Here is a 56248-nt window from a genome sequence, read left to right on the forward strand (position 1 = left end):
GTGCGTGTCGGCATTCGGGGTAGCTCACTGGAAGTCATCGGGGCCGTCCGACGACGGCACCCGCTAGCTCGCGCGATCGGCGCCCACCTTGTCGTGGAGGCCTTTCGCGGGAATGAGCGTCTGGCTGGCAAACGGGCCTGGTGGTCTGTGATGTCCATGCACCGGCTACCCGGGGGCCGCTTCCAGTCGCTGCTGGCCGGTGACGCGCTTCGCGCCGACCGCGTGCGCATCGCAATTCATCCTTTTCACCGGCGTGAAGCCGAACAGGACAACCTAAATGATTGACCGTCTCTTGGACGCTTCCGTCCGATTTCGCTGGGTAGTGCTCGCCGTAACCGCCCTCGTTGCTCTCTACGGAGCGTTTCAACTCGCCCGACTTCCGATCGATGCGGTGCCAGACATCACCAACAAGCAGGTCCAAGTGAACATTTCGGCCGGGCAGTTCAGTCCGGTCGATATGGAACGCCTAGTGACATTTCCGGTCGAGAACTCCCTCGCCGGGATTCCTGGCCTTGATTACACTCGCTCCATATCTCGGAACGGCTTCGCGCAAGTCACCGCTGTGTTCGACGAGAGCGCAGACCTCTACTTTGCCCGACAACAGGTGGCCGAGCGGTTGGCACAAGCGGCGGAAAGCCTGCCTGACGGTGTGCAGCCTCAGATGGGCCCCGTTTCGACTGGCCTCGGCGAGGTGTTGATGTGGTCGGTCGATTACGAATCAAGTGCCTCGCGTCAGTCACCCAAGATTTCAGGGCGTCCTGGCTTCCAGCCTGACGGCAGCTACCTCACCGTGGATGGTGAACTGCTAACAGATGAAACAGCGCGACTGGCATATCTGCGCACGGTGCAGGACTGGGTCATTCGCCCACAACTGCGTGCAGTCGATGGCGTAGCTGGGATCGATAGCATCGGCGGTTTCGAGAAGCAGTTCGTCGTCCAGCCCGACCCAAGTAAATTGGCGGGCTACGGTGTGTCTTTTAGCGAACTGGCTGATGCGCTCGAACGGGCCAACTTGTCGGTGGGGGCGAATTTCATCCAGCGTGGCGGCGAGGCCTTTCTCGTGCGCGCGGATGCTCGCATCCGGCATATCGACGAGATCGGCAGGACGGTAATCGCCAACCGAGGTGGGTTGCCCATCACGGTCGCGGACGTCGCCGCAGTCCGACTCGGCGGGGAATTACGCACTGGTGCCGCCTCCTACAACGGCAAGGAAGTGGTGATTGGAACCGCCCTCATGTTGGCGGGCGAGAACAGCCGCATCGTCGCTCAAGCGGTGTCGGAAAGACTGGGCGAGATCACAAAATCTCTGCCGCCGGGCGTTCGCCTCACTCCACTTTACAATCGCTCGGCGCTCGTGGACGCCACGATTGCCACGGTCGAGAAGAACCTGGTCGAAGGCGCGCTTCTAGTCATTGTCGCGCTATTCTGGCTGCTCGGCAATATCCGCGCGGCGGTCATCGCCGCGCTGGTCATACCGCTCTCGTTTCTCATGATGGCGATCGGGATGAACCGCTACGGCGTCTCCGGTAACCTCATGAGCCTTGGCGCGCTCGACTTCGGTCTGATCGTCGATGGTTCAATCATCATCATCGAAAACTGCCTACGTCGGCTCGCCGAAAGGCAGCATCACGAAGGTAGACTACTCGACCTAAGCGAGAGGCTCCATGAGGTGTTCGAGGCCGCCAAGGAAATGGTCCGTCCGACGTTGTTCGGACAAGCCATCATCCTGCTCGTTTTCGCTCCGCTGCTGACCTTCAATGGGGTCGAGGGCAAGATGTTCACGCCGATGGCTATCACGGTCATCTTGGCGTTGGTCGCAGCGTTCATCCTCTCGCTGACTTTCGTGCCCGCAATGGTGGCCGTGTTGATCCGAAACCGCGTGTCCGAAGAGGACGTGTCGGCAATCCGCTGGATCAAGGATCGATATCGTCCCCGGCTCAACCATGTGCTGGCCGCGCCGAAGAAGTTCGCCTTGGCCGGTGTAGGAGCATTCGCGCTCGCGGGCGTGCTGTTCATGACGCTTGGACAGGAGTTCATCCCACAGCTCGACGAGGGCGACCTTGCGATGCAGGCCATCCGCATTCCCTCCACCTCGCTCGACCAGTCGCTCACCATGCAGCGGCGGGTCGAAGGAGCCATCGCGTCGTTGCCTGAAGTCTCGTTTATCTACTCGAAGACGGGCACCGCCGAGGTGGCCACCGATCCGATGCCGCAGAACGCATCAGACGCGTTTGTCATCCTCAAACCGAAGGAAAAGTGGCCTGACGGCGTGAACTCGAAGGAAGACGTCGTCGAACGCATCGAGGCAAAGATGAAGACGCTCACCGGCAATGGCTTTGAAGTAAGCCAGCCGATCGAGATGCGGTTCAACGAATTGATTGCCGGTGTTCGGGGAGACGTAGCGATCAAGCTTTTCGGCGATGATCTTGAACAGCTCGAACAGCTTGCCGGACAGGTAGCGCGAGCGATCGGGGACGTGGAAGGAACCGCAGATTTGCGCGTCGAGCAAACCGGTGGATTTCCCACGCTCGACGTGCAGTTCGATCGCGATGCAATTTCGCGCTACGGGCTGTCTGCCGAGGACGTTGCCGACACCGTCGCTGCTGCCTTGGGTGGGCGGGAAGCGGGTCTCGTGTTTGAAGGTGACCGCCGGTTCGATATCGTGGTCAGGCTGGACAACGCTACGCGCGACAGTCTTGACGCTATCGGCGCGTTACCCGTCATGCTCGAAGGCGGTTCCGGACCCCGTGCATCAGTTCCGCTGCGCGAAGTTGCCCGATTCACTTACAGCGAAGGCGTGAACCAGGTTAGCCGCGAAAACGGTCAGCGGCGCATCGTGGTTCAGGCCAACGTCCGTGGACGAGACCTCGGCTCCTATGTCGAGGCGGCACGCACTGCCGTGAACGAGAAGGTGAAAGTGCCACCTGGCGTCTTCATCACTTGGGGCGGGCAATACGAGAATCTTCAAGCGGCTTCGCAGCGCCTAATGATCGTTATTCCTCTCGTTTTCGCGTTGATCTTCGGAATTCTCTTCCTCGCACTGCGGAGCCTCAGTTCCGCGCTAACGGTATATTCCGCAGTTCCGCTCGGACTCGCCGGGGGCGTTTACGGGCTCTTCCTGGCAGGTTTGCCTTTCTCGATTTCCGCGGCAGTCGGCTTCATCGTGTTGTCCGGTGTTACCGTGCTCAACGGGTTGGTCGTGATGAGCGGCATTACCCAACGACTAGACCGGGGCGTTCCGATCGACGCAGCAATCTCAGAAGGGATGATGGAGCGGGTCCGCGCGGTGATCATCACCGGCGTTGTTCCAGCGATAGGCTTCGTGCCGATGGCGATCGCCACCGGACGTGGAGCAGAGGTCCAAAAGCCATTGGCGATCGTTGTGATTGCCGGGCTGGTCGTGGCCACGCTGCTGACACTGTTCGTCTTGCCCGCCATCGGCAAGCTCCTGCTCCATCGCAAGCGGGAGGATCACGTCCAAGGCAATTACGCCCACGAGGATCGGTTCGGGCGCGAACCGGAGGCCGCGGCCGCAAATCAAGGAGCACTTCCCAATGCGACCTAATTTCAAACGTCTCGGAGGCGCTCTCGCTTTGACGATGGTTGCGACCATCTCCGCATGTGGCCCCAAGACCACCACCCCGAGCTCAGATGGCCATTTAGCATCGCCCCACTCTTCCGACATGGCGATGAACACCACTGGCGACCCTGACACGGATTTCCTGAAGGCAATGATCCCTCATCACGAGGGCGCGATTGACATGGCGCGTCAGGAACTTGCGGCGGGTACCGACCCTCAAGTCCGGCAACTCGCCAAGGACATCATCGCGGCGCAAGAATCCGAAATACGACTGATGAAGGCTTGGATCACCGAGCGTGAAGGCCGCGCAAAGAAGGGAACCAACTGATGGGGCAGGAACACGCGGGTCACTCGCACGATCACACCGCTGGCGCGAATGCCAAAATGCTAGGCTGGGCTCTGGCGCTTACGTTCACCTACCTGGTCGCCGAAGTCGTCGGCGGCCTCGTCTTCAACAGCCTCGCGTTACTTTCGGACGCGGCGCACATGCTCACGGACGTTGCCGCTCTAGTGATCGCGCTAATGGCGATAAAGCTTGGTCAGAAGGCGCCAGACGAGAAGCGCACTTACGGGTATCGGCGTTTCGAGATTCTGGCGGCCGCGTTCAACTCGGTGCTACTCTTCGTCATTGCAATCTACGTGTTCGTGGAGGCCATCAAGCGCTTTGCGAACCCCGAACCGATACAGTCTTGGGGTATGTTGGCCGTCGCAAGTGTCGGCCTGGTCGTAAACCTAATCTCCATGCGCTTGCTCTCAGCGGGCAAGGACAAGAGCTTCAACGTCAAGGGCGCTTATCTCGAGGTATGGGCCGACATGATCGGCTCTGTCGGCGTGATCATCGGCGCGCTAATCATCCGCTACACCGGCTGGACATGGGTGGACGCGGTGGTGGCGGTGGGTATCGGCTTGTGGGTGCTTCCGCGCACTTGGGTGCTACTGCGCGATACCACCAATGTGCTATTGCAGGGCGTCCCGGCGGGGCTCGCCCTTAGCGAGCTTCGATCCTCGGTGGTCGCTGTGCCCGGCGTCGAAGGAGTGCATGATCTGCACGTCTGGTCGATCAGCAACGACGACGTGAGTTGCACGATGCATATTAGCCTGAGGGCACAGGAAAGCGCTAGCGAAGTTCGCCGTAACGTCGAACGATTGCTCCGAGAAAAGTTCGCAATCGTCCATGCGACGATCCAGACCGAGCAAGCAGGCGAACCTTGCGAGCTGACTGGGTCTGGCGCTCATGTCTAAAGCGCTTCGAAGAGCCGCCGTTGAGTATAAGTCTCAGCCGCACTTCTCGCCAAAGATGAGACGCGTGTTTGTCCGCCGTCTCGTTTAAACGTGATGCTTTTAGCGTGTCCGCTTTTCACGCTCCATTCTACGTTGCTCAATGACTGAAGTTGGGCGCATTGCGGACATCGAGAATGAACTCGACTTCGTCCGATAACCGAGCATTGCTGCTCCGACGAATTGTGGCCGACGGGACCGGCCGCTGCCCTGACCGGCGCGACCGGCAGGGCCTTGGGTGGTGGGGCGGCGATGGTGCTGCTCCGACTAGGAGAACCACCCGTGAAGAGCACAGCCACCACGAAGCGCCAGCGCCGCATGGCGCGACAACCGAGCAGCAATGCCAATGGAACGCTTGACGCGGGAGGCTCGGATAGCGCTTCGCCCGCCATTCGAGAGCCCTCGGAAACGAAGAAGCCCAACAAGACTGACTTCGCCCTCGCGCTACTGAAGCGCGAGGGAGGCGCGACACTCGACGAACTGGTTGAGGCAACCGGGTGGCTGCTCCACTCCGCCCGCGCGGCACTGACGGCCCTCAGGAAGAAAGGCCACGCGATAGAGCGGACAAAGCTCGACGGCCTCAGCCGCTACGCGATAGTCGGATCGGTGTCGCAGTGAGCCGACTCGAAGCCGAACTCGCGGCTCTGGCGGACCTCTCGCCAGCGCAGCTAAAAGAGAAGTGGATCGGTATGGAGGGGGCATCCCCTCCCTCGGTTCCCACGGCCCTGTTGCGCCGCCTGCTCGCACAGCGCCTGCAGGAGCGCCGCCACGCTGCGCTGCCAGCGCTTGTCGCGCGCGAGCTTGTGCGGGTTACCTCGCAAGGCGGAGCAGCCCCGCCTCCTCCCCCGAAGGTCCAGCTCACACCGGGCACCCGGCTCGTGCGCGAGTGGAACGGGCAGACCGTAACTGTAGAAGTGCTGGAGACAGGCTTTGCCTACGCCGACCGTACCTGGCGCTCCTTGAGCGAGATCGCTCGCCACGTCACCGGTGCCCACTGGTCGGGCCCGCGCTTCTTCGGACTGACCGGCAATGGCTGAGAAGGTCCTGCGCTGCGCGGTCTACACCCGCAAATCGACCGAGGACGGACTCGAGCAGGAATTCAACAGCCTTGATGCGCAGTACGAGGCGTGCGCTGCCTACGCTCTGAGTCAGCGCCACGAGGGCTGGGTGCTGGTGGACGATCGCTACGACGACGGCGGGTTTTCGGGCGGCCACATGGAGCGGCCTGGCCTCAAGCGCTTGCTTGCAGACATCGATGCGGGAAAGGTCGATATCATTCTTCTCTACAAGATCGACCGGCTGACCCGCAGCCTCACCGACTTCTCGAAGATCGTCGAGGTGCTCGACCGGGCTGAAGCGAGCTTCGTCAGCATCACCCAGAGCTTCAACACCACGACCAGCATGGGACGCCTCACGCTCAACATGCTGCTCTCGTTCGCCCAGTTCGAGCGCGAGGTCACCGGCGAGCGCATCCGCGACAAGATCGCGGCCTCGAAGAAGAAGGGCCTGTGGATGGGTGGACCGGTCCCGCTCGGATACGAGGTCAGGGATCGCAAGCTAGTCGTGAAGGAAGTTGAGGCCGGGCAGGTCCGGCATATCATGCGCCGGTACCTCGCGTTGAACTCGGTCCCAGCCTTGGCCGAGGAGCTGAACCGCGAGGGCTATCGGACCAAGGTCCAGCACCGGAGCAGCGGGCCGCACCGCGGGGACTGCATCTATCGCCGAGGGACGCTTTATCACCTGCTCACGAACCGTATCTACCGCGGGTTCATCGTGCATAAGGGCACAGCCCATCCCGGCGAACACGAGCCGATCGTCGACGAGCAGCTCTGGGATGAGGTCCAGGCACTGCTCGCTGTCAATGCGTCCGGCTCCGCGCGCCGGCTGCGGCACCGGCATCCCAGCCTTCTCGCTGGTAAGCTGATCGATGGCGAGGGACGGGCCATGACACCCAGCCATGCCATTAAATCCCGACGGCGTTACCGATACTACGTTACCCGCCCCGACCAGCTCGACGGCACTCGCGCTTGGCGTGTGTCGGCCCATGACCTCGAGCAGCTTGTGGGCTCGGGCATCGCATCGAAGCTGACCGACGGCCAGTTCATCATCGAACTCGCCGGGGCGTCCAGTCCAGTCGCCGAACAGCTCCAGGCAGCATCCAACGAAGCAGATCTCCTCGCAGCAACCTTGCGGAGCGGTCACGGTCACGCGAAAGCCGAATTACTGGCTGTGCTCGTCCGGGAGGTTAGGCTGCACGAGGACAAGGTCGAGATCGAGCTCAATTCGGACACGATCTGCGAGCGCCTTGGGTTGCAGACCAGACCGAACGATCCCCAGCCCGCTCTCATTACAATACAGGCTGTTCGGGTGCGCAGGGGTCATCAGCTACGCCTCATAGTCCCCGGCCCCGCTGATACAGCCACGAAGACGCGACGTCGTGATGATAAGCTCGTTGCGCTCATTGCCGAAGCGCATCAGGCAAGGGAACTAGTGCTAGCCAACAGTGAGAAGCCGATCGCGGCGATAGCGCGCGAACAGGGACGCTGCCGGACACGGCTCGGCAAGCTGATCGCGCTCTCCTGCCTCGCACCCGAAATCGTCATCGCGATCGTCGAGGGTAGTCAGCCCGGCCATCTTACTTCCGCGCGACTGATGAACACGCCTTTGCCGCTGGCTTGGGCTGATCAGCGCCACGAGCTTGGGTTCTCCTGACCTTTTCCATCTGCAGTCAGAATTTTTCGGCCTGAGACGGCAGGCCAGATGCGGCCTGACATTGCCGCTCTTGATTCAGTCTCTGACTGCGCTTGCGCTGACGGATGAGCAGAAAGGCCGCGGAACTGCGCCATTCCTGGCGACAGTACCGCGGCCTTCCAAATCCTTGCGGATCACTCAGGACTGCTTGGTGCGGTCGAGAAGACTCGAACTTCCACGGGCTTTCGCCCACAACGACCTCAACGTTGCGCGTCTACCAATTCCGCCACGACCGCACATCGGGATGAGAGAAGGGCCGGCGGACCGGCCCTCGGTAGGCGGGCGCCTCTAGCAACGGGTCCGGCGCTCCGCAAGCGCGATTCAGGGCATGAACGGCGCGGCGACCTCGGCAGGCACGCGGACCAGCCGGCCGCTCGCCTTGTCGAGCATCGCCCAGGTGCTCTTGACCGCGACGAGGCGCTTGCCGGCGGCGTCGCGGAACTCGACGCAGCGATCAAATTGTGCGCCCTTGGGCGGGTTGGGAATCCAGGTCTCGGCGGCCACCGTCTCGCCCAGCCCGACATTGCCGCGGTAGTCGATCTCGTGCCGGGTCACGACCCACACGAAGCGCTCGACGTGTTCGGGCGCGGCGCCTGCCGACCAGTGCGCGGTGGCGATGTCCTGCACCCACTGCAGCCACACCGCGTTGTTGACGTGGCCGAGCTCGTCGATGTGCTCGGGGAGCGCGGTGAAGGTCTTGGCGAACCTGTTCACAGAGGGACGCCCAACGAGACTAGATCCCGCTCGGCCTGCGCGGCGTCGGTGAACACGAACGCATGCATCCCGGCGGCTTGGGCGCCCGCGACGTTGCCGGGCATGTCGTCGAAGAACACCGTCTCCTCCGGCACCAGCCCGTTGGTGTCGAGCAGGTGCGCGTAGATGCGCGGGTCGGGCTTGAGCACGCCGACCTCGGCCGAGTTGGTGACGTGCTCGAAGTGCGCCCACCAGTCGTGCGTGCCTTCGAGATGCGCGACGATCTCGCGGACGTTGTCGGTCAGCGCGAAGATACGATAGCCGGCCGCCTTCAGCCGCTCCATCAGCGGCGGCGTGTCCTCGAGCAGGTGCAGGCTGTCGTAGAGCGAGGCGAACATCGCCTCGGCCTCGTCGGCGGTCAGCAGGCCCGCCGCGACGTAGGCCGCCTTGGCGCCCGCCTCGGTATGTTCGCCGCGGTTCAATGCGCGCCAGATGTCGGTCTCGCCGAACAGCGCGTGGCGACGCGCCTTGGCCTCCTCGCCCGACAGGCCGAATGCCGCCTCGACGATGCCGAGCGAGTCCCACCGCACCAGCACGTTGCCGATGTCGAAGACGATATTCCGGATGGTCACAGCCCGAACTGCCACAGGATGAAGGCGAACTCCTCCGCCGTCTCGCGCAAGCTCTCGAACCGCCCCGACTTGCCGCCGTGGCCCGCGCCCATGTTGGTCTTGAGCAGCAGCACATTGTCGTCGGTCTTCAGCTCGCGCAGGCGGGCGACCCACTTGGCGGGCTCCCAGTAGGTCACGCGCGGGTCGTTGAGCCCGGCGGTGACCAGCAGCGGCGGGTAGGCCTGGCGCTTCACCTGATCGTAGGGGGAATAGCTCTGTATGAGTTCGAACGCCGCGCGGTCCTCGATCGGGTTGCCCCATTCGGGCCATTCGCCGGGCGTCAGCGGCAGCGAGGCGTCGAGCATCGTCGCCAGCACGTCGACGAACGGCACGTGCGCCACCACCGCGCCCCACAGCGTGGGATCGGAGTTGATCACCGCCCCCATCAGCTCGCCGCCCGCCGAGCCGCCCGAGATCGAGATGCGCCCCTCCTCGGTATAGCCCTTGGCGATTAGCCCCTTCGCGACATCGACGAAATCGTTGAACGCATTGGTGCGGGCTTCGAGCTTGCCCGCCTTGTACCACGCGCGCCCCAGGTCATCGCCGCCGCGGATATGCGCGATGGCGTAGGCGAAGCCGCGGTCGACCAGCGAAAGCCGGGTGGTCGAGAACCCCGGCGGGATAGCGATGCCGTAAGCGCCGTAGCCGTAGAGGTGCAGCGGCCCGGGCGACTTGCGGTCCTTGCGGTACATGATCGACACCGGGATATCGGTCCCGTCGCGCGCGGCGATATGCAGCCGCTCGGTGGTGTAGAGCGAGGAGTCGTAGCCCGAGGGAACTTCCTGCACCTTGAGCAGCTCGAGCCGGCGCTCGGCCACGTGGTAGTCGAACACGCTCGACGGGCTGACCATCGATTCGTAGCCGACGCGCAGCTTGTCCATCGCCCACTCGGGATTGTCGCCGAGGCCGGCCGAGTAGCTGTCCTCGGGAAACGCGATCGGCTCGACCCGTGTGGGATCGTCGAAATAGCGCACCTCGATGGTATCGAGCCCCGCCTGCCGCCCCTCGACGACGTAGAAATCGCGGAACAGGTCGAACCCGGTGAGGTAGAACGCGTCCGATCCCTCGATCAGCGTGGTCCACTCGCCGGGCGCGCTGAGCGGCGCAGTGGCGAGGCGGAAGTTCTCGTGGGTGTCGTTGGCCAGGACGTAGAGCGTGCCGTCGCGCTCATCGACTTCGTACTCGACGCCTTTCTGGCGCGGCTTGACCAGGATCGGCTCGGCGAGCGGATCTGCGGCGGGAATCAGCCGCACCTCGCTGGTTTCGTGGTCGCTGGTGGAAAGCACCAGCCACTTTTCGTTTGCCGATAAGCCGGCTCCCACCCGGAAGCCTTCGTCGTCCTCGTGGTAGAATTCCACGTCGTCCGACAGCGGCCGGCCCAGCCAGTGCAGCCGCGCGTTGTCGGTTCGCCACTGCTCGTTGGCGAGGCTGTAGACGAGGCCGGTGTCCCCGGCGACCCAGATGAGCGACGATAGCGTGCCTGGGATTTCGTCGGCCAGCAACGCGCCTGAGGCGAGGTCCTTCACCCGCGCGGTGAAGCGTTCGGATCCGTTGTCGTCGATCGAGTAGGCGAGCTTCGTCCCGTCGTTCGACACCGCGATCGCGCCCAGCCGGAAGTAGTCCTTGCCTTCCGCCAGCGCGACCTCGTCGAGCAGCAGCTCGTCCGGGCCGCCGGCCACCGGCTTGCGCCACCATTTCTTGTACTCGGCGCCTTCCTCGAACTCGATCCAGTAGAGCCAGTCGCCGTCCTTCTGCGGGACCGACCTGTCGGCCTCCTTGATCCGCGCGCGCATTTCGGTGAACAGCGCGTCAATGCGGTCCTTCTGGCCCGCCATCGCGGCTTCGAACCAGGCGTTCTCGGCTGCGAGGTGGGCAAGGATCTCAGGGTCGTCGACCGTGGGATAGCTCTGGTCGCGCAGCCAGGCGTAATCGTCGCTCACGGTGATCCCGTGATGGGTTGCGCTCGACGGGCGCTTGGCGGCGACGGGAGGGGCGGCGGTGCTGGAACTCGTCATGCCGGGGCTCTATGTGGGGCGGGAAAGGACCGCAACCCATGCTCATGCAGACCCACGAAGCCCGCCTCTCCGCCTTGCGCGAGGAGCTCAAGAAGCGCGGGCTCGATGGCTTCGTCGTTCCCATCTCGGACGAGCACATGAGCGAATACATCGGCGGTTATGCCCAGCGTCTCGCATGGCTGACGGGCTTCGGTGGTTCGGCCGGGACGGCGGTGGTCCTCGCCGACAAGGCGGCGATCTTCACCGACGGCCGCTACACCGTGCAGGTGCGCGAGCAGGTGGACGGCAAGCTGTTCGACTATGAAAGCGTACCCGCGACCAGCCCCGCCAAATGGCTCGGCGAGAATGCTCCCGAAGGCGCGAAGATTGGCTACGATGCGTGGCTGCATTCAAAGGGCTGGGCCGAACAGGTGGCCAAGGCGCTCGAGAAGAAGCACGCCAGCCTCGTCCCGGTCGACGGTAACCCGATCGACGCGGTGTGGGCCGACCGGCCCGAGCCGTCGAACGCCCCCGCGCTGGTGCACAGCGATGCTCACACTGGCCGCAACAGCGCCGACAAGCGCGCCGAAGTCGCCGACTGGCTCAAGCGCGAAGGCTACGACGCGGCGGTCGTCAGCGCGCTCGATTCGGTTGCCTGGCTGCTCAATATTCGAGGGGCGGATGTTGAGCGCACGCCGGTCGCGCTGTCCTATGTGGTCGCGCACGCCGACGGCACCGCCGAGCTGTTCATCGGCGCGGACAAGGTCACGCCCGAACTGACCCAGCACCTCGGCAACGCAATCACCATCCGCCCGCGCGCGGCGTTTGAGGGCGCGCTCGCCGAACTGAAGGGCCAGACCGTCGCAGTCGACCCCAACTACGGCGTCGCCGCGATCTTTCACGCGCTCGAAGGCGCGGGCGCCAAGCCGGTCGCGGTGCGCGATCCCACGATCCTGCCGCGCGCGGTCAAGAACCCGATCGAGCAGCAGGGCCAGCGCGACGCCCAGGCGCGCGACGGGGCGGCGATCGCCCGCTATCTCCACTGGCTCAGCGTCGAAGGCCCCAAGGGCGGCCTCGACGAACTGAGCGCCGCGGCCAAGCTGCGCGAGTTCCGCGACGCCAGCGATATTCTGCGCGATCTCTCGTTCGACACCATCAGCGCCGCCGGCCCGCACGCCGCGCTGCCGCACTACCGGGTGGACGAAGACAGCAACATCCCGATCCAGCCCTCGAGCATCTACCTGTGCGATTCGGGCGGTCAGTACCTCGACGGCACCACCGACATCACCCGCACCGTGTGGATCGGCCCCGGCGAGCCCTCAGCCGAGCAGAAGGACCGCAACACCCGCGTCCTCAAGGGCCACATCGCGATCGCCTGCGCAGTCTTTCCACAAGGCACCGTCGGCGGCCAGCTCGATGCCTTCGCGCGGCAGTTCCTGTGGCAAGCCGGCGTCGATTACGCGCACGGCACCGGTCACGGGGTGGGCAGCTTCCTGTCGGTCCACGAAGGCCCGCAGCGCATCGCCAAGATTACCGGCGCGCAGGCGGGCAGCGACCAGGAGCTGCTCCCCGGGATGATCCTCTCGAACGAGCCCGGCTACTACAAGGAAGGCGCCTACGGCATCCGCATCGAGAACCTGGTGCTGGTCGAGAGCCGCGAGATCGAAGGTCAGGAAGGCGACTACCTCGGCTTCGAGACGCTGACTTTCGCCCCGCTCGACAAGGCGCTGGTCGAGGTCTCGCTGCTGACGCCCGAGGAGCGCGAATGGTGGAACGCCTACCACGCCGACGTGCACCGTATCCTCGCCCCGCAGCTCGACGGCGAGGCACTGGCGTGGCTCGAAGAGGCTTGCGGGCCGCTTTGATGTTCATGTAATGTTCCTGCCGGGTCGAGTCGCGGCAGGAGCACTTTGAATGATCGGATATGTAACCCTCGGGACCAACGACCTCGCCAAGGCCGCGCCGTTCTACGATGCGCTGGCGGCCGAGCTCGGCATCGGCCGAATGATGGAGTACGAGACCTTCATCGCCTGGGGCGAACCCGGCGGCGGCGCGGGGATCGGCCTGACCAAGCCGTTCGACGGCAACGCGGCCTGTGTCGGCAACGGCGTGATGGTTGCGCTGGCGGCGAAGGACCAGGCGCAGGTCCAGCGGCTCTACGACATCGCGCTTGCCAATGGCGGCACCGACGAAGGCGCCCCGGGCGATCGTGGCGGCGGTTTCTATGCCGCCTACTTCCGCGATCTCGACGGTAACAAGCTCAATGCCTTCGTGATGCCGGCCGGCGAGTAAGGCGGCGGCTTGCAGCGGGGTGAACGCCCGCCGCGCCGCGTTACATCTCGCGACAATTCTCCTGCGATCCGGTATAAGCGTGCGACATCGCGCGCTTATACCAGCGAACATGAGTTGCGAGGCGCCGGCGGGTTTCTCCTCCCCCTTGCCCCCGGCCTCCGCAGCTCTTCTCGTTTCCTTGGAGAGTTCGTGACATGCGTAAATTGACCCTTTCGATCGGCGCTGCCGTGCTCGCGACCGCGGGCGTGGCCGTTGCCGCTCCCCAAATCGCCGGCCATGTGCAGGCCGACATGACGCGCGCGCAGGCGCAGACCATGGCCGCCGAGCATTTCGCCAAGATGGACGCCAACGGCGACGGCAAGCTCGACACCGCCGACCGCGCCGCGCGCCAGGCCAAGATGTTCGACCGCATCGACGCCGATCACAACGGCTCGATCAGCCGCGACGAATTCGCCGCCAAGCGCGGTGAACGCCGGGAAGGAGTCCAGGCCGGCCGTCACGGGATGGGCGGCGCGGACATGCCGCGAGCCCGCATGGGCGGCCATCACGGTATGCGTGGCGGCCAGGGCATGCGCGGCGGCATGGGTATGGCCAAGCTCGCCGACACCAACAACGACGGCGCGGTGAGCCAGGCGGAATTCACCGCCGGCGCGCTCAAGATGTTCGACGCGGCCGATGCCGACAAGAACGGCACCGTGACCCAGGCTGAGCGCAAGGCCGCCCGCGACGCCATGAAGGCGAAGTGGCAGGCGCGTCGCGCCGCGGCTCCTGCCCAGAGCAACTAAGCTCACCCCAGACGGGGCGCGCTTGCGGGCGCGCTCCGGACCGGGCACGAGACGAAGCCGTGACCGAGACTGAAGCCACTCGCATCCTGTTGGTCGATGACGAAGCCACGCTTCGCGAACCCCTGGCCGCGTATCTCACGCGCCAGGGGTTCGTCGTGCGCGAGGCGGCGAGCGCGGCCGCTGCGCGGACCGCCTTGCTCGAGGCGACGCCCGACCTCGTCCTGCTCGACGTAATGATGCCGGGCGAGGACGGCCTATCGCTGTGCCGCCACCTAGTCGAAAGCAAGAGCGTCCCGACCATCCTCCTCACCGCCAAGGGCGAGCCGACCGACCGCATCGTCGGGCTGGAGATCGGCGCCGACGACTACGTGGTGAAGCCGTTCGAGCCGCGCGAACTGGTCGCGCGCATCCGCTCGGTCCTGCGCCGCGCCGCGCGTCCCGCGCCCGCGCCCGAGGACGACGCGCTGTACGAATTCGAAGGCTGGCGGCTCGATCCGCTGAAGCGCCGCCTGACCGATCCCGAAGGCACCACGGTGCCGATCTCGACCGCCGAGTTCCGCCTCCTCACCGCCTTCCTCGACCGGCCGCGCCAGGTGGTCGACCGCGACCGCCTGCTCGACCTCGTCCAGGGCCGCGAGGCGCACCTGTTCGACCGCGCGGTCGACAACCAGATCAGCCGCCTCAGGCGCAAAATCGAAGCCGACAGCCGCAACCCGCACTTCATCCAGACCGTGCGCGGCGGCGGCTATCGCTTCGCCGCCGACGTTCGGCGCGTCGCCGCCCCATGAGGTTCTGGCCCAGGAGCCTGCTCGGGCAGGTCCTGCTGAGCGTGGCCGCCGCATTGCTGGTCGCCCAGGCGATTTCCGCCCATCTCCTGTTCCGCGCCAGCGAGGACAGGCGTGAGCAGCGCATGGTCGGCAGCCTCGCGGTCCAGCTCATCGCCGCCGCTAACGGCTCTCAAGACCAGAGGCCGGGTCCACGCAGCGGCCGCCGCATGCGGGTCGAGGTGAGTCCGGTCCTGCGCGCGCTCCCCGGCGACCGCACGGAGCCGCGGTTGACTGTCGCGCTGGCCAAGGTGCTCCGCGAGGAAGGATTAGCCGAGGCGCAGGAAGTCCGCGTGATCAGCCGCCCCGCACTCGGCGATCCACGTATCCTCCAGCGCCTCGCCAACGGGCGCCCGGTGGGCCAGGGCGCAGCGTTGACCGGCGCGCGGGTGATGCTCGCCAGCGTTCCGCGGCCCGACGGCACCTGGCTCACCGCACGCGCGCTCTCACCCCCGCGCGAGCGGGCGGCGATGCGCGGGCTTCTGGTACAGACCGCGGTGCTGTTCGCGGTCCTGCTGCTCGCGATGTGGTTGATCCTGCGGCGCATCACCGGCCCTCTCGCGGCGCTGACCAAGCGGGTCGAGACCTTCGCCCGCACCCAGAGCACCGACGGCCAGCTCGCCCCCGAGGGGCCTGAGGACGTGCGCCGTCTGATCGAGGCCCAGGGGCGGATGGAGGCGCGCATCGCGGGAATGATCGACGAGAAGGACGTGATGCTTGGCGCGATCGGGCACGACCTCAAGACGCCGCTCGCCGCGCTGCGGGTGCGGATCGAATCGGTCGAGGACGATGCCGAGCGCGGCCGGATGGCGGCCGGGATCGAGGACATCACCCGCACCCTCGACGATATCCTTTCGCTCGCCCGCGTCGGCCGCGCGACCGAGCCGCCCGAACGCACCGAGCTCGCCGCCCTCGCCGCCTCGGTGGTCGAGGAATTCGAGGACATGGGCGATCCAGTCGAGCTCGCCGAAGGCCCGCGCGTGGTCGCGCGGGTCCATGTGACCTGGGCCAAGCGTGCGCTGCGCAACCTTGTCTCCAACGCGGTCCGCTACGGTGGGGATGCGGCGGTCGAGGTGCTGCGCGATGGCAGCGAGGCGGTGCTGCGGGTGACCGACAACGGCCCCGGCATCCCCGCCGAGCACCTGAGCGACATGACCGAGCCCTTCACCCGCGGCGAGGCGAGCCGCAACCGCGAGACCGGCGGCGCGGGCCTCGGCCTTACGCTCGCCCGCGCGATCGCCGAAGCGCACGGCGGGCGGCTCGTGCTGGCGAACCGGCCCGAGGGCGGGCTGAGCGCCGAGCTGCGTTTCCCCGCCTAACTCCACCGTCACCCCGGACTTGATCCGGGGTGGTGCTTTCTTCCAGCGCCGCGCCTGAAAGGCAGCACTGGCCCGGATCAAGTCCGGGCCGACGAGGGGTGGATTCAGCGCTCCTTCGTCGCCGAGAACGCCAGCTCGGGGTTCTTTTCCTGCTGGTATCCGACATCCCACGGCGATTTCGCCATGAACACCGGGTCCCCGTCGCGGTCCTTGGCGAGGTTGGCGCGGTTGAAGTCGGTGAAGGTCTTCATCGCCGCATCGCCGCCCTTGACCCACCGCGCCGTCGCGAAGGGCGAAGGCTCCAGCACCGCCTCGACCTTGTATTCCGCCTCCAGGCGCGAGACGAGCACGTCGAGCTGGAGCTGGCCGACCACCCCGACGATCCACTGCGCGCCGATCTCGGGGTAGAACACCTGGATCACGCCTTCTTCGGAGAGGTCGTCGAGCGCCTTGCGAAGCTGCTTGGTCTTGGTCGGATCGCGCAGCACCACGCGGCGCAGGATTTCGGGCGCGAAGTTGGGCAGGCCGGTGAAGCGAACGTCGTTCTTCTCCGAGAGGGTGTCGCCCACTCGTAGCGTGCCGTGGTTGGGAATGCCGATGATGTCGCCCGCTTCGGCAGTATCGGCGATCTCGCGATCCTGCGCGAAAAACAGGATCGGCGAGTGCACCGCGATCGGCTTGCCGAGGCCCGACGGCGTCAGCTTCATGCCGCGTTTGAAAGTGCCCGAGACCATCCGCATGAACGCGATCCGGTCGCGGTGCTGCGGGTCCATGTTCGCCTGCACCTTGAACACGAACCCGGTCACCTCGTCGCGGGTCGGCGCGATCTGCTCTTCGCCGGCGGGCTGCGGGCGCGGGGGCGGGGCCCATTCGGTAAGCGCGCGGATCAGCTCCTCGACCCCGAAGTTCTTGAGCGCACTGCCGAAGAACACCGGGGTCAGGTCGCCGTGGCGGTAGGCCTCGAGGTCGAACTGCGGATAGCCTTCGCGCACCAGTTCGATCTCTTCGGCGAGCTCGTCCGGCAGATCACCGACCGGCTCGCGCTTACCCAGATACTCCCGGCTATCCCCCTCGGGCTTCGCCACCGTGTCATCGGCGAAGTCGAGCACCCCGGTGAACAGCCCGCCCATCCCGAGCGGCGCCGACTGCGGCGAGACGTCGAGCGCCAGCGCATCGGCCACCTCGTCGAGGATCTCGAACAGCGAGCGCCCCTCGCGATCGACCTTGTTGACGAAGGTGATGATCGGCACGTTGCGCAGGCGGCACACCTCGAACAGCTTGCGCGTCTGTGGCTCGATGCCCTTGGCCGCGTCGATCACCATGATCGCCGAGTCGACCGCGGTCAGCGTGCGGTAGGTGTCCTCGCTGAAGTCCTCGTGCCCCGGCGTGTCGAGCAGGTTGAAGACGGTGCCGTCCTTCTGGAACGTCATCACGCTGCTGGTCACCGAGATGCCGCGCTGCTGCTCGATCTTCATCCAGTCCGATCGCGCCCGCCGCGCAGCCCCGCGCGCCTTGACCTCGCCCGCGAGGTGAATCGCGCCGCCCTGCAACAGCAGCTTTTCGGTCAGCGTGGTCTTGCCCGCGTCGGGGTGCGAAATGATCGCGAAGGTGCGGCGGTTGCTTACAGTGGTCATCTTTTCCTTCCGTCACCCCCGCGAAAGCGGGGGCCCATCTCCCGCGCTCGCCACTTGGTGAAACAGCAGGAGATGGGTCCCCGCTTTCGCGGGGATGACGACCTTTGTTAGTGGTGTTCGCGCGCCACCCGGAACCCGGCGAAGTCTTGGTTGACCGGCATCAGTTCCAGCCGGTTGATGTTGAGGTGCGGCGGCAGCTCGGCGATCCAGCGGATGGTCATCGCGATGTCCTCGGCGGTCATCGGATTGACCCCGGCGTAGAGCTGGTCCGACGCCTCCTGGCTGCCGGTGCGCACGACGGTGAACTCGGTCTCGACCATGCCCGGCTCGATGCTGGTCACCCGCACCCCGGTGCCGTGGAGGTCGGCACGCAGCGCCAGCGTGAAGTGGTTCGCGAACGCCTTGCTCCCGGCATAGACGTTGCCGCCGGGGTAGATGTAATTCCCCGCGACCGAGCCGATGGCGATGATCGCGCCCTTGCGCTCGATGAGGCCGGGCAGCAGCTTGCGCGTCACCGTCACCATCGCAGTGACGTTGGTGTCGATCATCGTCTGCCAGTTGGCGAGATCGGCATCCTGCGCGTTCGAAAGTCCCTGCGCGAGCCCGGCGTTGTTCACCAGCAGGTCGATCTCGCGAAAGCCTCCGGGCAGCGCCGCGAGCGCGGCATCGAGCGCCTCAGTGTCGCGCACATCGAACACCGCCGGATGGACCCTATCTGCGCCCAGCTCCGCCACCAGCGCATCGAGCCGCTCCTTGCGCCGGCCGGTGGCGACACAGCGCCATCCGCTCGCGACCAGCGCACGCACGGTGGCCTGGCCGATGCCCGCGGTAGCGCCCGTGACGAAAGCGGTCTTCATCCCCTGAGCTCGGCTCCCAGCTTGGCGGCGGCGGCGACGATCTTGTCGGCGATGCCCTTGAGGTCGGCCTCGGTGTAAGTCTTGTCGGCGGGTTGCAGCACCACCTCGATCGCGAGCGACTTCTTGCCCTCGGGAATGCCCTGCCCGCGGAAATCGTCGAACACCCGCGCCGCCATCACGTTGACCTTGTCCGCGCCCTTGACGGTGCGCACCAGGTCGTTGGCCGGGAGCGCGGCATCGACGAGGAACGCGAAGTCGCGCGTTACCGCTTGCAGCGCCGGGGGGCTGTAGGCGGGTCGGACGAACGTGGCGTTCTTCTTCGGCGGGATCGCGTCGAAATAGACCGAACACGCCGCGACCGGCACGGTCACGTCGAATGCCCGCAGGAGCGTCGGGTGGACAATCCCGAAGCGTCCCAGGATCGTCTTGGGCCCAAGGCGCAGCGTGGCCGAGCGGCCCGGATGCCAGAGTGGCCCCGCGTCGCCCATCACCTGCAGGTTGGCAACCGGCGCTCCCGCGGCGGCGAGCAGCTCCAGGCACAGCGCCTTGGCATCGAATGCATCGAACGGCTGCGGCTTGCCCGTCCGCCAGTTGCGCTCCGTGAGATGGCCGGCGAGCACCGCGACCAGGGTCGGTAGCTCGCCGTCGCTGGTGTAGCGGCGACCGATCTCGAACAGGCGCAGGCTGTCGGCGCCGCGATCGAGGTTGCGGCGGACTGCCTTGAGCAACCCGGGGAACAGCGACGGGCGCATGACCTTGAGCTCTTCGCTGATCGGGTTCTCGAGCGTCCAGGCGCCCCCGCCGACCGCTGCCGCGTCGGCCTCGGAAATGAACGACCAGGTGATCGCCTCGTTCAGCCCCGCGGCGGCAGCGACGCGGCGCACCTTGCGCTCACGCGCCTGTTCGGGAGTGGCGGTCGGGCGGGCGACCCCGTCGGCGCGCGGCAGCGGGGTCGAGGGCACCGCGTCGAGGCCGTGGATGCGTACCACTTCCTCGACCAGGTCGGCGGGCCCGTCGATGTCGGGGCGCCAGGTCGGCACCATCACCACCAGCCCGCGGTCATCTTCGTCGAACGAGTGGAAGCCCAGCCGTTCAAGGATATCCTTCTGCGCGTCGGGCGGCAGGCTGACGCCGCCGAGATCGCGCGTCATCATCGTGTCGAAGCGGATCTTCTTGACCCCGGCGGGCGGCTGGCCAGCCTTGACCACCGAGCTCGGGGTGCCGCCGCAAGTGCGCACGATCAGGTCGGTGATGAGGTCGATGCCGGCATCGAGGAAGGCCGGATCGACCCCGCGCTCGAACCGCGTGCGCGCGTCGCTGGCGATGCCGAGCTTGCGGCCGGTTGCGCCGATGCGCTCCGGATCGAAGTAGGCGATCTCGACCAGCACGTCGGTGGTCGCGGGCGTGACCGAGGAGTGCTCGCCGCCCATGATGCCGCCGATGTCGTGCACCTCGCGGTCGTCGGCGATCACCGTCATCGAGCTGTCGAGCGTGTAGGTCTTGCCGTTGAGCGCCTCGACCATCTCGCCGTCCCGCGCACGCCGCGCGACCAGCGCGCCGCTGAGCTTGGCGAGATCATAGACGTGCGCCGGGCGGCCGAAGCCGAGGCTGAGGTAGTTGGTGATGTCGACCAGCGCGCTGATCGGGCGCTGGCCGGCGCTGATGAGGCGCGCCTGCATCCACGGGGGCGAGGCGCCGTTGGTGACGCCGCGGATCACCCGGCCGTAGAACGCGGGGCAGCCTGCGGGATCGTCGGTGCGGATCTCGGTCGGGCAGGGGAACTCGCCGGCCACGGCCTCGGCGCGCCACGGCTTGAACGTGCCCATCCCGGCGGCGGCGAGATCGCGGGCGATGCCCTCGACCCCCATGCAGTCGGGCCGGTTGGGGGTGATCGCGACGTCGAACACCGGGCTGGCGTTCTGGTAGCTGGCGAAGTCGGTGCCGACCGGGGCGTCGGCGGGCAGCTCGATGATCCCGTCGTGCTCGTCGCCCAGCTGCAGCTCGCGGACCGAGCACATCATGCCGTTGCTCTCGACCCCGCGGATGGCAGACTTGCGCAGCTCCATCCCGTTGGCCGGCACCACCGCGCCGGGCAGGCCGAGCACGCCTTTCATTCCCGCGCGCGCGTTGGGCGCGCCGCACACTACCTGCAGCGGCTCGCCCTCGCCGGTGCTGACGGTGAGCACCTGCAGCTTGTCGGCCTGCGGATGCGGCGCGGCGGTCAGCACTTCGGCGACGCGGAAGCCCGCGAGCTTGTCCGCCGGGTCCTCGAGCCCTTCGACCTCGAGCCCGATCGCGTTGAGCTTGGCGGAAATCTCCGCCGCGCTCGCCTCGGTGTCGAGGAACGCCTTCAGCCATTCGAGCGAGAACTTCACAGCTTAGCTCCCACGCCGCCCGACAGCGTCGGCACGTCGAACGCCGAAAAGCCGTAGTGCGCCAGCCAGCGCCCGTCGCCGTCGAAGAACGCGCGCAAATCGTCCATCCCGTACTTGAGCATCGCCAGCCGATCGACGCCGACCCCGAACGCGAAGCCCTGCCACTTGTCGGGATCGAGCCCGGCGAATTCGATCACTCGCCGGTTGACCATGCCCGAGCCGAGCAGCTCCATCCACCCGTGTCCCACATCGTCGCCGTTGCCGCCGAGCACCCGCCTGCCGCCGACATCCTGCCAGCCCACGTCGACCTCGACGCTCGGCTCGGTGAACGGGAAGTAGCTCGGCCGCAACCGAAGCACGATGTCGTCGCGCTCGAAGAACGCCTTGAGGAAGGTCTCCAGCGTCCACTTGAGATGGCCCAAATGAATGCCCTCGTCGATCACCAGCCCTTCGACCTGATGAAACATCGGCGTGTGGGTGGCGTCGGAGTCCGAGCGATAGACCCGGCCCGGCGCGATGATGCGCAGCGGGGCGCCATGCTCGACCATCGAGCGGATCTGCACCGGCGAAGTGTGCGTCCTGAGCAACATCCGGCGAGGTTGAACCTCTTGTGCGCCCTCTTCCTGCGGGAAATAGAACGTGTCGTGCATCGCCCGCGCCGGGTGGCTTTCGGGCATGTTGAGCGCGGTGAAGTTGTGCCAGTCGTCCTCGATCTCGGGCCCGGTGGCGACCGAGAAGCCCATATCGGCGAAGATCTCGGCCAGCTCGTCCATCACCTGGCTCACCGGGTGGATCGAACCCTTCGGCGCCGCCGGCGCGGGCAGCGTCAGGTCGAGCACCTCGCTCGCCAGCTGCTCCTCAAGCGCCGCGCTGTCGAGAGCCGCCTTGCGCCGATCGATCGCCTCGCTCACCGCGGCGCGCACGCCCTGGATGCGCGGGCCCTGCTCCTGCCGTTCCTCGGGCGACATGCCGCCCAATGTCTTCAGCGCGGCGCTGACCCAGCCCTGCTTGCCGAGCGCGGCGATGCGCTGCGCCTCCAGCGCCTCGGCATCTGCCGCTGCGTCGATCGCGGCCAGCGCCTCGGCCAATCTATCGTCGTATACGGTCGTATTCATTGCGAGCACGCCCCTAGGGGCGAGGCGGCGTCATCGCAATGGGTCCGGGGCCGCTGCGTCGTCGGCGGGGTCATGCAGAACCTGCATCGCCTTGCCCGCCGTACGCGACCGGACATGAGCGGCTGCGAGCATGATCGGGTGCGGCTCGCGCGCATAGGCGCTCGGCGTGGTGCCCATGAAGCGGCGGAAATCGCGAATGAAGTGGGCCTGGTCGTAATACTGCCAGTCGAGCGTATCGAGCCAGGCGAGCGAGGGGTCGAGCATGAATTGCGCGAGGCTGCGCAGGAAGCGCTGGCGTTGCAGCAACAGTTTGGGCGTGAACCCGAACACCGCCGCGGCTATCCGTTCCAGCGAACGGGTGCTGATGCCCAGCCGTTCGGTCAATTGCCCGACGGCATTGACCGCGGGGTCGATCAGCGCCGTGTGCGCGGCCGCGATGCGCTCTTCGTCCGACGCCGCCCGCTGCGCCAGCAAGCCGAGCATGTGCGCATCGATGGCGGCCATCTCCGCCTGGAGGTCGCCCGCGACGGCGGCGAGGCGCGCGTGAAGGGGACGGAAGGGGGCGTAAGCGTCATCGCGCAGCGCATCGGCAATGGTATCGGCGCGGGCGGCCGCGGGCGTATCTACGAAGCGGGCCCAGCCGAGCGGGAGCAGCCCGATACCCCAGTAACGCCCCGGCGCAAGCGCAAACGGGGCACCCATGCTGGTCGGGCCAATGCCCGCGAAATCGGGCATGGGCTTGAGTTCGCCCGGCCCGATCGAGCCTGCCATCGACCCATCGAGCGCTATTCGGATGTTGCCCCCTTCGGGATGCAGCATGTCGACCACCGGGTCCGCCCCGGCGGCGATCTCGGTCAGGTAATACGTGGTGATGTATGGCCGCAGCGCATCCGATGGCAGCACATAACCGAGAGAGACCGCCGCGTTGCGGTGCCCAGAAATCCACTCCACCCCCGCGCCCTTTCGCTCCGGCCCTTGACTATGGGGTCGCTCGCGGCGGAGGGTCAAGTGGTCGAGAAGTCGCCGCCATACAGGTGACCTCCTTTTCGAAGCCGACCAGGCGTGGCGCGTTCATCCAAGATCGACCTGGAAGCGTTCGGTAAGTCTGAGGCGTTCGGACCTGGCGGCGATGCATCCGCCGGGCTGGCCGCATCGCAGGGGGGATACCAACATGATTGCACGCAAGCTTCTCGCCGGGGCGGCCGTCGCCGCGCTCGCGCTTCCGGCCGCACCGGCCGTCTCGGCCAATAAGGCCGCCGCACCGACGCTGGTCACCTGCGAGCAGAGCCTCGGCACCATCGCGCTGGTCGACGGCGACCTCGCCGGATGGACCCAGTACGGTCTCGGCTCCCCGCGCGAGCTGATCAACGCACTGGCGACCCAGTCGGGCTGCTTTACCGCGCACAGCGACATGCGCGCGCCGGCGCGCTTCCTGGTCACCGCGGTCGCGGGCAGCCAGGAGGAAGTCGACAAGAGCGTTTCGCTCGGCAAGACCGTCGCGACCGAGGCGCTGGTGCGCTCGGGCGCCGCCGCGCGGATGGCGGGCGGGGTGCCGTTCGCCGGCGCGGCGCTCGGCATGTTCAGCGCGTTCGGCGGCAAGAAGAAGACCGTGGCCGCCGGCTTGCGCGTGGTCAGTCCCGCCACCGGACAGGCGCTCGCTTCGGGCACCGGCACCGTCAAGAAGAGCAGCCTCACCTGGGGCGGCGGCTGGGCGACTACCGCGGCAGGCGCCTCGGGCTACCAGTCGAGCAAGGACGGACAGATGCTGGCCGAGGCGTTCATCCTCGCCTTCAACCAGCTGGTGGCGCAGAAGTCCGCGCTCGAAACGGCCCCGGCCATGACCCTGGCGGCCGCGACGCCGGGCGCAACGGTGGCGGTCGATACCAACATCTTCGCGTCGGCCAGCAAGACCTCCGCCGCGGTCCGCGCGGTGCGGGCGGGCACCGAGCTCAACCCGACCGGCAAGCGCGAAGGGCTGTTCGTCGAGGTGAAGGATAATTTCGGGACGACCGGCTGGGTTTCGGTCGAAGACCTCAAGTAAGCGGCGCGGCGGCCCCGGCGGATGGCGCCGCCGGGTGGCTGCCGGGCCGGTCGAGCGTCTGCGCGGGCGAGCCCCAGGTCTTGGCCCGCTGGGCCATGAAGGCCGACAGGATCGGGTGCGGCAGCGCGGCGTAGTCGCTCGGCCCCATGCCCATGAAGGCGTGGAAATCGCGGTTGAAGTGCGCCTGGTCGGTGTAGAGCTCGTCGATCGCGGGCGACCACCGGCCCATTCCGCCGAGCATCCAGGCCGCCAAGCTGCGCATGAAGCGTTGGCGGCGGAGTAGCAACTTGGGCGGAAAACCGAAGTGGCGGCGGCAGATTCGCTCCAGCGCGCGCACCGACAGGCCCGCGCGGTGCGCGAACTCCTCGACGCTCGCGAGCCCGAGTTCTACCATCGCCGCGTGGACCGCGCGGATGCGCTCGCAATCGCGCACGGGCGCATCGAGCGAGCGCAGCACTGCGACGACCCGCGCATATTCGGCTTCGTCGTCGGGCGCGCCTGAGAACACCCCGGTCAATCCGCCGAAGCGCGCGAAATCGGGATGCCGCTCGGCGTCGGCGAGCAGGTTGGCGTACTGCGATGCCGGCCGCCGCACCAGGCGCGCCCAGCCGAGCGGCAGCAGGCCGATGCCCCACATCCGCGTCGCGCCGAGCTCGAACCGGGTCGCCAGCGCGCTCGGGCCGGTGACGGTAAAGCGGGCGTCGTCGACCAGCTCGCCGCCGGCGACCTGGGCGGACGGCAGGTTGCCCGAGAAGATTCGCAAGTTGCCCCACTCGGGCTGCAACCAGTCCTCCGCGCGGCCGCCGTCATCAACGGTCAACTCCAAGCGATAGACACTCGTCAGGCAGTCGGCGAATTCGGGAGGGGGCGCAAAGAAGCGCACGTCGATCCGGCAATCGTGCGTCATCGCAAGGTCGTGCCCCCCGGCAATCGGGCGCGCATGTCACGTCCGGCATCAGGCCCAGGCGATGTCGCTACCCGAAGGGCTCTTTTCGGCCCATCACTTGTATAAACGCGACACTATCCCGTGCTTGGCTTGATTGCAACCCTCTCCCGATACCGCGCGACGGTCGGCAGATCGAGCGGTGCCGCAGCGCCCTGATCGGCCATCCGCTGGCGCATGATCGGATTCAGGATCGGGTGCGGCAACCGTGCGTACTCGGACGGGTTCAGACCCATGAACGCGCGAAATTCGCGCACGAACTGCGCCTGGTCGTGATACTGCCCGTCGAGCGCGCCGATCCAGCTCAATGAGGGATCGAGCATGTATTGCGCGAGGCTGCGCAGGAACCGCTGACGGCGCAGCAGCACCTTGGGGGTGAACCCGAAATAGCGCCGGCATAGCCGCTCGAGCGCCTTGACCGACATGCCGAGCTCTTCTTGCAGCGCGGCCACCTCGCCCATCTGCGGATCGCGCAGGGCTTCCTGGCAGGCGACGATCTCGCTCTCGCGCGAGACCGGGCGGCCCGCGTGACGCATCAGGTGTGCGTCGATCAGCGCCGCCTTGTCGTCGATCGTGCCGCCGCACGCCTCGATCTGCGGCAGGATCCCGGCGAACAGCGCAAAGCAAGGATCGGTGCTACCATCGACCGTGCGGTTGGCGAGCGCCGCCGCATCGCCCGCAGCGAACTTGGCCCAGCCGGCCGGCTGCAACCCAAGGCCCCAGACGCGCGAGGTGCGCACGCCGAAATGGATCGACTTGCTGGTCGGCCCGCCCGCCACGAACGGCCACTGGCGCACCATCTCGCCCGGGCCGACGCTGGCGATCGGCGGCGGCCCTTCGGTAAAGCGAAGCGCGGCCCATTCCGGGTGCAGGTAGTCGTCGACCAGCCCGTCGCCGCACTCGATCTCGGTCAGATAGAGCGCCGTGAAATAGGGCTCCAGCGGCTCGGATAGCCGAAAGAAGCGGACGGCAATGCGCGGCTCGACCGTCATCGGCGAGATCAGTGTCCTTTTGCGGGAGAGCGAGCGACCCGAAGGACTTCTTGTATGTTTTGGACAGTAGCGGCCGACCGGCGCGCGTCAAGCGCGCAAACGAAAAGGGCGCCGCGAGCCCAAGCCCGCGGCGCCCCTGTTCGTTCGCTCAGCTCAGGCTTACGCCGGCAGCGCGGCCTTGGCCTGCGCGATGATCGCGGTGAAGGCGCCGCCTTCGTTCATCGCCAGGTCGGCCATCACCTTGCGGTCGAGCTCGATGCCCGACAGCTTCACGCCGTGCATGAACTGCGAGTAGGTGAGCCCTTCGGCGCGGACCGCGGCGTTGATCCGCTGGATCCACAGCGCGCGGAAGCTGCGCTTCTTCACCTTGCGGTCGCGGTAGGCGTACTGCCCGGCCTTCTCGACCGCCTGGCGGGCGACGCGAATGGTGTTCTTGCGGCGGCCGCGATAGCCCTTGGCCTGGTCGAGGATCCGCTTGTGCTTGGCACGAGTGGTCGTGCCGCGTTTGATACGTGCCATCTGTCAGTACTCCTCAGGCCAGCCCGTACGGGGCCCACTTCTTGATCACCTTCGCATCGGCGTCGGAGATCACGTCAGTGCCGCGGTTCTGGCGGATGTACTTGGCATTGTGGCTGATCAGGCGGTGGCGCTTGCCGGCGACACCATGCTTGACCTTGCCGGTGGCAGTGAGCTTGAAGCGCTTCTTCACGCCGCTCTTGGTCTTCAGCTTGGGCATTTTCGTCTCCTTTCGGGGACACGCATCAGTCAGCCCTGGCAGCCCTAGTTAGCCAGGCCGACTGTGAATCACGTGTCGGTGAAGGGGGCGCCCCTAGGCGAGAGGCGCGCGAAAGGCAAGCCTTAGCGGGCCCGCTGCCGGTCGCGCCAGCGCTCGGAACCCCAGCGGGCGACCACCGCGTCTGCCCGGGCCTTGTCGGCTCCGCCAAGCGAGCCGTATGGGGCGCAGCGGTGGAGGTCGAGGAAGCACGCCTCGCCCGTGTCGAGCCGCAGACTGGTGAGCGCGCCGCCCGCACCCGCGAGCCCGATTGCGGTGGGCGTGTCGAGCGCGCCGATGTGCATGAAAGGCGGCACCATGATCTTCGGCGGCGCCTGGCCCCGGATCGCGGCCTCGAGGATCGCCCGGTAGTCCGACAGGCCGATCGGGCCCGCCGGGAGCATGCCGGGGCGGCTCGCCACCAGCAGGGTCTCAAACTGCTGCGGGTTGATCACGTGCCCGTGGCCGAGGAAGCCGCCCTCGAACAGCTCCTCGCCGTGGTCGCCGGAGACGATTAGGATGGTATCGTCCCACACACCCTTGGCCTTGAGGCGCGCGACCAGTTCGCCGAGCCAATGGTCGGCATTCGCGACCGCGTTCCAATACGTCTCGCGCACCTGCGCCGCGTTGGCCGCATCGATCTCACCGCGAGGGAGCGGATGATTGGTGACGCGGTGGGCGACGCCGGGATGGTCGTACGGAAAGTGCGCCGACTGGAAGTTGAAATAGGCGAAGTGCGGTCGCGTGCGCCAATCCTCCATGCCGAGCGTGCGATCGAACGCGGCGAGCAGGTGGCTCTCGTCGACCAGCAGGCTGCCTTGCGCGGCGAAGTCGAACGCGCGCTTGTCGCGCAAGGTTTCGGCGTCGACGTAGACATCTGCCGTCTCGCGCTCGCCGACGGTCCGCGAGATGCCGCCGAAGTCCTCCGGCTGGCCGGAGAATATGCCGATGCGGTAGCCGCTGGCCTTGAGGTCGCGCAGCAGCGAGGGGTCGCCGTCGCGCGGGGCGAGCTGGCCCGAAAACAGCGACTTGAGGCTCTCGGTGGTGAAGCCGACGTGACTGTAGGCGGGCCGGACAGCGCTGCCGGCCGCCGCCAGCGCCTCGAGGTTGGGCGCGACGGGCTTGCCATTAATCCGCTGGCCGAGGACATCGCCGCGGGTCGATTCGAACACCACCACGACCACGTTGGGCCGCTTGCCGGTGAACACTTGCGGGCCGAGCGGCGTGGCCAACGGCACCAGCTTGAGGTCGCCGCCATATCCGTCTTCGTCAATTCCGTTGCCCGGAATATCCAGCGCGAGCGGGTGCCGGGCCGCATCGAAGGGCGCGCTATCATGCTGCACTCCGAACAAGCCGTAGCCGTCCCGATCAAAGTCGGTCGCAAGATCGAGCGTCCGGCTAAGCGCGTCCCACGCCAGCGTGCGGTTGAGGCCATACGCCGCATCGCTGCCGGTGCGCGGAATGGCGAAGGCGAGGAGGAGGAACGCCCCGCCGACTGCGAGCCAAGCCCTCCATCCGGGCGCGGGCGGGCGCGGCAGGTCGCGGGGCAGGACCCGCACAAGGATGCGCCAGCCGATCGCCGCAGCGACTGCCAGCCCGACCACCGCCAGCAGCGCGACACCGAGCTCGCTCATTCCGAACAAGATCGCGTCGAGCAGGCTGCCTCCGCCGAGCTGCTTGAGCAGCGCGAAGCTCATCGCATCGCTGAAGTACGAAGCGAGCTGGTACTGCGCCGCCAGCACGCCGAGGAACAGCGCACCGTTGACGAGCGCGAAAACGAACACCGGTGCCCAACCGGGCCGGCCGCGCGTGAGCCGCAACGCCAGCGCCCACCCGGCGAGCCCGAGCAGCGCCTGCGCGCTCGCATAGCCGGCCAGGAAGATCGCCCGCTCCGCCGGGGTATCGACCGCGCGGCTCATGCCGAAGCCGCCGGTGAACAGCCCGAACTTGCGGTCGGCGAGCAGCAGCTCGATCAGCGACACCGCCAGCACCACCGCGCCCGGCGCGAGCGTCAGCAGGCGCGCCCATGAGAAGCGGGCCAAACCCGGCGGTTGAAGGGCGCTGGTCGCCATTCGCGCGTCCTAGCGCACGCGGCTTAGGATTAGCCTAACGCGTCAATGCCCGCAGGCGAGCGCCTCGACGACGTCCTCCAGCCGCGCCGGATCGCCGAGGGCGATAACGTGGCCCTCGCTCCCCGCGTGGAGCGGCTCGCCGTTCCAGTCGGCCATCGTCCCGCCCGCGCCCTCGACCACCGGCACCAGGGCGGCGAAGTCGTGCAGCTTGAGGCTGTCCTCGCACACCAGATCGATCTGCCCGCTCGCGACGAGGCCGTAGTTGTAGCAGTCCCCACCCCAGATCATCCGCCGGTGCGCGGTCTTCTGCGCCAGCGCCATGAAGTGCTCCGCCGCATGGTCGGAGAACGCGCCAGGGCTGGTGGTCGCGAGCAGAGCCTCGGACAGCTCACGGCAGGGGCGGGTGCGCACTTCGGCGCCGTTGAAGGTGGTCCTGCGCCCGGTCGCGCCGACCCAGCGTTCGCCGAGGATCGGCTGGTCGATCACGCCAAGGATGGGAAAGCCATCCGACAGCAGCGCGATCAGCGTGCCGAAGATCGGCCGCCCGGCGACGAAGCTGGTGGTGCCGTCGATTGGATCGAGCACCCACCGCCGCCGCGCGCCCTCGCGCTCGATGCCGAACTCCTCGCCCTGGATGCCGTCGCGCGAGGCCTCTGCCGTGAGAATCCGCCGCATCGCCTCCTCCGCGGCGCGGTCGGCGAGCGTGACCGGCGAGGCATCGCCCTTGGTCTCGAGCCCGATCGCGCCGCGCCAATACGGCCGGATCGCCTCACCCGCGGCGTCCGCCAGGCGGTTGGCGAGCGCGATGTCGTCAGTCAGCGACACTCAGTCGAACAGCGAACTGACGCTGCTCTCATCGGCGATCCGCCGCACCGCCTCGCCGATCAGCGGGGCGATGGTGAGGTAGCGGATGCGCTTGCTGTCCGCCGCCGCGTCGGTCGCGCGGATGGAATCGGTGATCACCAGTTCTTCCAGCGCGGATTCGTTGACCCGCGCCACCGCGCCGCCCGACAGCACACCGTGGGTGATGTATGCGGTCACAGAAGTTGCCCCGCCGTCGAGCAGCGCCTGCGCCGCGTTGCACAGCGTGCCGCCCGAATCGACGATGTCGTCGATCATGATGCAGTGGCGACCCTTTACCTCGCCGATGATGTTCATCACCTCGCTCTCGCCCGGCCGGTCGCGGCGCTTGTCGACGATCGCGAGCGGCGCGTTGTCGAGCCGCTTGGCGAGCGCCCGGGCGCGCACCACGCCGCCGACATCGGGGGAGACGACCATCAGGTCCCGCCCGCCGTACCGCGCCTGGATATCGGCCGCCATCACCGGGGCGGCGAACAGGTTGTCGGTCGGAATGTCGAAGAAGCCCTGGATCTGCCCCGCGTGGAGATCGACCGCCAGCACCCGGTCGGCGCCGGCCTGGGTAATCAGGTTAGCGACCAGCTTGGCCGAGATCGGGGTGCGCGGGCCGGGCTTCCGGTCCTGCCGGGCATAGCCGAAGTATGGCACCACCGCGGTGATCCGCTTGGCCGACGCGCGCCGCAGCGCGTCGATGCAGATGAGCAGTTCCATCAGGTTGTCGTTGGCGGGAAAGCCGGTCGACTGGACCACGAACACGTCCTCGCCGCGGACGTTCTCGTGGATCTCGACGAAGATCTCCTCGTCGGCGAAACGACGCACGCTGGCGTCGGTCAGCGGCAGCTCGAGATAGCCCGCGATGGCGCGCGCCAATGGCAGGTTGGCGTTGCCGGACATGATCTTCATTGGGCGCTCATCCTCGGCGGGGGGAATCGGTGCGCGCGGCTTAGCGAAGGGTCATGCGATTGCAACATTGCGCAAGCGCGCAAGCGGGGAATAGGATGCCGGCATGGGGTTCTGGCCGCTCGCCGCGCTGGTCTTCGGAGGCGCGCTCCTCGCGGGTCTCGCCACGCCGCGCCGGGCGTCGAGCAAGCACCCCGCGCCGCCCGAACCGCAAGGCGAGGAAGAGCTCTGGACCCCCGACGCCCTCGCCCGCCTCGGCACGCCCGACACGGTCGCCGAGCTAGTCGCACAGGGCCGCGCGGAGGAACTGCGGGGACTGGGGTATAGCGGAGAGTTGCCGCCTACCGGTTGAGTCCAGCAGCGCACCGGCAGCAAACGACATAGCGGACGTTCTCCGCCGGCCATCGCCTCTCCGCACTCAGTGGTGATTGGAACGCGGCTCAGCAGGGCTAGTTGCCAATCCATCACGGAAAACGACCCGCAAACCCCTTCCCTAGGGTGGCAAGCGATCCCGGTTACCGCACTCGGCGTTGCTGCGTGACGTAGCCAGCCTTCATATCAACCCACTGGACCGGGAAAGAGTTGCTAGCCGCGCCATCCACTGTGGTCTGCATGGTTTGGTTTGGCCCATCGCCGGAGAAGCGGTCGCATAAGCGTTTCCCGACCAGCTTTTCAGTGTACGCCGCGCGCAAGCGCGCAAGAAGACTTTCACCTAGCGGCGACCGATACGGAATTTCGACGTCCGGCCAACTCTCCGCGAGCCAGATTTTGGCGACATTCGGTGCCGTCACGGTGGCGCAAATGGCGCCGTTTTCCACTGTACCGTCTAGCTCGACCACTGCGATGACAGCGGGATCGGTCGATACGGGTGTGCGCTTCACGACCTTCACCGACTTCGCCTTGTCAGGTGTGTAGACAGTGCTCGCCGTGCAGGTCTTGGCTGCGCTGTCCGCATTGACGCAGGCGAAACGTCCCGATTTGGCGAGTGCGATCGGATCCACGGGCGTCGCTGACGCCGATCCAGCGGCAGCCAGGATAAAAGGCAACAACAATGGCATTATTTGATCCCTCCCACTCAATCTGGCGCTCAGTTCACCCGCGCAACCGTCACGCGCGTGGGCTGGTATGGACGAGATTGCCCACCCGACAGGCTGGGTCCAGCGAGGCCACCTGACGATCCACTCGGGTATTGCATGCCAATCTGCGACAGAACCATCAGGTGTTCTCCCGTCGTTTCCAGCGTGATCGTAGCCGAAGAACTTTTGTCGTAGATCGTTGCCCCCGCAGGATAATCGGCATCAAGCCCACCATCGTAAGCGGTGTCCAGATCGGAAGCGACCGAAGCACTCCAGTCAATCTTGAACCGATCGCCTTGCTTACCGTTGATCACGAAGAACAGGAGGTATTTGCTGAATATGTCTTTATTGGGCTGGATCACGTCACCCGGGCCGAAGGAATAAGCTCGACTGAAGCTCAAGGGGATTCGAGTTTCAGGGTTTGGTTTGAGGTGAAAGACCTGAAGCTCTTGCTGCGCCACGCTATCAGCGGCGGACGCTGACGAAGTCTTTGCGCCGATTCCGGTTGTCAGTAACGAAAGCATCACTGCGATAATTAGACGCGGTCCCATCGGAGCTTCCTCTAACTTCGAGGTTCTTTATGCGGCGTAGGCTGGGGGTAGATTGGATGGAAACGACATGCGAATGCCGGGCTGTGCCTCCCCCGAGGATACCGATCGCAGTAGACCCGACCAAGGCGATTAGCGTGCGGCCGAGAGGCTAACGACTGCTTCCCACCCATCGCCGGACGTTTTCACAGGGTAACGGCAATCCCCCAAAGCGGTCGTTCCTTTTGAAAAGGCGCTTTCCTACACACTCTCCGCTGTGGCCTATGCTGGCGATGGCCAAGAATCCTGCCCACCGCCTGCGCCGCCGCCCGTCGTGGTTTCGGCCCGTCCCCCTACGCAGTCGCCGCGACGGGTGGACCGAGGTGCGGCAATGCGCGTTCCTTGCGCAGCTCTATGCGACCGGATCGGTCAGCGCGGCGGCGAGGGTCGTCGGGATGAGCCGCGCGAGCGCCTACCGCTTGCGGGAGCGCGCAGGCGCGGAGAGCTTCGCGTTCGCTTGGGACCGGGTGCTGACGCTGCCGGGTGCGGGCCATCCGGGCGCGGCGCGGGAGGATGGGCGGAAGGTGACAATCGCGACACTGCTCGCGCGGCTCGAAACCGACATCGTACGGCCGGTCGTGTTCCAGGGCGCCATGACCGGAATCGCGCGAAAGCCCGACAATCCCACGCTTTTTCGCCTGCTACGGCTGACTAGGAACTGGCCGGCCGCCCCCGACGATTCCGAGTTTTGGGAGGTTGGAGGGAGTTTTGAAAAACACCCCCGGTCGTTGTGACAAGTCCTACAGGACTAGCCCACCCGGTGCTCGCCCTTGATCCATCGCACGGTGCCGCTGCTGGCGCGCATGACCACGCTTTCGGTGGTCATCTTGCCGCCGCGCAGGCGCTTGACGCCGTCGAGCAGCGAGCCCGAAGTGACGCCGGTGGCGGCGAAGATGCAATCGCCCTTGGCGAGGTCTTCCAGCTTGTAGATACGGTCGAAGTCCTCGATCCCCCACTTGCGGGCGCGGGCCTTCTCGTCCTCGTTGCGGAAGATCAGGCGGCCGTTGAACTGCCCGCCGACACAGCGCAGCGCCGCGGCCGCCAGCACGCCCTCGGGCGCGCCGCCGGACCCCATGTACATGTCGATGGTGGTATCGGGATCGGTGGTCGCGATCACGCCCGCGACGTCGCCGTCGCCGATCAGCACGACCCCGCAGCCCAATCCGCGCAGTTCGGCGATCAGCGCCGCGTGGCGCGGCCGGTCGAGCACGCAGACGATGATGTCCTGCGGCTCGACGCCCTTCGCCGCGGCGACCGCGCGCACGTTCTCGGTCGGCGACTTGGCAAGATCGATCACGCCTTCGGGATAGCCGGGACCGACCGCCAGCTTGTCCATATAGGTATCGGGCGCGTTGAGCAGGCAGCCCTGCTCGGCCGCGGCGAGCACCGCCAACGCGTTGGGGCCGGCCTTGGCGGTGATGGTGGTGCCTTCGAGCGGATCCAATGCGATGTCGATCTTGGGACCGGTGCCCGGCGCGCCGCCGACCTTTTCGCCGATGTAGAGCATCGGCGCTTCGTCGCGCTCGCCTTCGCCGATCACCACGGTGCCGTCGATCGCCAGCTCGTCGAACGCCGCGCGCATCGCTTCGACCGCCGCGTGGTCGGCCGCCTTCTCGTCTCCCCGGCCGATCAGCTTGCTGGCGGCGATTGCCGCGGCCTCGGTCACGCGGACCAGCTCGAGGACGAGCACGCGGTCGAGCGCGCTGGAGGCTTTGGGAGAGGCGGAACGCACGCTGTTGTTCATCGGAAATTCAATCCCCGGGCTGGAGTTGGGGCGGCGCTTAGACGACGGAGCACGGGATTGTCGAGACGACCGGGGGTCTTGTTGCCGGCCCTGCTGCTGGCAAGCCCATTGGCCGCGCAGGAGGCGCCCCCGACTGTCCCTAAAACTGTGACCGCCGAGCAAGTCATCGCGGATGCGAAAAAGGCCTACGCGCTGCCGACGAGCGGCGCGGCGGCGGAATGCCCGATGCCCAAGCCTGGAGAAGAGATCGTCGTGTGTGCCCAGCAGGATGATCCCGAGCGGTACCGGGCGGCGTCGAGCAGCGATCTCGATCCGACCGGCGCGGGCGCGCGCGGCGGGGTGCCGCACGCCGATGTCGAGACCCGGTATCCGGGCGTCGCGGTGGCGAGCGGCTGCTTCATCCCGCCGTGCCCGCCGCCGATGCCGGTGCTGATCGACTTGAAGGCGATTCCGGAGCCGCCGCCGGGCTCCGATGCCGATCGCATCGCGCGCGGAGAGTTGGCGCAGTGATGCGGCGGTTGCTTATCTTTCTGACAGCTCTCGTTGCCGCTCCCGTGGCGGCGCAGGATGCGTCGCCGGTGACTGCGGAACAGGCGGTCGCCGCCGCGCAGGAAGCTTATGGCCCGCCCGACACGCGCGCCAAGCCCGCGTGCCCCACTCCCAAGCCGGGCGACGAGATCGTTGTGTGCGGCGAGAACGAGGACCCCGACAAATATCGGGTGAAGTCCAGCGCCGACCTCGATCCCAAGAAGGCGAGGGACGGCCTGCCGCGCGCGCCCGATCTCTTCAACCTGCCGCAGCCGGCGATGGTCGGCGTGGGCGTCAGCGCCAAGGGGTGCTTCATCCCGCCGTGCCCCTCGCCGATGCCGGTGCTGATCGATCTGAAGGCCATCCCCGAAGCGCCGCCCGGATCCGACGCAGATCGGGTCGCCAACGGCCTGGCGCCGCGCGATGCCCGGAACGCGCCCAGCCCGGTGCCCGCCCTACCGCCAGCCGAAGCCGCGCTCAGGCCTCCAGAATCGGCATCACCAGCGGCGGAGCCGTCAGGCTAGCCGAGCCCTCGAGCAGCTTGAGCGCCTGGTCGACGCACCGCTCGGGGCCTTCGTGAGTGACCATCGCCACCAGTACGTTGCCATCCGCATCGGGCTGTCCTTGCTGGATGAGGCTCTCGATCGAGACCTCCGCATCGCGCATCGCAGCGGTGATCTCGGCCAGCACGCCGGGGCGATCGGTGACGGTGAAGCGAATGTAATTGCGCCCGGTGCGGTCGCCCGGCTCGGCCGGCGCCATCGCGACCAGCTCGGCAATCGGAACCGAGAACGCCGGCCCGGTATCGCCGCGCGCGATGTCGATCAGATCCGCCACCACCGCGCTCGCGGTCGGGCCGTCGCCCGCACCGGCGCCCTGGAACAGCAGGCGGCCGGAGAAATTGCCCTCCGCCACCACCGCATTGGTCGGCCCATCGACATGCGCCAGCGGATGCGCCTGCGGCACCAGGCACGGGCGCACCCGCTGCAGCAGCCGCGCGTCGCCGCCGCCGTCGCTCTCGATGTCCGCCTCTCCCACCAGCCGGATGACAAAGCCGAGATCACGGGCCCGGGCGATGTCCGCCGCCCGCACCCGGGCGATCCCCTCGCACGAGACATGCGCGAAATCGAGCTTGGCTCCGAACGCGATTGCGGCAAGAATCGCCAGCTTGTGCCCCGCGTCGATGCCCTCGATGTCGAACGTCGGATCGGCCTCGGCAAACCCGCGCGCCTGCGCCTCGGCGAGCACGTCGGCAAAATCGCGGCCGCTATCCTCCATCTCGGAGAGGATGAAGTTGCACGTGCCGTTGAGGATGCCCTGCACCCGGGCGATGGCGTTGGCCGCGGCGCCTTCGCGCAAGCCTTTGATGACCGGGATGCCGCCAGCGACCGCCGCCTCGAACTTGAGCGGCACGCCCGCGTCCTGCGCCGACTCGGCCAGCGCCAAACCATGGTGCGCGATCATCGCCTTGTTGGCGGTGACCAGCGCCTTGCCCTCGCGGATCGCGGTCTTGGCAAGCGTCAGCGCGGGCCCATCGGCGCCGCCGACCATCTCCACCACCGCATCGACATCGGCCCGCGCGGCCATCGCGGCCATATCGTCGCACCAGTCGAAGGGCGAGAGATCGACCCCGCGGTCGCGGTCGCGGTCGCGCGCGCTGACTGCCACGATGCGGATTTCGCGCCCGGCGCGGGCCTGCACCAGCGCGGCGTTGGCGTCGAGCAGGCGGATGACGCCGGCCCCCACCGTGCCCAGCCCGGCGAGCGCGATGCGCAGCGGTTCGGCCATAACACTCAAAACTCCCTGTCGGCCCGTTCCCTAGGCAAGCGCCGGGCGCGCGGCCAACAAAGAGATACTATCGGCGGACAAGCGTTCGCGGGCAGGAACCGAGTTGCTGCAGCACGAACGCATAGTCCTGCGCCGCCCGCGTCCGCGACGCCGGATCCTGCGACAGGTTCGCGCCGCGCGGCAATTGCTCGGGCAGGAAGCACGCGAGACGGTACCACGCGAGTGTGTCGGGTTCGGGTGGGCGCGCTGCCTGATCGACGATCTCGGAGTACGAAACGCCCCATGCGGGCGCCATTCCGGGCCGCCGAACGATGGTGAGCGAGACCGGGTCGCCACTCGCCGTTCCGAGGAAGATCTGCGTCTCCGACTCGCCGACCAGGGTGCCGGGAACTGCGAGCGCGTCGCGCACGCCGGTGATAGCGGGCGGTGCATCGGCTGCGGCAAGCTCGGCAAGAATCGGCCGCAGGCGCGCCGCGGTCGTCTCGTCGTAGGGCAACTGCGCGGTGGGACCGGTCAGCTGCAGCTCGCCGGGGCGCCCCGGGACCGAGCGAGCGAACAGCAGGAACGCGCGCTTCTTGAGCTTGGGCGCCTTGCCCTTCGCATCGAGCGGCACGTCCACCAAATACCGCACCGACTCGCCGAGCGGTGCCTTGCCCGCGAGGAGGGCCTGAGTCCGCGCCTCGATGTACAGGCGGGTGTAGCCGGGAGCGACGTTAGCCGCGCGTTCGGGCGGCAGGGGAATCTGCTTGGCGACCAGCACGTGCACCACGAGATCCGCCGCGTCGGCGAGGTCTGCGAGATCGGCATAGGTCACGGCCGGGATCGGAGCCGGCGGCGGCGCGGCAGCGGTGCCAGCGGTCAGGGCGGCGGCGAGGATCGCGGCACGCAGGGCGGAGAATCGGTTGGTCATCATATCCTGTCGGCTAGGCGCTCGTTCCCGGGTTGGAAACCGTATGGCATCTGCGCCGTTGCAGCGACAATGGAGTGAATCCCGGGTGAACCGCAAAAGCGTTTGCCTGCGATTTGCTTCACGGTTAAGGCTCCGGGCGAACCGGGGAGCAAGGATAGAAAGCTAACCCCCCGGAAGGACCCGTGCCGGGTCATCGGGGATCCGGCGGGCCTGAAGGCCGTCGAATTCCGATGAGCCGTCTGGGTGGAAAATGGAATGGATGCGTCGGCCCGGCGGTTAACCGTGCCGGTCCGATGCAGGATGCCGGGCTAACCTCCGGCACCTGACGATGGAGTGATGCGACTGAATGGCCTACGCTGACCAACAGATGAGTGGTAATCGCATTGTTGCGATCATCATCGTTGCGCTGATCCATGTCGCCGTCGGTTATGCCCTTGTCACCGGGCTCGCCTATTCGGCAGCCAAGAAGCTGGTGGAGCGCGTAACCACGGTCGATATCGAAGAGCCGCCGCCGCCCAAGGACGAACCGCCGCCGCCCGAACCCCCGAAGGACGTGGCTCCGCCGCCGCCGGTCGCGCCGCCGCCGCCGATCAATGTGTCGGTGGCCCCGCCCCCGATCCAGACCCAGCCGACGATTCCGCCGCCAGCGCCCCCGGTGCTGCGCGTGCCGCCACCGGCGCCGGTCGCTCCCCCGCCGCCCCCGCCCCCGCGGGTGCAGCCGAAGGCCGCGACCCCGAAGGGCAACCCGGGCAACTGGGCGAACGCCAACGATTATCCGAGCCGCTCGCTGCGTGAGGAAAAGGAAGGCGTGACCCGCTTCTCCGTCCAGGTCGGCGCCGATGGCCGGGTGACCAGTTGTACCGTCACCGGGTCGAGCGGCACTCCGGAACTCGACAGCACGACGTGCTCGCTGATCCAGCGCCGTGGCCGCTTCAATCCCGCCACCAACGGCGACGGACAAGCAGTCGCGGGTAGCTGGTCGAGCTCGGTTCGCTGGCAGATTCCGAAGTAAGCGCTTCTATTCCAACCGTTTTTATTTGAGAGGACACTCGCATGTACATCGAACTTCTTTCCGCGGCGGCTGGTGGCAGCGCTGCTCCCCCGACCCACTTCGGCTTCTGGGAAGCGCTGCAGCAGGGCGGCATCATCGCTTACTCGATCTTCGCGGTGCTGGTGATCATGTCGATCGGATCGTTCTACATTCTGATCACCAAGTGGCTCGAGCAGCAGAAGATCTTCAACCAGTACAAGGCCGTTCGCACCTCGTTCTGGCGCGCGGGAACGCTCCGCGAAGGCGCGAGCAAGATGGAAAAGAACAGCGCCTGGCGTCAGCTGGTCGACGACGGCCTGACCGCCGAAGAATCGCACACCAAGATGACCGACAGCCTCGACGCCCACGACTGGCTGCACGGCTCGCTCGCTCGTTCGGAAGCCTCGATCAACGCGCGTCTCGCGGGCGGCCTGCCGTTCCTCGCGACCGTGGGCGCGACCGCTCCGTTCGTCGGCCTGCTCGGTACGGTTATCGGTATCTATCGCGCGCTGATCGCGATCGGTCTCGCCGGTTCGGCATCGCTCGACAAGGTCGCCGGTCCGGTCGGTGAAGCGCTGATCATGACCGCGATCGGTCTGCTCGTGGCGGTTCCCGCGGTGCTTGCGTACAACTGGCTCTCGAGCCGCAACAAGCGCATCGCCGAGCTCCTGTCGGGCTTCAGCACCGATCTGCTCGCCAACATCAACTCGGGCGGCGCGGTGAAGCCGACGGTGATGACTGCGACCTCGACCCAGCAGGCGGGCAAGGCCGCGACGGCACCGGCCACCAAGCCGGCGACCACCACGACGACGACCACGCGCCCCTAAGCGTGCTTCGGGGCCGCCCCCTCGGGCGGCCCCGGTTCGTCCGCCAAGATTTGAAGATAGGATAACCCATGGCGATTGCTACAGGCGCAAGCGGGGAACGACCCTTGTCGGACATCAACGTTGTGCCGCTGACCGACGTGATGCTGGTTCTCTTGATCGTGTTCCTGATCGCGATTCCGGTGTCGTTGCAGACGATCGAAAAGCTCAAGATTCCGGTCTTGGTTTCGACCGAGTCGAAGGAGAAGGTGGAGAACCTCCTCCTGACGGTAAGCTCGACCGACGCCGCTGGACGCAGCGCCGGCGAGCCCGGATTCGAAGGGGCCGATCGCTCGGGCGCCTGCCGCGTGTATTTCAACAACACCACCCCGGTCGATGCGACCGAGCTCTACGACAAGGCGTTCGCCCGGCTCGACGCGATCGTGAAGGCGGCCGGCGGCCCCGCGGAAATCATGAAGGACCCGGACTTGATCCCGCAGGTCCACATCCGCGGCGATGTCAACGCGCCGTGGCGGTGCATCGCGGGCACGATCTACAACGTGCAGGCGGCGGGTTACCCCACCGTCGGCTTCATCTCCAACCCGGTCGATCCCAACGGCTGACGCCGCTTAGCCACGCGAATTCAGGAGTACCACCACTATGGCAATGTCAGGCGGCAGCGACGACGGCGAGCCGATGATGGAAATGAACGTGACGCCGTTGATCGACGTCATGCTCGTGCTCCTCATCATGATGATTCTCTCCGTTCCGCCCGCGACCCACGCGGTGAACATCGATCTGCCGGTGCCTTCGGAGACGCCGCCGACCGATATCGACCCGATCAAGAACAAGATCGTGATCACGCCGGACAATCAGATCCTGTGGAACGGCGGGGCGATCAACGACGGACAGCTGGTGACCAATCTCGAAGCGACGAAGGGTCTGAACCCTGAGCCCGAGCTCCAGTATCAGCCCGACGCGCAGGCGAGCTACGACTTGTCGGTCAAGGTGCTGAACATCATCAAGCAGTCGGGCGTGACCAAATTCGGCTTCGTCGGGAACGAACAGTTCCGATCCTTCGACAAGGCGCCCGGCGCCTGATCGACTGAGACCTTTCTGATAATGAGGGGCGGAGCGATCCGCCCCTTTTTTGTTGCGCGGCTCAACCACCTTCGGGCGCGCGCGCCTCCTCCACCCGCATCGCCTCGGCCGCCAGCCCTTCGGCTTCGAGCAGCAGCTCATCGTCGATCGCGCCGGCGGGCAGGGCCTCGCGTCCGATCATCGTCATGACCGGCACCGCCAGCGGGCTTACCCGGTCGAGTTCGACGTGGACCAGCTGCTCGGCCGCGCGGTCGAGGACGTTGCCGAGCCGGCCAACGTCAGTCATCCGCGTGCGCGCGTCGGCCCAGGCCGCCTCCAGCAGGACATGGTCGGGCTCGTACTTGCGCAGCACGTCGTAGATGAGATCGGTCGAGAAGGTGACCTGCTTGCCGGTCTTGCGCTTGCCGGGATGCTGGCGTTCGACGAGCCCTGAAATCACCGCAACCTCGCGAAACGCGCGCCGCAGCAGGTGCGACTGCTGCACCCATTCGACGAACTCGTGGGTCAGGATATCGGGCGACAGCAGCGGCAGCGGATCGGTGACCGGCTTCAGGCCCCACACCGCGAGGCAGTAATCGTTGGCGACGAACCCGCCCGGCATCAGCCCGCGCTCCTCCATCCGCCGATTGATCAGCATCCCCAGGCTCTGGTTCGCGTTCCAGCCTTCGAAGGTATAGTAGACCGCGTAGTGCTTCTTGGCGTGCGGGAAGGTCTCGACCATCAGCTGGCCGGGCCCCGGCATCTGGCTGCGCCAGTCCTGCACTTCCAGCCACTCGCGCACGTCGTCGGGAAAGCGCGACCAGCCCACCCGGTCGATCAGCATCTCGCGCACCCGGTTGGCGAGACGCGTGGTGAGCGGCAGGCGCAGGCCGGTGTAGCTCGGGATCGTCGCCGAGGTCTTGGCCGCGCGGACGATCAGCTCGAGGTCCTTGAACTGCTCGACCTCCAGGTCGATGCCGGCGAAGCGGAAGGTATCGCCGCTCTTCATGCTGGCGGCGAACATCTCCTCCACCTTGCCGAGCGAGCGGCCGTTGCGGAAACGGATCTCGATCATCTCGGCGTCGACGATGATCCCGGCGTTGAGCCGGTGGCGCTGGGCGTGCTCGGGGTGCGTCAACCGCCACGTGCCCGACTTGTCGCGCACGATGCGCTTGAACCGGTCGTAGGCCTCCAGCGAGTAACCACCGGTGGCGACGAAGTGCAGCACGCGGGTCCAGACTTCCTCTTCGAGCCAGGCATAGGCGAGCGACGAGCGGACCTCGGCGAGCAGCTCCGCCTCGTCGAACGGTCGCGCGCAGACGCAAGCCATCACGTGCTGGGCAAGCACGTCGAGCCCGCCGGGACGGAAGTCCTCGCCATCGCGCTGGCCTTGGTCGACCGCTTCCTTGGCCGCGGTCGCTTCGAGGAACTCGAACCGGTTGCCCGGCACCAGGATCGCGCGGCTCGGCTGGTCGAGCCGGTGGTTGGCCCGGCCCACGCGCTGGAGCAGCCGGCTCGAGCCCTTGGGCGCACCCATCTGCACCACGCAGTCGATGTCGCCCCAGTCGACCCCGAGATCGAGGCTAGCGGTCGCCACCAGCGCCCGCAGCTCGCCCCGCGCCATCGCGCCTTCGACCTTGCGCCGCGCTTCCTTGCTCAAAGATCCGTGGTGAATGCCGATCGGCAGGGTGTCGTCGTTGACGTCCCACAGCATCTGGAAGGTGTATTCGGCGAGGAAGCGCGTGTTGGTGAACACCAGCGTGGTCTTGTTGCGGCGGATCTCCTCATAGATCTGCGGGATCGCCCAGCGCCCCGCGTGGCCGCCCCACGGCACCCGCTCCTCGACCGGCAGCAGCACCTCAACCACCGGCGGGGCGCCGGGTTCGCCTTCGACCAGCGTCACCGCATCGATTTCGCCCCACGGGGCGAGCCATTCGCGGAATTCCTGCGGGTCTGCCACCGTGGCCGACAGTGCGGCGCGCTGCATGTGGGGGGCGATCGCCTGCAACCGGCTCATTGCCAGCGCCAGCAGGTCGCCGCGCTTGCCGGTGGCGAAGGCGTGAACTTCGTCGACCACGATGCGTTTGAGGCCGGCGAACATCTGGAAGCTGTCGGGATAGCTGAGCAGCAGCGAGAGGGACTCGGGCGTGGTCAGGAGGACGTTGGGCGGCTTGAGCCGCTGACGTTTCTTGCGGTCCGAGGGCGTATCGCCGCTACGGGTCTCGACCCGGATCGGCAGGCCCATCTCCTCGACTGGCGTGACGAGGTTACGCTGCACGTCATGCGCCAGCGCCTTCAATGGGGAGACGTAGAGCGTGTGCAGCCCCTCGGGCGGTCCGGCATCGCCGAAGCGCGAGGGGCAGAACGCCGCCAGCGTCGGCAGGAAACCCGCCAGTGTCTTTCCCGCGCCGGTGTCCGCCACCAGCATGGCGTGCTGGCCCGCGTCGCTGGCGGAGAGCATTTCGCTCTGGTGCCGCCGCACCCGCCATCCGCGCCCGGCGAACCAGCCAGCGATCTCGGAGGGGACTTCGCCGGTCATCAGGGCTCGGCCCGCTCCGCGTGCTCCTTACGCGCGGCTTCCCACACCTCCTTGGCGGCATCGAGATTGACCAGCGCGATGGCCAGCCCAACACCTAGGTCGGGCCACGGCGAACGCCACGCGAACGCGGTCACCAGCCCGGCGGCGATGATGCCGATGTTCGCCAGCGCGTCGTTGCGCGCAGACAGGAAGGCGGCCTTGCTCAGGCTACCCGAATGACCGCGATGGCGTGCGAGGATCAGCGCGCAGGTCATGTTGACCGCCAGCGCGCCCAACGCGGCGAGGGTCAGCGGCAGCGGCGCAGGCGTGGCGGGATGCGCGAACTTCTGCGCCGCGGTCCACATGGTCGCGATTCCCGGCACCAGCAGCAGCCCGGCCAGCACCATTCCCACCCGCGCCCTCGCCGCAATGCTCCAGCCCAGCGCGAGGAGGATGAGGAGGTTGATCGAGGTGTCCTCGAGGAAATCGACCGAATCGGCGAACAGCGCGACCGAGCCGATCGCCAGCGCAACCGCGAACTCGATCCCGAAGTATGCCAGATTGAGCGCCGCGACCCACGCGGCCGCGCGGCGAAACCCCGCGGCCGGCGCGGTGCCGGTCAATGCCCCGCCTGCTCGCCGCGCTCCAAGCCCGAAGCCGCAAGCTGCTCGTCGATCTGCGCCAGCAGGCGATCGAGCCCGGCCTGATTCTCGCTCTCCGCCCGCGCGACGAGGACGTCCTGTGTGTTCGAGGCGCGCAGGAGCCACCACCCGTCAGGGGTGGTCACCCGCACGCCATCGGTACCGTCGACGCTTATGTCCTTGGGCGCGTCGGTCCCCGCAAGGCGCTGCTTGACCTCCTCGATCGCGGCGAACTTGCGGCTCTCGTCGACCTGGAAGCGCAGCTCGGGCGTGTTGACCATCGCCGGCATCGCGCCGCGCAGCTCGGTCACCGACTTGCCCAGCCGGGCCGAGGCGGCAATCAGACGGATCGCGGCGTAGAGCGCATCGTCGTAGCCGTAGTAGGTGTCGGCGAAGAACACATGGCCGCTCATCTCGCCCGCCAGCGGGGCGTGAGTTTCCTTCATTTTGGACTTAATCAGGCTGTGGCCGGTCTTCCACATCAGCGGCTGGCCGCCGAGTTCGGAGACGCGCTCGAACAGCGCGCGGCTCGCCTTCACGTCGGCGATCACGGTCGCGCCGGGCATGCGGGCGAGCAGGTCCTCGGCGAAGATCATTAGCAGCTGATCGCCCCAGATGATGCGCCCCTGGCTGTCGATCGCGCCGATCCGGTCGCCGTCGCCGTCGAATGCCACTCCGAAATCGAGGTTCTTGTCCGCGACAAGCCGCTTCAGGTCTTCGAGGTTGGCGGGGTCAGTAGGATCAGGATGATGGTTCGGAAAACTTCCGTCGACCTCGGTGTAGAGAAGGTGGTGCTCCCCCGGCAGCCGGGCGGTCAGCGCCTCGAGCGCGGGGCCGGCGGCGCCGTTGCCCGCATCCCAACCGATTCGAAGACCGGCCAGCGTTTCGTGGTCGATCCCTTCGAGGCCGACCAGCAGACGCTCGATGTACTCGCCAAGGACTTCGCGCGTCTCGACCGTGCCGGAGCCGTCGGCCCATTTACCCGCCTGGGCACGGCGGCCGATTTCGAGGATGTCCTCCCCGAAGAATGGCCGGCCCATAAATACCATCTTGAAGCCGTTGTAATTGGCGGGATTGTGGCTGCCAGTTATCTGAATGCCGCCATCCACCTGTTCGGCTGACGCTTCGGCGTAGTAGAGCATCGGGGTTGGCCCCATGCCCACCTGCACCACGTCGCAGCCGCTCGCGGTAAGCCCTTCGATCAGCGCGTGCTCGAGCATCGGCGAGCTCAGCCGACCGTCGTAACCGACTGCGACCTTCTTGCCGCCAGCCTCGCGCAGCATGGTCGCGAAACCGCGCCCGATCGCGCGCGCGTCGTCCGCGCCCAGGGTTTCGCCGATGATCCCGCGGATGTCGTATTCGCGCAGGGTCGTGGAATCGAAGATGTGGCTCAAGCGGAGATACTCTCAGTTACCGTCGGGCAGCTCGTCGAGCAGCAAGTCGCGCGCGGCGTTCGCCTCGTGCACCTGGCCGTTCGTGCCGCCCCGATCGGGATGGACCATCGCAATCAGCCGCCGGTGAGCCTCGACGATCTCGGTGCGATCGGCACCTTCGCGGACGGCCAGCAGCTTGCGTGCCCTGAAAACGGCCTGACCGCGCGTCGGTTTCGCCTGCAGGTACTCCCACGGCCATTTTCCCAGCGCCCAGCGGCAGCCGAACGAGATGACCGCGGCGATGAAGAGGAAGCGAAGGATCATGCCACGGACCTGCCGGCCGAAGGGCGGTTCAGTCGCCTCACCGGCAACTTGTCACGATTATCCACCCTATTTTTCGAAAACCTCATCGGCCCGGTTTCCTGTTATAGTTCATGCACTTGCACCACTCTTCGCGTGTCGCGGTTGTCACCTTAGCCCCTGCCCTGCGTTGCGGCGATGACAAGGGCTTGCGCAGGTGTTCATCACCAGCCGGGTTAGCACCGCGGCGGCGTGTAGGACACTTCTCCGGCGCTAGGCGAGCGCCAGCTCGGGCGCGCGCTTGGCGGTCTCGGGCAGGTTGAGCGCCGCGACCAGCGAGCGCAGTTCCTGCCGCGCGACGAGGTGGCTGGTGCCGAGCTCGCCCAGATGCCCCTTGTCGAGCAGGGTCAGCCCGCTCGGGAACAGTTCGCGGTAGATTACGCGCTCGCTCAGGCCGTGAGCGACGCGGAAGCCGACGCGCTTCGATAGCTCGCGCAGCGCCGCCTCGATGCGCGCCATGTTGCGCGCCTCGACGTGGCCGGTGCGGTTGCGCACCACGATCCAGTCCATCTCGCGCCGCTGCTGTTCGATCGTGGCGCGGCTGCGCTTGAGGCGCGCTTCCCAGATCAGCTCGGCGTAGAACGACAGCTTGCGGACCTTGAAGGTCTCGGCATCGACCTGGCCGATGAGGTCGAAATCGACGAAGCTGTCGTTCAATGGGGTGACCAGGGTGTCGGCCTCGGTCGCGGCGTGGCGGGCAAGCGGATCGTCGCGGCCGGGCGTGTCGAAGACGATGAAGTCGCACCCTTCGCTTAAGCTGCCGACAACCGCCTCCAGCTCCTCCGCCGAGCCGCCCTCGAACACTTCGAAGCGCGCGGTCGGCAGGTCAATCGCGCGGCGGGCGGCGGTCTCGGCCCGGTTCTCGAAATAGCGGTAAAGCGTGCGCTGGCGCGGATCGAGATCGATCGCCGCCACCCGCGCGCCGCGATAGGCGAGCGCGACCGCGACATGGACCGCGGTGGTCGACTTGCCCGTGCCGCCCTTCTCGTTGGCGAAGACGATGCGGTGGGCAGACTTGGTCACGCGTGCATTCCTGTTGGGCTGCGGATAGGGCGATAAGAGCGAAGATAGTCGAGGGACGGGACCCCGTGCAAACCGCCACCACGCTGGAAGTGTTGAGAAGCGCCGTCGCAGCCTTGCGCGGTGAGGGCAAGCGCTTGGCGCTAGTGCCGACCATGGGCGCCTTGCACGAAGGCCACCTGACACTGGTGCGCGAAGCTCGGCAGCATGCCGATGCGGTGGCGGTGTCGATCTTCGTCAACCCGAAGCAGTTTGGCCCGAACGAGGATCTCGATGCCTATCCGCGGCGGATGGCGGCGGACTCGGCGCTGCTGGAAGGCGAGGGCGTAGAGCTGCTGTGGGCGCCGACGGTGGAGGCGATGTATCCTGGCGGGTTCGCCACCAACGTGTCGGTCACGGGCGTGAGCGAAGGCCTGTGCGGCGCTTCGCGTCCGGGGCACTTCGACGGGGTGGCGACCGTGGTGCTCAAGCTGTTCAACCAGGTTGGACCCGACCTCGCCCTGTTCGGCGAGAAGGATTGGCAGCAGCTCGCCGTCATCCGGCGGATGGCCCGTGACCTCGATCTGACCTTGCCGCATGTCGATGCAATCATCGGCGTGCCGACGGTGCGTGAGGCGGACGGTCTCGCGCTGTCGAGCCGCAACCAGTACCTTTCGCCCGAGGCACGGGCGCAGGCGGCCGCACTGCCGCAAGCGATGCGCGAGACGATCGCGGCGTTGCGGGCCGGGAGCGCGGTTGCGCCCACGCTGGCGACGCTGGAGGCGCACCTGCTGCAGGCGGGGTTCGACAGCGTTGATTACGCGACGCTGGCCGACGCCTCCTCGCTCGTCTCACTAGATGCCTTGGGCGATACGCCGGCTCGGCTGCTGGTCGCGGCGCGGATCGGAGGTACCCGGCTGATCGACAACATGGCGGTGGAGTAGGCGATGGACGATTTAGATACGCGGCGGATCGCCGTCGTGCGCGAGCACATGGCGTTGGAGATCACCCACGACTGGGACGCAGTGATCGCGACTTTCGCGCATCCGCGTTACGAACTGCTCGGGCCCGGTCTGGTGTTCGACGGCGAGGAGGCGGTGCGGCGCTACTTCGCGCTGTCGCGCACACCGTTTCCCGACCAGGGCAACGAGATAATCGCGATCGCCGCCGATGCCGCGAGCGACAGCGTGCTGGTCGAATTCTGGCTCACCGGCACGCATACCGGCCCCCTGCAGGTGAGCGACACCGTGCACCAGCCAACCGGCAAGTCGTTCCGGGTGCGCATGGCCGCCGGCTTCGAGTTCGCGCCGGGCAGCGACAAGATCGTCGCCGAACGGCCGTACTACGACAGCGGCGCGGTGCTGCGGGCGCTGGAGTTGGCATGAGGGTGCTGGAAGCGGTTTGGAGCGGGTAAGGGGAATCGAACCCCTCTAGCTAGCTTGGAAGGCTAGAGCATTACCACTATGCTATACCCGCTCGCCGCAGCGGCGCTTGCCACGCGATGCGCGCCCGCGTCAATGCCGCCCGATCAATGACCTGGAAAGTCCATCAGCGCTTCGACCACGAGGCCGGCCTCGGTCAGCCGGGCCGCTCCGCCGAGGTCGGGCAAGTCGATCACGAACAGCGCCTGATCGACCACCGCGCCGGCCTGCCGCAATAGCGCCGCCGCGGCGAGCGCGGTGCCGCCAGTTGCGATCAGATCGTCGACGATGGCGATCCGCTGACCCGGGCTGATCGCGGTCGGATCGATCTCCAGCCGGTCGGTGCCGTATTCCAGATCATAGTCGATGCCGATGGTCGGCACCGGTAACTTCCCGGGCTTCCTCACCGGGACAAAGCCGAGGCCGAGCTCGATCGCCACCGCCGCGCCGAAGATGAACCCGCGCGCTTCCATCCCGGCGATCGCCTGCGCCCCGCCCGCGCGGGCGCGGTCAGCCAGATGGCCCACGGCCGCCTTCAGGCCCTCGCCGTGCGAGATCAGCGTGGTGATGTCGCGAAAAAGAACGCCCGGCGCCGGGAAGTCCGGCACCGAGCGCACTAATGCTTTGAGTTCGTCGATCGTCACGCGCGCTTACGCAGCGCGCGGCTTCTTCGGCTTGATCGCCGCCCACACCTGGTTCTTCGCCATCCACGCGAGGATCGTGGCGAACAGCAGGAAGCCGAGCACCGGCCAGCCGACCTGGGTGCGCTTCACCTTCTTGGGCTCGGCGGTCCAGGTCAGGAACGCGGCGACGTCGGTCGACATCTGGTCGACGGTCGCTTTGGGCTGGCCCGGAGCGTAAGTCACCTGGCCCTCGGTGGTGAGCGGCGGCGGCATCGCGATGTTGAGGTTGGCGAAGTACGGGTTGAAGTGCCCGCCTTCGGGGGTCGAGAAGTCCGGGAATTCGTCCTTTACGTGCTTGCCGCCGACCGAGAACGTGTTGAGGTCGCGGTAGCCGGTCAGCAGCGAGTGGACGTAGGCCGAGCCGTCGTGGCGCGCCTTGGTCATCAGCGAGAGGTCGGGCGGCACGGCGTTGTTGTTCGCGGCGCGCGCGGCAGTCGCGTTCGGATAGGGCGACGGGAAGTAGTCGGTCGGCAGGCCCGGGCGCAGGTTCGCCTCACCGGTGTTGGCGTCGATCCCCGGAACCTGGAAGCCGGCGGCGATCGCCTTCACTTCGGCGTCCGAATAGCCGAGCGCCTTGAGGTCGCGGAAGGCGACGTACTTCAGGCTGTGGCAGGCCGCGCAGACTTCCTTGTAGACCTGGAAACCGCGCTGCAACTGGGCAAGATCCCAGGTGCCGAACGGGCCGTTAGACTGCAGATCGAGTTCGCGCGGGTGCAGGTGGAACTCGCTCTCGGCGGTCGCTTCCTTGAGGTAGCCCTGCTGCGCCACGGCGACGACGCCGTTGCCGAGCGACCACAGCAGCGCCACGCTGAAGAACAGGCCGGCGAGGATTCCGATGAGGCGGATCATTGTCTTATCGCTTTCCCTTGAACCTGCTCACACGCCCGGCGTGGCGTTTTCGCCCAGCACCGCCGCCTTGTCTTCGCCCAGCACCGCCTCGGTGATCGAGTACGGTAGCGGTTCCGGCCGCTCGATCATCGACACGATCGGCAGGATGACCAGGAAGTGGAGGAAGTAGTACGTCGCCGCGATCTGGCTCAGCATCACGTAGGGCTCTTCGGCCGGCGCGCCGCCGCAGTAGAACAGCACCGCCATCGCCGGGATCAGGCCGAACCAGAAGAACTTGCGGAACAGCGGGCGGTAGTGGCCGCTGCGCACCGGGCCCTTGTCGAGCCACGGCAGGAAGAACCACACCAGGATCGCGCTGAACATCGCCAGCACGCCCATCAGCTTCGCCGGGATGAAGAAGAAGTCCGACGTGAACGCGCGCAGGATCGCGTAGAACGGCCAGAAGTACCATTCGGGCACGATGTGCGCCGGGGTCGAGAGCGGGTTCGCCTCGATGTAGTTGTCCGGGTGCCCGAGGTAGTTCGGGAACAGGAACAGAAGCGCGCAATAGAGGATCAGGAACACGCCCAGCCCGAACCCGTCCTTCGCCGTGTAATACGGGTGGAACGGGATGGTGTCGCTTTCCTTCTTCACTTCGACGCCGGTCGGGTTCGACGAACCCGGGATGTGCAGCGCCCAGATGTGCAGGATCACCGCGCCGGCGATCACGAACGGCAGCAAGAAGTGCAGGCTGAAGAAGCGGTTGAGCGCGGCGTTATCGGGTGCGTAGCCGCCCAGCAGCCAGATCTGGATCGGCTCGCCGATTACCGGGATCGCACCGAACAGGCCGGTGATGACCTTGGCGCCCCAGAAACTCATCTGCCCCCAGGGCAGCACATAGCCCATGAAGCCGGTCGCCATCATCAGCAGGAAGATGACCACGCCGATAAGCCACACCATCTCGCGCGGGGCCTTGTACGACGAATAGAAGAAGCCGCGGAAGATGTGCAGGTAGATGACCGCGAAGAACGCGCTCGCGCCGTTGGCGTGCGCATAGCGCAGCGCCCAACCCCAGTTCACGTCGCGCATGATGTGCTCGACCGAGGAGAAGGCGACACCTGCGTTCGCCGCGTAGTGCATCGCCAGCACCACGCCGGTGACAATCTGCAGCACCAGGCAGAACCCGGCGAGGACGCCGAAATTCCACATGTAGTTGAGGTTGCGCGGGACCGGGTAGCCGCCGCCGATCGCGTTATAGACCAGACGCGGAAGCGGCAGCTTCTCGTCGAGGTACCGCATCAGCGGGTTTACCGGTTCGTAGTGCTTGGCCCAGGGGAAGCTCATCGTATTCGCTCTCTCTCGCCTCAGCCGACCTTGACGACGGTGTCGCTGGTGAACTCGTATTCCGGAACCTCGAGGTTCTTCGGAGCGGGGCCCTTACGGATGCGGGCGGCGGTGTCGTAGGCCGACCCGTGGCAGGGGCAGAAGTAGCCGCCGAACGGGCCCTTGTTCTCGCCTTCGCCGGCACCCAGCGGCACGCAGCCGAGGTGCGTGCACACGCCCATGGTGATGAGCATGTCCTCATGCCCTTCCTTGGTCCGCTCGGCGAGCGTCTGCGGATCGCGCAGGCTCGACACGTCGACTTCGTTGGCGGCCTTGATCTCGGCCGGAGTCAGGCGGCGCACGAACAGCGGCTGCTTGCGGAAGATCGCCTTGATCGCCATGCCCGGCTGCACCGACGACACGTCGATCTCGGTGCTGCTTTCGGCGAGCACGTCGGCGCTCGGCGCCATCTGGCTGATCAGCGGCAGGAGGACGGCCACGCCGCCCACGCCCGCCGCACCGACCGCCGCGATGTTGATGAAATCGCGCCGCCGAACCCCGTCCCCGTCATGGGAATCCGAGACCGTAACGGTCCCCGGGATCGCGTCGCCAGTCGTGTCAGCCATCAGCCGTGCCTGCCCTATAACGTCTTCGCGAATGATACCCGCCGCAAGGACAAGGCACCGGAATCTGCCACCGGAAATCCGTCAAGAAACGAAGCGTCGGCCCCTGTTCTTCACGGTTCACCTGGCCTGCCCGAGAGGGGCGGACGGTGCCGGTTTGCGGCGCGCATATACGCAAGTCGGCAGGTTGCCAACCGCCATTATGGCCGTTTCCGGAGGTGCCTAGCCGAGGCCGATCAGCGAGAGTTGCCGGCCATAGGTCGGCTCGCCGCGATGGGTCGCGCGGCGGAACGAATAGAACCGCGCGGGATCGGCGTAAGTGTCGCACGAGAGGACGTCGATCCGGCCCACCCGCGATTCCGTGAGGCGGCTGGCGACGTAGCCCGGCAGATCGAACTGCCAGTGGCCGGGTGCACCGGCGTTGAAAAAGCGCTCGTCCGCGTCGGTGAACTGCGCGCGGAAGTCGTCGCTCACCTCGTAACTCGGCTGCGCGATGCAGGGGCCGACCGCGGCGGCGATGCCTTCGCGCCGCGCACCCAGCGTTTCCATCGCCGCCACGGTCGCCTCGATCACCCCGCCGTGCGCCCCGCGCCAGCCGGCGTGGGCGGCGCCGATCACCTCGGCCTCGCGGTCGGCGAACAGCACCGGCGCGCAGTCGGCGGTGAGAATGCCGAGCAGCAGGCCCGGCCGGTCGGTCACCAGCGCATCGGCGCGCGGGCGAGCGTCGTCGGGCCAGGGTTCGGTGACGGTCACCGCCTCGGCCGAGTGAATCTGGTGCACGCTCACCAGCCGCGCGCCCGGCAGCACTGCCTCGGTGGCGCGGCCGCGGTTCTCGGCGACCGAGGCAGGGTCGTCGTCCGCCCCGAAACCGCAGTTGAGCCCCTCGACCAGGCCGCTCGACACACCGCCGCGCCGGGTCATGAACCCGTGCGGGATGCCCGCCAGCGCGTCCGATCGCAGCGCCTCAGCCAAGTGAGCGCGTCACCTGCTCGAACGTATCGCGCGACAGGCCCGGTTGCGCACCAATGCGCTCGAGCTCGGCGCGCATCAGCGCAGCGCGCTTCGGTTCGAGCCGGCGCCAACGCCCCAGCGGCGGCACGAAGCGCGCGGCGGTCGAGGGATTGATCGGATCGAGCGCGAGGATCAGGTCGGCGATCATCCGGTACCCCTCGCCGCTCTCGGCGTGAAAGCCCAGCGGCGTGCCGGTGAACGCCATGTACAGGCTGCGCACCCGGTTGGGGTTCTTCAGCGTGAAATCGGGATGCCCGGCGAGGGCCTTCACATGCTCGATCACGTTCGGGTGGAGCGAGCCGGCCTGCAGGCTGAACCACTTGTCGATCACCAGCGCATCGCCCTGGAAGCGGTTGTAGAAGTCGATCAGCTTGTGCGTCCGCTCGGGGCCGGGCAGCCCGGTGAGCACCATCAGCGCGCCCTGCCGGTCGGTCATCGTCTCCGCCGCATCGTACTGCGCGGCCGCGAGTGTGGCCGCGGCCTGCGGATTGCCGGCGGCGAGGAACACCAGCGCCTGCGTCTTGACCTTGCGCGCGCCGCGGGCGGCCGGGTCCATGCCCGACGATTGCCCGCTCGCCCGCCGGTGCAGCGCGGTCAGCTCGGCTTCCAGCGTCTGGCCGAGCCACGCCTTGAGCGCCTCGCGCTCGGCGTGGATCGCGCCCGGATCGGCAACCAGAAATTGCTCGGAGATGTAGCTCTGCGCGGGCAGCATCATCAGCTCGCCGCGCATCGAATCGTCGAGCCGATCATCGGTGACGACCGCGCGCAGCGCCTCGCCGATCGCGCCGCGGGCTTCACTACGCGCCGCATCGCTGAGGCCGCCGCCGACCGTGGTCACGAGGTGGCCGACGATCAGTTCCTGCATCGCCTCATAGCGGGCGAAAGCGTCGTCATCGTGCTTGGCGAGGAAGACGAGTTCCTCCGGGTCGATCGAACGTTCAATCGCGACCGGCGCGGAGAAGCCGCGGTTGATCGACAGGACCGGCCGCTCGGCGAAGCCACCATAGCGCACAACAGATTCGACCTGGTCCAGCACCACCAGCTCTTCGCCGCGATGCGTGCCGGTCGCGCGATCGAACAGCGCGAGCCGCAAGGGAATCGGCATCGGCTGCTTGTCCGGCTGGTCGGGCGTCGGCGGCACCGTCTGGCGCAAGGTCAGCGTCGCGGTGTCGCCTTCATGCTCCAGCGAGACTTCGACCTTGGGCGTGCCGGCCTGCGAATACCACAGCCTGAACTGCGCGAGATCGAGCCCGGCGCCGTCCTCCATCGCGCGGATGAAGTCTTCGCAGGTGGCGGCCTCGCCGTCGTGCCGCTCGAAGTAGAGATCGGTGCCCTGCCGGAAGCGTTCGGGGCCCGCCATCGTGCGCATCATGCGGATGACCTCGGCGCCTTTGTTGTAGACGGTCGAGGTGTAGAAGTTGCCAATCTCGCGGAAGCTGTCGGGGCGGATAGGGTGCGCCAGCGGGCCCGAATCCTCGGGGAACTGCACGCTCCGCAAAAGCCGCACATCCTCGATCCGCTTGACCGCCTCACCGCGCATGTCCTGGCTGAACAGCTGGTCGCGCAGGACGGTGAAACCTTCCTTGAGCGAGAGCTGGAACCAGTCGCGGCAGGTCACCCGGTTGCCCGACCAATTGTGGAAGTATTCGTGCGCGATCACGCCCTCGATGCCGTCGTAGTCGCCGTCGGTGGCGGTCTCGGCATCGGCGAGGACGTACTTGGTGTTGAAGACGTTGAGCCCCTTGTTCTCCATCGCCCCCATGTTGAAATCGCCCACTGCCACGATGTTGAACTGGTCGAGGTCGTACTCGCGGCCGAATACCTCCTCGTCCCATTTCATCGAGTGCTTGAGCGATTCCATCGCGTGGCCGGTGCGGTCCAAGTCCTCGGCGCGCACCCAGATCGCCAGATCGACCTCGCGGCCGGTTATGGTGGTGAAGCGATCCTTGCGCGCGACCAGGTCGCCGGCGACCAGCGCGAACAGGTACGAGGGCTTGGGCCAGGGATCGTGCCATTCGGCCCAATGCCCGCCGGCATCCTCGCCCGAGGCGACCGGGTTGCCGTTCGACAGCAGCACGGGGAAGGCCTCCGGGTCCCCGCTCATTCGCACGGTGTAGGTACTCAGCACATCGGGCCGGTCGGGGAAGAAGGTGATCCGGCGGAAACCCTCGGCCTCGCATTGGGTGCACAGCATGCCGTTCGAGGCATAGAGCCCCATCAGCTGCGAGTTCGCTGCCGGCGAGATTTCGGTGACCATGCGGATCTCGTGCGCCTCGCCGGACAGCGGCACGACCAGCTTGCCGTCGTCGAGCGTCCACGAGTTGAGCACCTGCCCATCGACCGCGACCTCGAGCGGAGTCAGCCCGTCACCGTCGAGGCGGATCTCAGGTGTAGGCAATCCGGCAGGATTGCGCTCCACCTTGAGCGTCGCGGTGACCCGCGTCGTCTCCAGCCCGAGCGCGAAATCGAGATGGGTTTTCGGCACCAGCCAGTCGAACGGGCGGTAGTCCTCGCGCCGGATCAGCGGCGGCTCCTTCGGCGTCGGCGGCGCATCGGCCATCTCGGGGTTGCCGTCGGGGGTCGAGGGGGTGCGAGCGATGTCCATGGCCCTCGCACTAGCCCCTTTCGTGCGCGCGTCCAGCCGCTAGAACGCCGCCATGCGGCTGTTCGTTTTCGGGTTGGGCTATACCGCGAAGGCGATCGTCGATGCCCTGCCCGAGGGCTGGACGGTCGAAGCGACCGGGGCGGCCGGCACGGTCGCGTTCGACGATGACGAAGGCGTGCGCGTGGCCCTGGCGCGGGCGAGCCATGTGCTGAGTTCGGTCCCGCCGAGCGAGGGCGACCCGGTGCTGGAGCGCTACGGTGAAGCGCTCGGGGGCGGGTGGCTAGGCTACCTCTCCTCCACCGGAGTTTACGGCGATACCAGCGGCGCGTGGGTGGACGAAAGCTCTAGCCTCAACGGGCGGCGCCGGGAGCGGGTGGCGGCGGACGCAGCCTGGCTCCATCGCGGCGCGCGGGTGTTTCGCCTGCCGGGCATCTATGGCCCGGGCCGGAGCGCGCTCGACCGGGTGCGGGAAGGCAAGGCGCACCGGATCGATCTGCCGGGACAGGTCTTCAGCCGGGTGCATGTGGAAGACATCGCGCGCGGCGTGGTTTGCGCCTTCGATGCGCCGCCGGGGGCCTACAATCTCGCCGACGACCTGCCTGCCAGCGGCAATGCGGTGACCGAGGAAGCGTGCCGCCTTCTCGGCATCGCGCCGCCGCCGACGCAGTCGCTGGCCGAGGCCAAGCTCTCGCCGCAAGCGGCGGCGTTCTATGGCGAGAACCGGCGGGTGGCGAACGGCAAGGCCAAGCGGGTACTTGAATGGCGGCTGCGCTATCCGACCTATCGCGAGGGTCTGGCGAGCCTCGCCTAGACTTGCCGGGCGCGCAGGGCGATAATCATGCCGGCGATGCCGAGCGTCGCGCCCGCGACCGCCAGCAGCGACCACTCGTAGCCCTCGACGAAGGTCGAGATCAGCATGGCGACGACGATCACCAGCACCCCGTTGTACGCCGCGCGGCCCGGACCGATCGCGCGGATGATGCCGTAGTAGAGCGGGAAGGTGACTACCGACCCGGCGAACGCGAGCCACGCGGTTCCGGCCCAGAAGGCGGTCGACGCCGGGAACACCGGCGGCCCTGCCAGCGTCCACGCGATCGCGATGTCGATCAGCGTGCCGTAGAGCATCGCGTAGGCGAGCAGCGTTACCATCGGCTGCGCGCGCCCGGTCTCGGTGCCCTGGCTGACGTTGGCGATCGAGGCCGACAGGATACCGCCCACCGCCAGCGCTACGCCGAGCAGGACATTGCCGCCAAGCCGCGCCACTTGCGCCTCGTGCACCAGCAGCAGTGCGATGCCTGCGCTGGCGACGAGGCTGCCGATCAGGAACCGCGGGGTCACCTGCTGCCCCAGCCACCAGCGCGCGAGCAGGGCGTTGGGCACCATCAGCATGCCGAACATGACCGCAACCACCCCGCTCGTGAGGTGGAGCTCCGCCCGGTAGACGAAGTTGAAGTTGCCGCTGAACTGCGTCAGCCCCAGCAATATCGCGAGGAGGTGCCCGCCGCGGGTCAGCCGCAGCGGGTTGCGCATCGCCAGCGCAACCAAGAACATCGCCGGGGTCGCCAGCGCGA

General features: G+C 67.0%; 56 protein-coding genes and 2 tRNA genes (2 of these 58 only partly in view). 24 read left to right on the forward strand and 34 right to left on the reverse strand.

Features of this window, described 5'->3' with window-relative positions; genetic code table 11:
• From ELY12_RS13765 to ELY12_RS13795, 7 genes are all read left to right on the forward strand, one after another.
• Window positions 1-285 carry the 3' portion of a hypothetical protein gene (locus ELY12_RS13765; protein ID WP_126177287.1) on the forward strand. 123 nt of this gene lie to the left of the window's left edge, so 285 of the gene's 408 nt are visible here — the last part of the coding sequence; the start codon falls outside the window, past its left edge; it ends in the stop codon at window positions 283-285.
• Window positions 278-3565, forward strand: coding sequence for an efflux RND transporter permease subunit (locus ELY12_RS13770; RefSeq protein ID WP_126177288.1), 3288 nt, complete (start codon window positions 278-280; stop codon window positions 3563-3565). The genes ELY12_RS13765 and ELY12_RS13770 overlap by 8 nt, the downstream gene beginning before the upstream one ends.
• A gap of 118 nt (window positions 3566-3683) precedes the next feature.
• Window positions 3684-3908 carry a CopM family metallochaperone gene (gene copM, locus ELY12_RS13775; RefSeq protein WP_229658504.1) on the forward strand — a complete coding sequence of 75 codons (225 nt, stop codon included), beginning with the start codon at window positions 3684-3686 and terminating at the stop codon, window positions 3906-3908.
• The gene (locus ELY12_RS13780) at window positions 3908-4822 is read left to right on the forward strand and encodes a cation diffusion facilitator family transporter (protein WP_126177290.1); all 915 of its coding nucleotides are present in this window, start codon (window positions 3908-3910) and stop codon (window positions 4820-4822) included. The genes copM and ELY12_RS13780 overlap by 1 nt, the downstream gene beginning before the upstream one ends.
• 318 nt (window positions 4823-5140) lie before the next feature.
• Window positions 5141-5476, forward strand: a complete 336-nt coding sequence (locus ELY12_RS13785; RefSeq protein WP_241229885.1) for a DUF3489 domain-containing protein — start codon at window positions 5141-5143, stop codon at window positions 5474-5476.
• A complete protein-coding gene (locus tag ELY12_RS13790) occupies window positions 5473-5895 on the forward strand; it encodes a DUF2924 domain-containing protein (RefSeq protein WP_164549523.1) in 423 nt (140 codons plus the stop codon). Before ELY12_RS13785 ends, ELY12_RS13790 begins: the two co-directional genes overlap by 4 nt.
• Window positions 5888-7570 (forward strand): recombinase family protein, encoded by a 1683-nt coding sequence (locus ELY12_RS13795; protein ID WP_126177293.1) that lies wholly within the window; start codon window positions 5888-5890, stop codon window positions 7568-7570. The genes ELY12_RS13790 and ELY12_RS13795 overlap by 8 nt, the downstream gene beginning before the upstream one ends.
• A gap of 188 nt (window positions 7571-7758) precedes the next feature.
• On the opposite strand, the gene ELY12_RS13800 is transcribed toward ELY12_RS13795, so the two are convergent.
• The 4 genes from ELY12_RS13800 to ELY12_RS14540 form a co-directional block, all read right to left on the reverse strand.
• Window positions 7759-7845: transfer RNA gene (locus ELY12_RS13800), tRNA-Leu, on the reverse strand.
• A gap of 85 nt (window positions 7846-7930) precedes the next feature.
• Entirely contained in the window at window positions 7931-8323 is a 393-nt protein-coding gene (locus ELY12_RS13805; protein WP_126177294.1) for an acyl-CoA thioesterase, read from the reverse strand.
• Window positions 8320-8949 carry an HAD family hydrolase gene (locus ELY12_RS13810; RefSeq protein ID WP_241229887.1) on the reverse strand — a complete coding sequence of 210 codons (630 nt, stop codon included), beginning with the start codon at window positions 8947-8949 and terminating at the stop codon, window positions 8320-8322. The genes ELY12_RS13805 and ELY12_RS13810 overlap by 4 nt, the downstream gene beginning before the upstream one ends.
• Window positions 8931-10988 (reverse strand): S9 family peptidase, encoded by a 2058-nt coding sequence (locus ELY12_RS14540; RefSeq protein WP_126177296.1) that lies wholly within the window; start codon window positions 10986-10988, stop codon window positions 8931-8933. The genes ELY12_RS13810 and ELY12_RS14540 overlap by 19 nt, the downstream gene beginning before the upstream one ends.
• A gap of 38 nt (window positions 10989-11026) precedes the next feature.
• On the opposite strand from ELY12_RS14540, the gene ELY12_RS13820 reads away from it, so the two are divergent.
• The 5 genes from ELY12_RS13820 (at window position 11027) to ELY12_RS13840 (ending at window position 16187) form a co-directional block, all read left to right on the forward strand.
• Window positions 11027-12832: an aminopeptidase P family protein gene (locus tag ELY12_RS13820; RefSeq protein WP_126177297.1), complete on the forward strand. Its 1806-nt coding sequence runs from the start codon at window positions 11027-11029 to the stop codon at window positions 12830-12832.
• Window positions 12833-12881: 49 nt separating this feature from the next.
• Window positions 12882-13259 carry a VOC family protein gene (locus tag ELY12_RS13825; RefSeq protein ID WP_126177298.1) on the forward strand — a complete coding sequence of 126 codons (378 nt, stop codon included), beginning with the start codon at window positions 12882-12884 and terminating at the stop codon, window positions 13257-13259.
• 194 nt (window positions 13260-13453) lie between these two features.
• Window positions 13454-14044, forward strand: a complete 591-nt coding sequence (locus ELY12_RS13830; RefSeq protein ID WP_126177299.1) for an EF-hand domain-containing protein — start codon at window positions 13454-13456, stop codon at window positions 14042-14044.
• Window positions 14045-14103: 59 nt separating this feature from the next.
• Window positions 14104-14832, forward strand: a complete 729-nt coding sequence (locus ELY12_RS13835; RefSeq protein ID WP_126177300.1) for a response regulator — start codon at window positions 14104-14106, stop codon at window positions 14830-14832.
• Window positions 14829-16187, forward strand: coding sequence for a sensor histidine kinase (locus tag ELY12_RS13840; RefSeq protein ID WP_126177301.1), 1359 nt, complete (start codon window positions 14829-14831; stop codon window positions 16185-16187). The genes ELY12_RS13835 and ELY12_RS13840 overlap by 4 nt, the downstream gene beginning before the upstream one ends.
• A 104-nt stretch (window positions 16188-16291) precedes the next feature.
• On the opposite strand, the gene ELY12_RS13845 is transcribed toward ELY12_RS13840, so the two are convergent.
• The 5 genes from ELY12_RS13845 to ELY12_RS13865 form a co-directional block, all read right to left on the reverse strand.
• Window positions 16292-17821, reverse strand: a complete 1530-nt coding sequence (locus tag ELY12_RS13845; protein WP_126177302.1) for a peptide chain release factor 3 — start codon at window positions 17819-17821, stop codon at window positions 16292-16294.
• Window positions 17822-17928: 107 nt separating this feature from the next.
• Entirely contained in the window at window positions 17929-18678 is a 750-nt protein-coding gene (locus ELY12_RS13850) for an SDR family NAD(P)-dependent oxidoreductase (protein WP_126177303.1), read from the reverse strand.
• Window positions 18675-21053 (reverse strand): phenylalanine--tRNA ligase subunit beta, encoded by a 2379-nt coding sequence (pheT, locus tag ELY12_RS13855; protein WP_126177304.1) that lies wholly within the window; start codon window positions 21051-21053, stop codon window positions 18675-18677. The genes ELY12_RS13850 and pheT overlap by 4 nt, the downstream gene beginning before the upstream one ends.
• Window positions 21050-22168, reverse strand: a complete 1119-nt coding sequence (gene pheS, locus ELY12_RS13860) for a phenylalanine--tRNA ligase subunit alpha (RefSeq protein ID WP_126177305.1) — start codon at window positions 22166-22168, stop codon at window positions 21050-21052. The genes pheT and pheS overlap by 4 nt, the downstream gene beginning before the upstream one ends.
• 30 nt (window positions 22169-22198) lie before the next feature.
• On the reverse strand, window positions 22199-23119 hold the full coding sequence (locus ELY12_RS13865) for a helix-turn-helix domain-containing protein (RefSeq protein WP_241229888.1): 921 nt from the start codon (window positions 23117-23119) through the stop codon (window positions 22199-22201).
• A 220-nt stretch (window positions 23120-23339) separates the two neighbouring features.
• On the opposite strand from ELY12_RS13865, the gene ELY12_RS13870 reads away from it, so the two are divergent.
• Entirely contained in the window at window positions 23340-24209 is an 870-nt protein-coding gene (locus ELY12_RS13870; protein WP_126177306.1) for an SH3 domain-containing protein, read from the forward strand.
• On the opposite strand, the gene ELY12_RS13875 is transcribed toward ELY12_RS13870, so the two are convergent.
• The 7 genes from ELY12_RS13875 to ELY12_RS13905 all read right to left on the reverse strand — a co-directional run bounded on the left by ELY12_RS13875 (window position 24202) and on the right by ELY12_RS13905 (window position 30749).
• Complete coding sequence (locus tag ELY12_RS13875) at window positions 24202-25116, reverse strand: helix-turn-helix domain-containing protein (protein WP_126177307.1); 915 nt, start codon at window positions 25114-25116, stop codon at window positions 24202-24204. The two genes, ELY12_RS13870 and ELY12_RS13875, sit on opposite strands and share 8 nt — an antisense overlap.
• 113 nt (window positions 25117-25229) lie before the next feature.
• Window positions 25230-26144, reverse strand: a complete 915-nt coding sequence (locus ELY12_RS13880) for an AraC family transcriptional regulator (protein WP_126177308.1) — start codon at window positions 26142-26144, stop codon at window positions 25230-25232.
• A 159-nt stretch (window positions 26145-26303) separates the two neighbouring features.
• Window positions 26304-26663 carry a 50S ribosomal protein L20 gene (gene rplT / locus ELY12_RS13885; RefSeq protein ID WP_126177309.1) on the reverse strand — a complete coding sequence of 120 codons (360 nt, stop codon included), beginning with the start codon at window positions 26661-26663 and terminating at the stop codon, window positions 26304-26306.
• A 13-nt stretch (window positions 26664-26676) separates the two neighbouring features.
• A complete protein-coding gene (rpmI, locus tag ELY12_RS13890) occupies window positions 26677-26880 on the reverse strand; it encodes a 50S ribosomal protein L35 (RefSeq protein ID WP_126177310.1) in 204 nt (67 codons plus the stop codon).
• A 122-nt stretch (window positions 26881-27002) separates the two neighbouring features.
• Complete coding sequence (locus tag ELY12_RS13895; RefSeq protein ID WP_126177311.1) at window positions 27003-28988, reverse strand: sulfatase-like hydrolase/transferase; 1986 nt, start codon at window positions 28986-28988, stop codon at window positions 27003-27005.
• Window positions 28989-29030: 42 nt separating this feature from the next.
• Entirely contained in the window at window positions 29031-29813 is a 783-nt protein-coding gene (locus ELY12_RS13900) for an inositol monophosphatase family protein (RefSeq protein WP_126177312.1), read from the reverse strand.
• Entirely contained in the window at window positions 29814-30749 is a 936-nt protein-coding gene (locus ELY12_RS13905) for a ribose-phosphate pyrophosphokinase (protein ID WP_126177313.1), read from the reverse strand.
• Window positions 30750-30852: 103 nt separating this feature from the next.
• Between ELY12_RS13905 and ELY12_RS13910 the strand changes: the two genes are divergently transcribed.
• Window positions 30853-31098, forward strand: coding sequence for a hypothetical protein (locus ELY12_RS13910; protein WP_126177314.1), 246 nt, complete (start codon window positions 30853-30855; stop codon window positions 31096-31098).
• A gap of 163 nt (window positions 31099-31261) precedes the next feature.
• Here ELY12_RS13910 and ELY12_RS13915 read toward each other — a convergent pair whose 3' ends face one another.
• The gene (locus tag ELY12_RS13915; RefSeq protein ID WP_126177315.1) at window positions 31262-31804 is read right to left on the reverse strand and encodes a hypothetical protein; all 543 of its coding nucleotides are present in this window, start codon (window positions 31802-31804) and stop codon (window positions 31262-31264) included.
• A 29-nt stretch (window positions 31805-31833) separates the two neighbouring features.
• Window positions 31834-32373 carry a hypothetical protein gene (locus ELY12_RS13920; RefSeq protein WP_126177316.1) on the reverse strand — a complete coding sequence of 180 codons (540 nt, stop codon included), beginning with the start codon at window positions 32371-32373 and terminating at the stop codon, window positions 31834-31836.
• A gap of 269 nt (window positions 32374-32642) precedes the next feature.
• On the opposite strand from ELY12_RS13920, the gene ELY12_RS13925 reads away from it, so the two are divergent.
• A complete protein-coding gene (locus ELY12_RS13925; RefSeq protein ID WP_126177317.1) occupies window positions 32643-33143 on the forward strand; it encodes a hypothetical protein in 501 nt (166 codons plus the stop codon).
• A gap of 14 nt (window positions 33144-33157) precedes the next feature.
• On the opposite strand, the gene glpX is transcribed toward ELY12_RS13925, so the two are convergent.
• The gene (glpX, locus tag ELY12_RS13930) at window positions 33158-34153 is read right to left on the reverse strand and encodes a class II fructose-bisphosphatase (protein ID WP_126177318.1); all 996 of its coding nucleotides are present in this window, start codon (window positions 34151-34153) and stop codon (window positions 33158-33160) included.
• 147 nt (window positions 34154-34300) lie between these two features.
• On the opposite strand from glpX, the gene ELY12_RS13935 reads away from it, so the two are divergent.
• Complete coding sequence (locus ELY12_RS13935) at window positions 34301-34663, forward strand: hypothetical protein (protein ID WP_126177319.1); 363 nt, start codon at window positions 34301-34303, stop codon at window positions 34661-34663.
• Window positions 34664-34731: 68 nt separating this feature from the next.
• A complete protein-coding gene (locus ELY12_RS14435; protein ID WP_206435837.1) occupies window positions 34732-35205 on the forward strand; it encodes a hypothetical protein in 474 nt (157 codons plus the stop codon).
• Here the strand turns inward: ELY12_RS14435 and ELY12_RS13945 are convergent.
• Both ELY12_RS13945 and ELY12_RS13950 read right to left on the reverse strand, forming a co-directional pair.
• Complete coding sequence (locus tag ELY12_RS13945; protein ID WP_126177320.1) at window positions 35159-36469, reverse strand: homoserine dehydrogenase; 1311 nt, start codon at window positions 36467-36469, stop codon at window positions 35159-35161. The two genes, ELY12_RS14435 and ELY12_RS13945, sit on opposite strands and share 47 nt — an antisense overlap.
• Window positions 36470-36536: 67 nt before the next feature.
• Window positions 36537-37379: a hypothetical protein gene (locus ELY12_RS13950; protein ID WP_126177346.1), complete on the reverse strand. Its 843-nt coding sequence runs from the start codon at window positions 37377-37379 to the stop codon at window positions 36537-36539.
• Between the two features lie 346 nt (window positions 37380-37725).
• Here ELY12_RS13950 and ELY12_RS13955 point away from each other — a divergent pair, with 346 nt between their 5' ends.
• The 4 genes from ELY12_RS13955 (at window position 37726) to ELY12_RS13970 (ending at window position 40313) form a co-directional block, all read left to right on the forward strand.
• Window positions 37726-38391 carry an energy transducer TonB gene (locus ELY12_RS13955; RefSeq protein WP_126177321.1) on the forward strand — a complete coding sequence of 222 codons (666 nt, stop codon included), beginning with the start codon at window positions 37726-37728 and terminating at the stop codon, window positions 38389-38391.
• A gap of 41 nt (window positions 38392-38432) precedes the next feature.
• Window positions 38433-39236: a MotA/TolQ/ExbB proton channel family protein gene (locus ELY12_RS13960; RefSeq protein ID WP_126177322.1), complete on the forward strand. Its 804-nt coding sequence runs from the start codon at window positions 38433-38435 to the stop codon at window positions 39234-39236.
• A gap of 68 nt (window positions 39237-39304) precedes the next feature.
• Window positions 39305-39835, forward strand: coding sequence for an ExbD/TolR family protein (locus ELY12_RS13965; protein WP_206435838.1), 531 nt, complete (start codon window positions 39305-39307; stop codon window positions 39833-39835).
• A 37-nt stretch (window positions 39836-39872) separates the two neighbouring features.
• Window positions 39873-40313: an ExbD/TolR family protein gene (locus ELY12_RS13970; protein WP_126177323.1), complete on the forward strand. Its 441-nt coding sequence runs from the start codon at window positions 39873-39875 to the stop codon at window positions 40311-40313.
• A gap of 61 nt (window positions 40314-40374) precedes the next feature.
• Here the strand turns inward: ELY12_RS13970 and ELY12_RS13975 are convergent, their stop codons facing one another.
• From ELY12_RS13975 to ELY12_RS13995, 5 genes are all read right to left on the reverse strand, one after another.
• Window positions 40375-42831: a ligase-associated DNA damage response DEXH box helicase gene (locus ELY12_RS13975; protein ID WP_126177324.1), complete on the reverse strand. Its 2457-nt coding sequence runs from the start codon at window positions 42829-42831 to the stop codon at window positions 40375-40377.
• Window positions 42831-43433, reverse strand: a complete 603-nt coding sequence (locus ELY12_RS13980; RefSeq protein WP_126177325.1) for a cation efflux transmembrane domain-containing protein — start codon at window positions 43431-43433, stop codon at window positions 42831-42833. Before ELY12_RS13980 ends, ELY12_RS13975 begins: the two co-directional genes overlap by 1 nt.
• The gene (gene pgmG, locus ELY12_RS13985) at window positions 43430-44845 is read right to left on the reverse strand and encodes a phosphoglucomutase/phosphomannomutase PgmG (RefSeq protein WP_126177326.1); all 1416 of its coding nucleotides are present in this window, start codon (window positions 44843-44845) and stop codon (window positions 43430-43432) included. The genes ELY12_RS13980 and pgmG overlap by 4 nt, the downstream gene beginning before the upstream one ends.
• Window positions 44846-44857: 12 nt before the next feature.
• Entirely contained in the window at window positions 44858-45148 is a 291-nt protein-coding gene (locus ELY12_RS13990; RefSeq protein ID WP_420907060.1) for a molecular chaperone DnaJ, read from the reverse strand.
• A 249-nt stretch (window positions 45149-45397) separates the two neighbouring features.
• Window positions 45398-46207: a division plane positioning ATPase MipZ gene (locus ELY12_RS13995; protein ID WP_126177327.1), complete on the reverse strand. Its 810-nt coding sequence runs from the start codon at window positions 46205-46207 to the stop codon at window positions 45398-45400.
• Between the two features lie 65 nt (window positions 46208-46272).
• Here ELY12_RS13995 and panC point away from each other — a divergent pair, with 65 nt between their 5' ends.
• Together panC and ELY12_RS14005 are read left to right on the forward strand one after the other, a co-directional pair.
• Window positions 46273-47127 (forward strand): pantoate--beta-alanine ligase, encoded by an 855-nt coding sequence (panC, locus tag ELY12_RS14000; protein WP_126177328.1) that lies wholly within the window; start codon window positions 46273-46275, stop codon window positions 47125-47127.
• A gap of 3 nt (window positions 47128-47130) precedes the next feature.
• Window positions 47131-47568, forward strand: coding sequence for a nuclear transport factor 2 family protein (locus tag ELY12_RS14005; RefSeq protein WP_126177329.1), 438 nt, complete (start codon window positions 47131-47133; stop codon window positions 47566-47568).
• Window positions 47569-47585: 17 nt separating this feature from the next.
• Here the strand turns inward: ELY12_RS14005 and ELY12_RS14010 are convergent.
• The 7 genes from ELY12_RS14010 to pepN form a co-directional block, all read right to left on the reverse strand.
• Window positions 47586-47659, reverse strand: a tRNA-Gly gene (locus ELY12_RS14010).
• A gap of 52 nt (window positions 47660-47711) precedes the next feature.
• Window positions 47712-48248: an adenine phosphoribosyltransferase gene (locus ELY12_RS14015; protein WP_126177330.1), complete on the reverse strand. Its 537-nt coding sequence runs from the start codon at window positions 48246-48248 to the stop codon at window positions 47712-47714.
• Window positions 48249-48254: 6 nt separating this feature from the next.
• The gene (locus ELY12_RS14020; protein ID WP_126177331.1) at window positions 48255-49136 is read right to left on the reverse strand and encodes a cytochrome c1; all 882 of its coding nucleotides are present in this window, start codon (window positions 49134-49136) and stop codon (window positions 48255-48257) included.
• A gap of 27 nt (window positions 49137-49163) precedes the next feature.
• Window positions 49164-50459, reverse strand: a complete 1296-nt coding sequence (locus tag ELY12_RS14025; protein ID WP_126177332.1) for a cytochrome b — start codon at window positions 50457-50459, stop codon at window positions 49164-49166.
• Between the two features lie 20 nt (window positions 50460-50479).
• Complete coding sequence (petA, locus tag ELY12_RS14030) at window positions 50480-51064, reverse strand: ubiquinol-cytochrome c reductase iron-sulfur subunit (RefSeq protein WP_126177333.1); 585 nt, start codon at window positions 51062-51064, stop codon at window positions 50480-50482.
• Between the two features lie 219 nt (window positions 51065-51283).
• Window positions 51284-51982: a peptidoglycan editing factor PgeF gene (gene pgeF, locus ELY12_RS14035; protein WP_126177349.1), complete on the reverse strand. Its 699-nt coding sequence runs from the start codon at window positions 51980-51982 to the stop codon at window positions 51284-51286.
• A gap of 43 nt (window positions 51983-52025) precedes the next feature.
• The gene (gene pepN, locus ELY12_RS14040) at window positions 52026-54677 is read right to left on the reverse strand and encodes an aminopeptidase N (RefSeq protein WP_126177334.1); all 2652 of its coding nucleotides are present in this window, start codon (window positions 54675-54677) and stop codon (window positions 52026-52028) included.
• A gap of 52 nt (window positions 54678-54729) precedes the next feature.
• Between pepN and ELY12_RS14045 the strand changes: the two genes are divergently transcribed.
• Entirely contained in the window at window positions 54730-55488 is a 759-nt protein-coding gene (locus tag ELY12_RS14045) for a Rossmann-fold NAD(P)-binding domain-containing protein (protein ID WP_126177335.1), read from the forward strand.
• Here the strand turns inward: ELY12_RS14045 and ELY12_RS14050 are convergent.
• On the reverse strand, window positions 55485-56248 hold the 3' portion of the coding sequence (locus ELY12_RS14050; RefSeq protein WP_126177336.1) for a DMT family transporter. Its footprint extends 145 nt past the window's final position; 764 of the gene's 909 nt are visible here — the last part of the coding sequence; its start codon lies off the right edge, out of view; it ends in the stop codon at window positions 55485-55487. The genes ELY12_RS14045 and ELY12_RS14050 overlap by 4 nt on opposite strands.

It is taken from the genome of Tsuneonella rigui (assembly GCF_003958625.1).
Classification (GTDB): domain Bacteria; phylum Pseudomonadota; class Alphaproteobacteria; order Sphingomonadales; family Sphingomonadaceae; genus Tsuneonella; species Tsuneonella rigui.

Coding starts and splice junctions, on each gene's coding strand:
- ELY12_RS13770 (WP_126177288.1), top strand. CDS start 278: ATGATTGACCGTCTCTTGGACGCTTCCGTCCGATTTCGCTGGGTAGTG.
- copM (WP_229658504.1), top strand. CDS start 3,684: ATGGCGATGAACACCACTGGCGACCCTGACACGGATTTCCTGAAGGCA.
- ELY12_RS13780 (WP_126177290.1), top strand. CDS start 3,908: ATGGGGCAGGAACACGCGGGTCACTCGCACGATCACACCGCTGGCGCG.
- ELY12_RS13795 (WP_126177293.1), top strand. CDS start 5,888: ATGGCTGAGAAGGTCCTGCGCTGCGCGGTCTACACCCGCAAATCGACC.
- ELY12_RS14540 (WP_126177296.1), bottom strand. CDS start 10,988: ATGACGAGTTCCAGCACCGCCGCCCCTCCCGTCGCCGCCAAGCGCCCG.
- ELY12_RS13820 (WP_126177297.1), top strand. CDS start 11,027: ATGCTCATGCAGACCCACGAAGCCCGCCTCTCCGCCTTGCGCGAGGAG.
- ELY12_RS13825 (WP_126177298.1), top strand. CDS start 12,882: ATGATCGGATATGTAACCCTCGGGACCAACGACCTCGCCAAGGCCGCG.
- ELY12_RS13830 (WP_126177299.1), top strand. CDS start 13,454: ATGCGTAAATTGACCCTTTCGATCGGCGCTGCCGTGCTCGCGACCGCG.
- ELY12_RS13840 (WP_126177301.1), top strand. CDS start 14,829: ATGAGGTTCTGGCCCAGGAGCCTGCTCGGGCAGGTCCTGCTGAGCGTG.
- ELY12_RS13845 (WP_126177302.1), bottom strand. CDS start 17,821: ATGACCACTGTAAGCAACCGCCGCACCTTCGCGATCATTTCGCACCCC.
- ELY12_RS13850 (WP_126177303.1), bottom strand. CDS start 18,678: ATGAAGACCGCTTTCGTCACGGGCGCTACCGCGGGCATCGGCCAGGCC.
- pheS (WP_126177305.1), bottom strand. CDS start 22,168: ATGAATACGACCGTATACGACGATAGATTGGCCGAGGCGCTGGCCGCG.
- ELY12_RS13870 (WP_126177306.1), top strand. CDS start 23,340: ATGATTGCACGCAAGCTTCTCGCCGGGGCGGCCGTCGCCGCGCTCGCG.
- ELY12_RS13875 (WP_126177307.1), bottom strand. CDS start 25,116: ATGACGCACGATTGCCGGATCGACGTGCGCTTCTTTGCGCCCCCTCCC.
- ELY12_RS13880 (WP_126177308.1), bottom strand. CDS start 26,144: ATGACGGTCGAGCCGCGCATTGCCGTCCGCTTCTTTCGGCTATCCGAG.
- rplT (WP_126177309.1), bottom strand. CDS start 26,663: ATGGCACGTATCAAACGCGGCACGACCACTCGTGCCAAGCACAAGCGG.
- rpmI (WP_126177310.1), bottom strand. CDS start 26,880: ATGCCCAAGCTGAAGACCAAGAGCGGCGTGAAGAAGCGCTTCAAGCTC.
- ELY12_RS13895 (WP_126177311.1), bottom strand. CDS start 28,988: ATGGCGACCAGCGCCCTTCAACCGCCGGGTTTGGCCCGCTTCTCATGG.
- ELY12_RS13905 (WP_126177313.1), bottom strand. CDS start 30,749: ATGAAGATCATGTCCGGCAACGCCAACCTGCCATTGGCGCGCGCCATC.
- ELY12_RS13910 (WP_126177314.1), top strand. CDS start 30,853: ATGGGGTTCTGGCCGCTCGCCGCGCTGGTCTTCGGAGGCGCGCTCCTC.
- ELY12_RS13915 (WP_126177315.1), bottom strand. CDS start 31,804: ATGCCATTGTTGTTGCCTTTTATCCTGGCTGCCGCTGGATCGGCGTCA.
- ELY12_RS13920 (WP_126177316.1), bottom strand. CDS start 32,373: ATGGGACCGCGTCTAATTATCGCAGTGATGCTTTCGTTACTGACAACC.
- ELY12_RS13925 (WP_126177317.1), top strand. CDS start 32,643: ATGGCCAAGAATCCTGCCCACCGCCTGCGCCGCCGCCCGTCGTGGTTT.
- glpX (WP_126177318.1), bottom strand. CDS start 34,153: ATGAACAACAGCGTGCGTTCCGCCTCTCCCAAAGCCTCCAGCGCGCTC.
- ELY12_RS13945 (WP_126177320.1), bottom strand. CDS start 36,469: ATGGCCGAACCGCTGCGCATCGCGCTCGCCGGGCTGGGCACGGTGGGG.
- ELY12_RS13950 (WP_126177346.1), bottom strand. CDS start 37,379: ATGACCAACCGATTCTCCGCCCTGCGTGCCGCGATCCTCGCCGCCGCC.
- ELY12_RS13955 (WP_126177321.1), top strand. CDS start 37,726: ATGGCCTACGCTGACCAACAGATGAGTGGTAATCGCATTGTTGCGATC.
- ELY12_RS13960 (WP_126177322.1), top strand. CDS start 38,433: ATGTACATCGAACTTCTTTCCGCGGCGGCTGGTGGCAGCGCTGCTCCC.
- ELY12_RS13965 (WP_206435838.1), top strand. CDS start 39,305: ATGGCGATTGCTACAGGCGCAAGCGGGGAACGACCCTTGTCGGACATC.
- ELY12_RS13970 (WP_126177323.1), top strand. CDS start 39,873: ATGGCAATGTCAGGCGGCAGCGACGACGGCGAGCCGATGATGGAAATG.
- ELY12_RS13975 (WP_126177324.1), bottom strand. CDS start 42,831: ATGACCGGCGAAGTCCCCTCCGAGATCGCTGGCTGGTTCGCCGGGCGC.
- ELY12_RS13990 (WP_420907060.1), bottom strand. CDS start 45,148: ATGATCCTTCGCTTCCTCTTCATCGCCGCGGTCATCTCGTTCGGCTGC.
- ELY12_RS14005 (WP_126177329.1), top strand. CDS start 47,131: ATGGACGATTTAGATACGCGGCGGATCGCCGTCGTGCGCGAGCACATG.
- ELY12_RS14020 (WP_126177331.1), bottom strand. CDS start 49,136: ATGATCCGCCTCATCGGAATCCTCGCCGGCCTGTTCTTCAGCGTGGCG.
- ELY12_RS14025 (WP_126177332.1), bottom strand. CDS start 50,459: ATGAGCTTCCCCTGGGCCAAGCACTACGAACCGGTAAACCCGCTGATG.
- petA (WP_126177333.1), bottom strand. CDS start 51,064: ATGGCTGACACGACTGGCGACGCGATCCCGGGGACCGTTACGGTCTCG.
- pgeF (WP_126177349.1), bottom strand. CDS start 51,982: ATGACCCGGCGCGGCGGTGTGTCGAGCGGCCTGGTCGAGGGGCTCAAC.
- pepN (WP_126177334.1), bottom strand. CDS start 54,677: ATGGACATCGCTCGCACCCCCTCGACCCCCGACGGCAACCCCGAGATG.
- ELY12_RS14045 (WP_126177335.1), top strand. CDS start 54,730: ATGCGGCTGTTCGTTTTCGGGTTGGGCTATACCGCGAAGGCGATCGTC.